General features: G+C 38.4%; 51 protein-coding genes (1 of these 51 running past the window's edge). 3 read left to right on the forward strand and 48 right to left on the reverse strand.

The window, feature by feature from the left end:
* Positions 1 to 68 precede the first annotated feature (68 nt).
* The 14 genes from BAU15_RS04635 to BAU15_RS04700 form a co-directional block, all read right to left on the reverse strand.
* The gene (locus BAU15_RS04635; RefSeq protein WP_161841587.1) at positions 69 to 944 is read right to left on the reverse strand and encodes an aldose 1-epimerase family protein; all 876 of its coding nucleotides are present in this window, start codon (positions 942 to 944) and stop codon (positions 69 to 71) included.
* A 27-nt stretch (positions 945 to 971) separates the two neighbouring features.
* A complete protein-coding gene (gene codY / locus BAU15_RS04640) occupies positions 972 to 1,763 on the reverse strand; it encodes a GTP-sensing pleiotropic transcriptional regulator CodY (protein WP_161841588.1) in 792 nt (263 codons plus the stop codon).
* Positions 1,764 to 1,783: 20 nt separating this feature from the next.
* Positions 1,784 to 3,181: an ATP-dependent protease ATPase subunit HslU gene (hslU, locus tag BAU15_RS04645; RefSeq protein WP_161841589.1), complete on the reverse strand. Its 1,398-nt coding sequence runs from the start codon at positions 3,179 to 3,181 to the stop codon at positions 1,784 to 1,786.
* Positions 3,182 to 3,198: 17 nt separating this feature from the next.
* The gene (gene hslV / locus BAU15_RS04650) at positions 3,199 to 3,744 is read right to left on the reverse strand and encodes an ATP-dependent protease subunit HslV (RefSeq protein ID WP_161841590.1); all 546 of its coding nucleotides are present in this window, start codon (positions 3,742 to 3,744) and stop codon (positions 3,199 to 3,201) included.
* Between the two features lie 43 nt (positions 3,745 to 3,787).
* The gene (gene xerC, locus BAU15_RS04655; RefSeq protein WP_161841591.1) at positions 3,788 to 4,687 is read right to left on the reverse strand and encodes a tyrosine recombinase XerC; all 900 of its coding nucleotides are present in this window, start codon (positions 4,685 to 4,687) and stop codon (positions 3,788 to 3,790) included.
* A 249-nt stretch (positions 4,688 to 4,936) separates the two neighbouring features.
* On the reverse strand, positions 4,937 to 6,247 hold the full coding sequence (gene trmFO / locus BAU15_RS04660; RefSeq protein ID WP_161841592.1) for an FADH(2)-oxidizing methylenetetrahydrofolate--tRNA-(uracil(54)-C(5))-methyltransferase TrmFO: 1,311 nt from the start codon (positions 6,245 to 6,247) through the stop codon (positions 4,937 to 4,939).
* An 85-nt stretch (positions 6,248 to 6,332) separates the two neighbouring features.
* On the reverse strand, positions 6,333 to 8,411 hold the full coding sequence (topA, locus tag BAU15_RS04665) for a type I DNA topoisomerase (RefSeq protein WP_161841593.1): 2,079 nt from the start codon (positions 8,409 to 8,411) through the stop codon (positions 6,333 to 6,335).
* A 383-nt stretch (positions 8,412 to 8,794) separates the two neighbouring features.
* Positions 8,795 to 9,661: a DNA-processing protein DprA gene (dprA, locus tag BAU15_RS04670; RefSeq protein WP_161841594.1), complete on the reverse strand. Its 867-nt coding sequence runs from the start codon at positions 9,659 to 9,661 to the stop codon at positions 8,795 to 8,797.
* 115 nt (positions 9,662 to 9,776) lie between these two features.
* Positions 9,777 to 10,550: a ribonuclease HII gene (locus tag BAU15_RS04675; RefSeq protein WP_161841595.1), complete on the reverse strand. Its 774-nt coding sequence runs from the start codon at positions 10,548 to 10,550 to the stop codon at positions 9,777 to 9,779.
* Positions 10,551 to 11,402, reverse strand: coding sequence for a ribosome biogenesis GTPase YlqF (ylqF, locus tag BAU15_RS04680; RefSeq protein ID WP_161841596.1), 852 nt, complete (start codon positions 11,400 to 11,402; stop codon positions 10,551 to 10,553).
* Positions 11,403 to 11,623: 221 nt separating this feature from the next.
* Positions 11,624 to 13,384, reverse strand: coding sequence for an ABC transporter ATP-binding protein (locus BAU15_RS04685; RefSeq protein ID WP_161841597.1), 1,761 nt, complete (start codon positions 13,382 to 13,384; stop codon positions 11,624 to 11,626).
* Positions 13,385 to 13,394: 10 nt separating this feature from the next.
* Positions 13,395 to 15,173: an ABC transporter ATP-binding protein gene (locus BAU15_RS04690; RefSeq protein WP_161841598.1), complete on the reverse strand. Its 1,779-nt coding sequence runs from the start codon at positions 15,171 to 15,173 to the stop codon at positions 13,395 to 13,397.
* 1,068 nt (positions 15,174 to 16,241) lie between these two features.
* Positions 16,242 to 16,601, reverse strand: coding sequence for a MerR family transcriptional regulator (locus BAU15_RS04695; protein WP_161841599.1), 360 nt, complete (start codon positions 16,599 to 16,601; stop codon positions 16,242 to 16,244).
* 455 nt (positions 16,602 to 17,056) lie between these two features.
* On the reverse strand, positions 17,057 to 18,886 hold the full coding sequence (locus tag BAU15_RS04700; protein ID WP_161841600.1) for a glucose PTS transporter subunit IIA: 1,830 nt from the start codon (positions 18,884 to 18,886) through the stop codon (positions 17,057 to 17,059).
* Positions 18,887 to 19,134: 248 nt separating this feature from the next.
* Between BAU15_RS04700 and BAU15_RS04705 the strand changes: the two genes are divergently transcribed.
* The gene (locus BAU15_RS04705; RefSeq protein ID WP_161841601.1) at positions 19,135 to 20,334 is read left to right on the forward strand and encodes an enolase C-terminal domain-like protein; all 1,200 of its coding nucleotides are present in this window, start codon (positions 19,135 to 19,137) and stop codon (positions 20,332 to 20,334) included.
* Positions 20,335 to 20,420: 86 nt separating this feature from the next.
* Here the strand turns inward: BAU15_RS04705 and BAU15_RS04710 are convergent, their stop codons facing one another.
* The 14 genes from BAU15_RS04710 to BAU15_RS04775 form a co-directional block, all read right to left on the reverse strand.
* The gene (locus BAU15_RS04710) at positions 20,421 to 21,128 is read right to left on the reverse strand and encodes a GntR family transcriptional regulator (RefSeq protein WP_161841602.1); all 708 of its coding nucleotides are present in this window, start codon (positions 21,126 to 21,128) and stop codon (positions 20,421 to 20,423) included.
* Between the two features lie 131 nt (positions 21,129 to 21,259).
* Positions 21,260 to 21,853: a GNAT family N-acetyltransferase gene (locus BAU15_RS04715; protein ID WP_161841603.1), complete on the reverse strand. Its 594-nt coding sequence runs from the start codon at positions 21,851 to 21,853 to the stop codon at positions 21,260 to 21,262.
* Between the two features lie 119 nt (positions 21,854 to 21,972).
* Positions 21,973 to 22,794 carry a hypothetical protein gene (locus BAU15_RS04720; RefSeq protein ID WP_161841604.1) on the reverse strand — a complete coding sequence of 274 codons (822 nt, stop codon included), beginning with the start codon at positions 22,792 to 22,794 and terminating at the stop codon, positions 21,973 to 21,975.
* Positions 22,795 to 23,207: 413 nt separating this feature from the next.
* On the reverse strand, positions 23,208 to 23,987 hold the full coding sequence (locus BAU15_RS04725; RefSeq protein WP_161841605.1) for a sulfite exporter TauE/SafE family protein: 780 nt from the start codon (positions 23,985 to 23,987) through the stop codon (positions 23,208 to 23,210).
* 190 nt (positions 23,988 to 24,177) lie between these two features.
* The gene (locus tag BAU15_RS04730) at positions 24,178 to 24,828 is read right to left on the reverse strand and encodes a cytidylate kinase family protein (RefSeq protein ID WP_161841606.1); all 651 of its coding nucleotides are present in this window, start codon (positions 24,826 to 24,828) and stop codon (positions 24,178 to 24,180) included.
* A gap of 138 nt (positions 24,829 to 24,966) precedes the next feature.
* On the reverse strand, positions 24,967 to 26,367 hold the full coding sequence (locus tag BAU15_RS04735) for a glycoside hydrolase family 1 protein (RefSeq protein WP_161841607.1): 1,401 nt from the start codon (positions 26,365 to 26,367) through the stop codon (positions 24,967 to 24,969).
* Between the two features lie 14 nt (positions 26,368 to 26,381).
* Complete coding sequence (locus tag BAU15_RS04740; protein WP_161841608.1) at positions 26,382 to 28,262, reverse strand: beta-glucoside-specific PTS transporter subunit IIABC; 1,881 nt, start codon at positions 28,260 to 28,262, stop codon at positions 26,382 to 26,384.
* A 166-nt stretch (positions 28,263 to 28,428) separates the two neighbouring features.
* Complete coding sequence (locus BAU15_RS04745; RefSeq protein ID WP_161841609.1) at positions 28,429 to 29,298, reverse strand: MurR/RpiR family transcriptional regulator; 870 nt, start codon at positions 29,296 to 29,298, stop codon at positions 28,429 to 28,431.
* Between the two features lie 283 nt (positions 29,299 to 29,581).
* Positions 29,582 to 30,133, reverse strand: a complete 552-nt coding sequence (gene lepB / locus BAU15_RS04750; protein ID WP_161841610.1) for a signal peptidase I — start codon at positions 30,131 to 30,133, stop codon at positions 29,582 to 29,584.
* A gap of 69 nt (positions 30,134 to 30,202) precedes the next feature.
* On the reverse strand, positions 30,203 to 31,639 hold the full coding sequence (locus BAU15_RS04755) for a S41 family peptidase (RefSeq protein WP_161841611.1): 1,437 nt from the start codon (positions 31,637 to 31,639) through the stop codon (positions 30,203 to 30,205).
* Between the two features lie 226 nt (positions 31,640 to 31,865).
* A complete protein-coding gene (locus BAU15_RS04760; RefSeq protein ID WP_161841612.1) occupies positions 31,866 to 32,090 on the reverse strand; it encodes a YozE family protein in 225 nt (74 codons plus the stop codon).
* A 78-nt stretch (positions 32,091 to 32,168) separates the two neighbouring features.
* Complete coding sequence (locus BAU15_RS04765) at positions 32,169 to 32,789, reverse strand: YpmS family protein (RefSeq protein ID WP_161841709.1); 621 nt, start codon at positions 32,787 to 32,789, stop codon at positions 32,169 to 32,171.
* Between the two features lie 136 nt (positions 32,790 to 32,925).
* Positions 32,926 to 33,825, reverse strand: coding sequence for an SGNH/GDSL hydrolase family protein (locus BAU15_RS04770; protein WP_161841613.1), 900 nt, complete (start codon positions 33,823 to 33,825; stop codon positions 32,926 to 32,928).
* A 215-nt stretch (positions 33,826 to 34,040) separates the two neighbouring features.
* Entirely contained in the window at positions 34,041 to 34,883 is an 843-nt protein-coding gene (locus tag BAU15_RS04775; RefSeq protein ID WP_161841614.1) for a DegV family protein, read from the reverse strand.
* Between the two features lie 134 nt (positions 34,884 to 35,017).
* Between BAU15_RS04775 and trhA the strand changes: the two genes are divergently transcribed.
* Complete coding sequence (trhA, locus tag BAU15_RS04780; protein WP_161841615.1) at positions 35,018 to 35,671, forward strand: PAQR family membrane homeostasis protein TrhA; 654 nt, start codon at positions 35,018 to 35,020, stop codon at positions 35,669 to 35,671.
* A gap of 149 nt (positions 35,672 to 35,820) precedes the next feature.
* On the opposite strand, the gene BAU15_RS04785 is transcribed toward trhA, so the two are convergent.
* From BAU15_RS04785 to BAU15_RS04830, 10 genes are all read right to left on the reverse strand, one after another.
* Complete coding sequence (locus BAU15_RS04785) at positions 35,821 to 36,360, reverse strand: dihydrofolate reductase (RefSeq protein WP_161841616.1); 540 nt, start codon at positions 36,358 to 36,360, stop codon at positions 35,821 to 35,823.
* 21 nt (positions 36,361 to 36,381) lie between these two features.
* Entirely contained in the window at positions 36,382 to 37,329 is a 948-nt protein-coding gene (locus tag BAU15_RS04790) for a thymidylate synthase (protein ID WP_161841617.1), read from the reverse strand.
* A 15-nt stretch (positions 37,330 to 37,344) separates the two neighbouring features.
* Positions 37,345 to 39,240, reverse strand: coding sequence for an ABC-F family ATP-binding cassette domain-containing protein (locus tag BAU15_RS04795; RefSeq protein WP_161841618.1), 1,896 nt, complete (start codon positions 39,238 to 39,240; stop codon positions 37,345 to 37,347).
* A 170-nt stretch (positions 39,241 to 39,410) separates the two neighbouring features.
* Positions 39,411 to 41,498 (reverse strand): cation:proton antiporter, encoded by a 2,088-nt coding sequence (locus BAU15_RS04800; RefSeq protein WP_161841619.1) that lies wholly within the window; start codon positions 41,496 to 41,498, stop codon positions 39,411 to 39,413.
* Positions 41,499 to 41,503: 5 nt separating this feature from the next.
* The gene (locus BAU15_RS04805) at positions 41,504 to 41,785 is read right to left on the reverse strand and encodes a hypothetical protein (protein WP_161841620.1); all 282 of its coding nucleotides are present in this window, start codon (positions 41,783 to 41,785) and stop codon (positions 41,504 to 41,506) included.
* A 237-nt stretch (positions 41,786 to 42,022) separates the two neighbouring features.
* The gene (locus BAU15_RS04810; protein WP_161841621.1) at positions 42,023 to 42,580 is read right to left on the reverse strand and encodes a MarR family winged helix-turn-helix transcriptional regulator; all 558 of its coding nucleotides are present in this window, start codon (positions 42,578 to 42,580) and stop codon (positions 42,023 to 42,025) included.
* A 272-nt stretch (positions 42,581 to 42,852) separates the two neighbouring features.
* On the reverse strand, positions 42,853 to 43,308 hold the full coding sequence (locus tag BAU15_RS04815; protein WP_161841622.1) for a hypothetical protein: 456 nt from the start codon (positions 43,306 to 43,308) through the stop codon (positions 42,853 to 42,855).
* A gap of 236 nt (positions 43,309 to 43,544) precedes the next feature.
* A complete protein-coding gene (locus BAU15_RS04820; RefSeq protein ID WP_161841623.1) occupies positions 43,545 to 44,762 on the reverse strand; it encodes a CCA tRNA nucleotidyltransferase in 1,218 nt (405 codons plus the stop codon).
* The gene (gene dapB, locus BAU15_RS04825; protein WP_161841624.1) at positions 44,759 to 45,547 is read right to left on the reverse strand and encodes a 4-hydroxy-tetrahydrodipicolinate reductase; all 789 of its coding nucleotides are present in this window, start codon (positions 45,545 to 45,547) and stop codon (positions 44,759 to 44,761) included. The genes BAU15_RS04820 and dapB overlap by 4 nt, the downstream gene beginning before the upstream one ends.
* Positions 45,540 to 45,857: a nucleotide pyrophosphohydrolase gene (locus BAU15_RS04830; RefSeq protein ID WP_237580138.1), complete on the reverse strand. Its 318-nt coding sequence runs from the start codon at positions 45,855 to 45,857 to the stop codon at positions 45,540 to 45,542. Before BAU15_RS04830 ends, dapB begins: the two co-directional genes overlap by 8 nt.
* Positions 45,858 to 46,172: 315 nt before the next feature.
* Between BAU15_RS04830 and BAU15_RS04835 the strand changes: the two genes are divergently transcribed.
* The gene (locus BAU15_RS04835; protein WP_161841626.1) at positions 46,173 to 47,060 is read left to right on the forward strand and encodes a YitT family protein; all 888 of its coding nucleotides are present in this window, start codon (positions 46,173 to 46,175) and stop codon (positions 47,058 to 47,060) included.
* Between the two features lie 117 nt (positions 47,061 to 47,177).
* Here the strand turns inward: BAU15_RS04835 and BAU15_RS04840 are convergent, their stop codons facing one another.
* From BAU15_RS04840 to BAU15_RS04885, 10 genes are all read right to left on the reverse strand, one after another.
* A complete protein-coding gene (locus BAU15_RS04840; RefSeq protein WP_161841627.1) occupies positions 47,178 to 47,744 on the reverse strand; it encodes a YpiB family protein in 567 nt (188 codons plus the stop codon).
* Positions 47,745 to 47,753: 9 nt separating this feature from the next.
* Positions 47,754 to 49,013 (reverse strand): tetratricopeptide repeat protein, encoded by a 1,260-nt coding sequence (locus tag BAU15_RS04845; RefSeq protein ID WP_161841628.1) that lies wholly within the window; start codon positions 49,011 to 49,013, stop codon positions 47,754 to 47,756.
* Entirely contained in the window at positions 49,000 to 50,073 is a 1,074-nt protein-coding gene (locus tag BAU15_RS04850; protein ID WP_161841629.1) for a hypothetical protein, read from the reverse strand. The genes BAU15_RS04845 and BAU15_RS04850 overlap by 14 nt, the downstream gene beginning before the upstream one ends.
* 339 nt (positions 50,074 to 50,412) lie before the next feature.
* Positions 50,413 to 50,688: an HU family DNA-binding protein gene (locus BAU15_RS04855; protein WP_010768713.1), complete on the reverse strand. Its 276-nt coding sequence runs from the start codon at positions 50,686 to 50,688 to the stop codon at positions 50,413 to 50,415.
* 244 nt (positions 50,689 to 50,932) lie between these two features.
* Positions 50,933 to 52,243, reverse strand: coding sequence for a ribosome biogenesis GTPase Der (gene der / locus BAU15_RS04860; RefSeq protein ID WP_161841630.1), 1,311 nt, complete (start codon positions 52,241 to 52,243; stop codon positions 50,933 to 50,935).
* A gap of 248 nt (positions 52,244 to 52,491) precedes the next feature.
* Positions 52,492 to 53,712, reverse strand: a complete 1,221-nt coding sequence (gene rpsA, locus BAU15_RS04865) for a 30S ribosomal protein S1 (RefSeq protein WP_161841631.1) — start codon at positions 53,710 to 53,712, stop codon at positions 52,492 to 52,494.
* Positions 53,713 to 53,891: 179 nt separating this feature from the next.
* Positions 53,892 to 54,566, reverse strand: a complete 675-nt coding sequence (gene cmk / locus BAU15_RS04870; RefSeq protein WP_161841632.1) for a (d)CMP kinase — start codon at positions 54,564 to 54,566, stop codon at positions 53,892 to 53,894.
* A gap of 122 nt (positions 54,567 to 54,688) precedes the next feature.
* Entirely contained in the window at positions 54,689 to 55,318 is a 630-nt protein-coding gene (locus tag BAU15_RS04875) for an SAG1386/EF1546 family surface-associated protein (protein WP_161841633.1), read from the reverse strand.
* A gap of 69 nt (positions 55,319 to 55,387) precedes the next feature.
* Positions 55,388 to 56,809 carry a RecQ family ATP-dependent DNA helicase gene (locus BAU15_RS04880; RefSeq protein WP_161841634.1) on the reverse strand — a complete coding sequence of 474 codons (1,422 nt, stop codon included), beginning with the start codon at positions 56,807 to 56,809 and terminating at the stop codon, positions 55,388 to 55,390.
* Positions 56,800 to 57,671, reverse strand: the 3' portion of a protein-coding gene (locus BAU15_RS04885) for a helix-turn-helix domain-containing protein (protein WP_161841635.1). The gene runs 154 nt beyond the window's last position; only the last 872 of its 1,026 coding nucleotides appear in the window; the start codon falls outside the window, past its right edge; it ends in the stop codon at positions 56,800 to 56,802. Before BAU15_RS04885 ends, BAU15_RS04880 begins: the two co-directional genes overlap by 10 nt.

Here is a 57,671-nt window from a genome sequence, read left to right on the forward strand (position 1 = left end):
AGATAGGGGTAGCATACCAAAACAGTCGCAGGTCTCTTTTTTTAAAGGTTCTCTGTTTACTAATTGGATTAACTCACCGTAATAGAATATTTCGTTTTGAATAATTCATTAGCGGCTAATTGATTAATACCAAATTTTTCAATTAAATTTCCCGTTGTGCTTAAAGTATCCGCAACTCCGCACCAAGGCTCAATACAAACAAATGGTGCTTCTTTAGGATAAGGCGACCAAATCCCTACATAAGGCATGTCTTTATAGCTCAACGTCACACTGTGGCAAGATTTCTCACTACGAATCGAATAGGCATTTAACCCCTTCGTCTCATAAATCAGTGCATCCTGCTCAAACAATTGATGATTCAAAGCTAAATTGGTATTTGTTTGCCCGATAGTTCGTTGATCAAAATCAATAAAAGGACCTGCTAACGGCAGTCTTAACCGTGATTTTTGCGGTGAAAAAGCCATATAGTAATCCTCAAACGTCAAGCCTTCTTCTAAAGGAACATTGAACGCTGGATGGCCTCCGATGGCAAAAAACATTTCTTCTTTACCAGTATTTTCCACTTGGTAATGGGTCGTAATCCCTTCGCCACCTAACTCATAAGTAATCACTAATTCGAAATCAAAAGGATAATTTTTTCTAGTTTCCTCAGTACTTTTTAGCGATAAGCTGACCGATTCTGCCCCTTGATTAAGGACTGTAAAATCCATATCTCTTGCAAAACCGTGTTGCCCCATCGAATAGGTCTTTCCTTGATACGTGTAACTATCTTCTTTTAATTTCCCAACAAAAGGAAACAGCACCGGCGCATGTCTTCCCCAAAATTGCGGATCCCCCTGCCAGATATATTCAATCCCTGTTTCTTTCGATTTCAAACTGATTAACTCAGCACCTGATTCTGCAATCGTGGCAATCAGTTGGGCATTTTCAATTGTAACCGTCATTTGCTGGTCCCCCTAATCCTTCTGTTTTTAATAATTATGTTTAGCAAGCTCTTCATTAAAGCGTTTATTTAAGACTTTCAAATAAGTCCCTTTCATTCCAAGGGAACGTGATTCAATAATCCCAGCTGATTCTAACTTTCTCAACGCATTCACAATCACTGAACGAGTAATCCCAATCTCATCAGCAATGTTTGAAGCTGTCAGACGACCCTCATCACCATTTAACGCTTTAAAAATAGCTTGAACGGCTTTCAACTCGCTGTATGAAAGAGTGTTAATCGCCATTTGAACCGCTGTTGTACTCCGAACATCCTCTTCGATGTTACGCGATTGTTGGTACAAAATTTGCATCCCTACCACAGTCGCCCCATACTCAGCTAAAACTAGATCATCTTCGCTGAAAGACTGTTCAATTCTTGCTAAAATAATCGTACCTAAACGTTCCCCTGCTCCAAAGATTGGCACAACCGTTGTTAAGCCAAACGGATACTTCTCTCTAGATTCAACAGGGAAAGCCGTTAAATCACTAGCGATCGGTATATTAGATTCTGTTCGATTTAATTGATCGACAGCATCTGTATAAGAATCAGGAAATTGTTTTTCGACAAACATACTTTTGACACGTTCATTATTGACATCATGCTTTTCGTTATACCCTAACAAAACGCCCTCACCACTTATAATATATGCATTACTATCGAGAATATCACCTAGAATCATCGCCATCTTGTCATAGGGAAGATCCGCTTGCATATCAAATGTATTCTTACGTTGGAGCAGATTATTAATTTTACGTGTTTTTTCTAGTAAGGTACTCATTTTTTACTCCTCCAATTATCTTATAAAATATAGCGACTTAGATCCTCATTTTGGGCAATAGATGCTAACTTATCATTCACATAGCTTTCCGTAATCGTAATCTCACCCATCTGCATATCAGGTGCTTCAAATAACAAGTCTTCCAACAATTTTTCGAGAATTGTATGCAAGCGTCTAGCCCCAATATTATCTGTATCCCTATTGACATTAAAGGCAATATTGGCAATGCGTTCAATCGCTTCAATCGTAAAGGTGACTGAGACATTCTCTGTCCCGATTAAGGCAATATACTGTTTCACTAGCGCATTATTAGGCTCCGTTAAAATCTTAACAAAGTCATCAGCAGTCAAATCATCCAGTTCTACACGGATTGGGAAACGACCTTGCAATTCAGGAATTAAATCACTTGGTTTCGATAAATGGAATGCTCCAGAAGCGATAAATAAAATGTGGTCTGTCTGGATCGCCCCATATTTCGTATTAACTTGTGACCCTTCAACGATTGGTAAAATATCTCTTTGAACTCCTTCACGAGACACTTCGCCTGATTGCTGAGATTTTGACGTAATTTTATCAATTTCATCAATGAAAATAATCCCGCTAGATTCTGCTAAACGAATCGCGTCACTATGAATATCCGCCTCATTAACTAATTTTGAAGACTCTTCTTGGATCAACAATTCTCTGGCGTCCTTCACCGTTACTGTGCGTTCCACGATTTTCTTAGGTGATAACGCGCCTAATGTTTCATTCAGATCAATCCCCATCTGTTCTAAGCCATTATTCATAGCCGGAGCCGTTTTTTTAGGTTCCTCAATCTCGATGGTCACTTCTCTATTATCCAGCAAGCCTTTTTCCAACTGATCCAAAATATTTTTTCTATTCACACGGATTTCTTCCGTAACTTCTTCTTGCGGTTCCTGTGGCTGTTGTGCCGCATTAAACATATTCATCATTTGCTCAAATTGGTTCCCGCTTTGCTTCTGTTCCTTTTTAATCCCAGGAACTAAGACTTTGACTAAACGTTGATTCGCTTTTTTCAACGCTTGACTATAAACACGACTGTATTGTTGTTTCTCAACAATTTGAATCCCATTTTCAACTAAATCACGAACCATTGATTCCACATCGCGACCCACATAGCCGACTTCAGTAAATTTAGTCGCTTCAACTTTCACGAAAGGCGCATTGACAATTTTTGCTAAACGACGCGCAATTTCCGTTTTACCGACACCTGTAGGACCAATCATTAACATATTTTTAGGTGTGATATCCTGTTGCATTTTCTCATCCAGTTGCAGGCGGCGATAACGATTACGTAAAGCCACAGCTACAGATTTTTTGGCTGCATGTTGGCCAATAATATATTGATCTAACTCTGAGACAATCTCTTTAGGTGTTCTATTTAATTCATTCATCTATTTTCATCCCTCGTCTACAATTCTTCTACAATAATATTGTGATTGGTAAAGATACAGATATCAGCAGCAATATTCAATGCATTTTCAGCAATTTCCTTCGCTGAAAGCTCGCCGCCGTACTGTTTCATTGCACGTGCTGCGGATAAAGCAAAATTCCCACCAGAGCCGATTGCTAAAATACCATCGTCAGGAGTAATCACTTCACCAGTGCCCGATACTAACAACATTTCTGATTTGTTCATGACAATCAACATCGCTTCCAATTTTTGCATTGCTTGCTGTGTCCGCCATTCTTGTGCCAGTTCAACTGCTGCTCGTTGAAGATTGCCGTTATATTCATTCAGCTTACCTTCAAATTTTTCTTCCAAAGTGAATGCATCGGCTACGCTTCCGGCAAAACCTACAACCACTTCATCATTATAAATGCGACGAACTTTCCGAGCAGTCCCTTTCATTACTACAGATTCGCCCATCGTTACTTGGCCATCACCGGCCATTGCAAATTTCCCATCTTTTTCGACCGCACAAATTGTTGTCGAATGAAACTGTGATTCTACCATCTATTTTCCTCCTAGACTATCATCTATCATTGCTTCAACCTCTTTATGCACGAGGGTGGAAGCTGCGATAATTTTTTTGTAAACTTTCTTTTGTGACATGCGCATAAATTTGAGTCGTAGATAAATTCGCATGGCCCAAAAGCTCTTGGACAGTCCGCATATCTGCCCCATTATTTAATAAATGTGTAGCAAAAGTATGACGGAGCATATGCGGATGAATATCACTATCCAAACTACTCTTCTTTATGACTTGATTTAATACATATTCAATTCCTGTCGCCGTAATTGGCTCACCATGATGGTTCACAAAAACTGACGCATGATCTTTATGAAATTTAGTCATCAATACACGACGACCCTGTTCAAAATATTCCTGCAATGCATCTGCTGCAAATGAACCCAGCGGTACATAGCGCTCTTTATTTCCTTTCCCATGAATAAGCAGGACGGCTGAACTAAAATCGATATCCTGAATCTCTAGAGTAACCGCCTCACTAACCCGCAAACCAGAGCCATATAGGACTTCCAACAATGCCTGGTTCCGATAATCCAGTGGTTTTGTCCCTTTGACACTCTCAAACAAAGCATCCATTTCTTTTTCATAAAAAAAACGCGGCAAACGTAGTGCCTTCTTTTTTAAATGAACATAGGAGAAGGGATTTTCCTCTATTACTTCTTGCTTCAATAAATATTGGTAAAAGGACCGGAGGCTAGCAATTTTTCGACTAATAGAGTTTCGGCTATACCCTTTATCCGTCAAAAAACTCAAATAAACACGAACATCTAAATGTTGTACAGCCATCAAATCAGCATTCCCCGATTCTTCCAAAAATCGTGTGAAATTCTCAAGATCCTCTTTGTATGCCTCTTGCGTTTTATCGGAATATCCTCTTTCAACTAAAAGATAACGATAAAACTCCTCTGGCCAGTTTTTTTCAGCCATGCTTTCCCTCCCCAATAATACATGTACAATGTAGCACAATGATTTTAAAAAAACAAATGAATTGTCAGAATTTAATTAATATTTCTAAGTTTGTTCACAATTGACACAATTCATTCATATATTCAGGCCTATTTGCTAAAGGCTCGCGCCCAAATAGAATGGTCAGTGACAACCTTCTTCTGGATAAATGCAAATAAAAATAGCAGGACAAGAAGATTTCTCCACTTATCCTACTATGACTATTCTAGGTTAACTTAATAATGATGTTTTCACTTCTTCATTTGCTTCTAACGCACGAGCAGCAATCGCTTCGTAGCGTGATTTTTTATCGCGGATTCGCTCTGGCAATTCAGGGAATAATCCGTAATTTGCATTCATTGGTTGGAAATGTTTGCCTTCAGCATGAGTAATATAATACGCCATGCTACCAATCGCTGTTTCTCGTGGGAAGATCACTGGTGCTTCTTCTTTGGCTAAACGAGCTGCGTTAATTCCAGCTAATAAGCCACTAGCGGCACTTTCGACATAACCTTCGACACCGGTCATTTGACCCGCAAAGAATAAATTATCGCGTTTTTTCGATTGATAAGTCGGTTCTAACAATTCCGGTGAGTTCATAAAGCTATTTCTATGCATTACACCATAGCGGACAAATTCAGCATTTTCAAGTCCTGGAATCATTTGGAAGACCCGTTTTTGTTCGCCCCATTTTAAATGCGTTTGGAAACCAACAATATTGTACAAGGAAGCGGCCGCATTATCTTGTCGTAACTGAATCACAGCATACGGACGTTTGCCTGTTTTAGGATCTTCTAAGCCAACTGGTTTCATCGGACCAAATAGCATCGTCTTAAAGCCACGTTGCGCCATCACTTCAATCGGCATACAGCCTTCAAAGTATTTTTCTTTTTCGAATGTTTTTAATGGAACCACTTCAGCGTTGATTAACGCCTCATGAAATGCTGTAAATTCTTCTTCTGTCATGGGACAATTTAGGTAGGCTGCTTCACCTTTGTCATAACGTGATTTTAAATAAACCTTATCCATATCGATGGTTGATTTATCTAAAATAGGTGCCGCTGCATCATAGAAATAAAAGCCATCAGAGCCGTTGAATTCTTTGATTGCTTCAGCCAAGGGTTCAGAAGTTAGCGGGCCTGTCGCGATAATTGTAATCCCATCAGGAATCTCAGTCACTTCTTCGGTCACCACTGTCACTAATGGATGTTCTTTCACACGTTGCGTAATTGTTTGAGAAAAACTATCTCGATCCACTGCCAGTGCACCACCCGCTGGGACAGCTGTTTGGTCAGCTGACGTAATCACGACAGAGTTTAAACGACGCATTTCTTCCTTCAATAGCCCCACTGCATTGGCTAAACTATTGCCTCGTAAAGAGTTTGAGCAGACCAGTTCTGCAAAATTTTCTGTTTGGTGCGCTTCTGTTGATTTTACTGGGCGCATTTCATAAAGTCGCACAGGGACTCCAGCTTGGGCGACTTGCCACGCGGCTTCACTTCCAGCTAGACCTGCACCGATTACATTGACTGTTTGAACCATTAAACCCCTCTTTTCTGATACGTATCATTTTATTTTCGTCATTTATTAGTAGTTTAAAATCATTCGTTACTTGTTTATTACTCGTTTATTTTTGAACATTTTCTTTATAGTCTCCATTGACGCAGACCACTTGTTTGCCGCCTTTAACTTTCTTCTCAACTAAATATTGACCACATTTCGGACAATCACGTCCAACTGGTTTATCCCAAGAAGTAAAGTCACATTCAGGGTATCGATTACAGCCGAAGAATATTCTATTTTTCTTAGATTTTCTTTCGACGACTTGTCCTTCATGACAGACTGGACATGTTACACCAATTTCTTTAATGATTGGTTTAGTATTTCGACATTCCGGGAAATTGCTACAAGCGTAGAATTTGCCGTATTTACCTAATTTAATCACCATTGGATGACCACACAGATCACAATCAAAGCCAGCTGGCTCATCTTTAATCTGAATTTTTTCAATCTGTTCTTCCGCCTTGTTTAATTCAACTTCAAAAGGTTTATAGAAACGATCGACAACTTTGATCCAATCTTCCTTACCTTCTTCGACCTTATCCAAATCGCCTTCCATACCTGCTGTAAAATGGACATCCACGATTTGTGGGAAGAAATCAACAATCAGAGAATTCACAATCTCGCCTAATTCAGTTGGTTCAAAGCGTTTTTGAGCAAGCTTCACATAATATCTGCGTTGAATGGTATCTAAAGTTGGTGCATATGTCGACGGACGACCTACGCCATTTTCTTCTAAAGCTTTAATCAACGTTGCTTCGCTGTAACGAGCTGGGGGTTGTGTGAAATGTTGTTTCGGCTCAATATCTACCGAATTCACTACATCGCCAACCGCTAAATCAGGCAAGATATTTTCTTTGTCTTCTTTGCCATCATCGCGTCCTTCAACATAGACCTGCATGAACCCTTTAAATTTCACTTTTGAACCATTTGCAATAAACGTGACTCCATTTTGCTCTAAAGTCACTTTCATTGTATCTAGAACAGCTGGCGTCATTTGACTAGCCACAAAACGTGACCAGATTAGCGTATAAAGCTTCAGTTGATCTTTATCTAAATATTTTTTCATTTCATCAGGAGTTCTTAGAGCACTCGATGGGCGAACCGCTTCATGGGCATCTTGCGCGCCTTGAGCATTTTTCACCTTACGTCCACCATGCGCTGAATATTCTTTACCATACGTCTTTTCGATGAATTCAGCTGCTTCATTTTTGGCGCTATCCGCAATCCGTGTAGAATCGGTACGCATATAAGTAATTAAACCTACCGTGCCTTGTTTTCCAAGAGCAATTCCTTCATATAACTGTTGAGCAACCATCATGGTTTTTCTAGTCCGGAAATTTAATTTACGCGCTGCTTCCTGTTGCAAACTACTGGTTGTAAATGGTAATGAAGGATTTCGTTTACGTTCTTTCTTTTCAACTTTCGTAACATCGAAATCTTTGCCATCAATCCGTTGGGTCACTTCTTTTACAGCCTCAGCATCAGGTAGTTTTTTCTTCTTCCCATCAACACCCCAAAAGTTCGCCTTGAATTTTTTCTTTTCCTTTTTGAAGTTTCCATCAATACTCCAATATTCTTCTGGAATAAAGTCACGGATTTCTTTTTCGCGATCAATGATAATCTTCAATGCAACAGATTGTACGCGACCAGCACTCAAACCCTTTTTGACTTTGCGCCAAAGAATTGGGCTAATCGAATAACCAACTAAACGGTCAAGGACGCGTCTTGCCTGTTGGGCATCAACCAAATCAACATCAATCGTTTTGGGCTCTTTAAATGCAGCTTTGACTGCTTCTTTAGTAATTTCATTAAAGACTACTCGGTTTTTATCAGATAAATCTAGTCCTAACAGGAAAGCCAAATGCCAAGCAATTGCCTCTCCCTCTCTATCCGGGTCACTTGCGAGAAAGACTTTTTCAGCTTTTTTGGCAGCTGCTTTTAAGCTCTTGATGACATCGCCTTTACCGCGAATAGAAATATAATGAGGTTCATAGTTATTTTCAACATCGATTCCCATCTTACTTTTCGGTAAATCTCTAATATGACCAACACTGGCCATTACTTTATAATTTCTTCCTAGATACTTTTCAATTGTTTTTGCTTTGGCAGGTGATTCTACGATAACTAAATATTTATATGCCATTAGTGGATGGACTCCTTTCGCATGTCGAGTTCCTACTATATATATGTGTTTAAAAAACTCACAAATCGTAGCCTATCATATCTATTAGAATAAGGTTTGTCAAGGAAGTTATTCATTTAGTTTTTTAAAACTAACGCGAAACACCCCCAGATTGAAAGGGATTTTTCGCCTCTTTTTCATTGGAAAGCTGTGGGAAAAAGCAAAGAAATCACTAAGAAACAACCCATTATCAACGAAAAAAAGGCCGCCTAAAAAGGCAGTCCAGTTGTGAGAGTTAGTCAGTGTTGATAAAAAACTTAAAAAATTTTAAATCTCACCTCATTCATTTTAGCAATTTCTTTATTTGACTCAACAAATAAACCTAAGCACTTAGGCTCTCTTACTTACAAATAATGCCGTAATTCGTCCAAAATATCATCCGCAGTAAAGACACATTTGGCACCATCCTGAATCAAATTGTGGCACCCATTAGAATGTCCAGATAGAATATCGCCAGGCACAGCGAAGACCTCTCGACCATATTCCATCGCCATCTGAGCAGTAATCAATGAACCACTTCTTTTCTTCGCTTCAATAATACAAGTACCCAGAGACAGTCCCGCAATAATTCGGTTTCTCATGGGAAAATGATGCCGTTTAGGTCCCACACCTTTGGGATATTCAGATACTAATAAATGATTTTTAGCCAGTTCTATCTGTAGCTCCTTGGAAGAATCCGGATAACAGCAATCCAGTCCCGTCCCAATCACACCAATCGCCTGACCCGTTAAAGAAAGCACAGTCTGGTGACTTTGAGCATCAATTCCCTTTGCTAATCCACTGACAATCACAAATTTTTCATTCACCAATGGGGGAATTAAACGATGAACAACACGTTTTCCATAACCAGTCGCTTCTCTAGCGCCTACAAATGCGAGCTTATTTTTCTTCAATAGTGAAAGATTTCCTTCATAAAATAGAAAGATCGGTGGATAAGGAATCTCTAACAATATTTCCGGATACTCTTCACTCAAACAAAACAAGTTCGGTTGGGCATGCCACTTTTCTTCTAGCTGTTCATCAGAAAGTGCAAACCACGATTCCCTGAATGCTTGTTGATGTTGTCGCTCAACCGCTAAATTAATAATTTCCGTCATACTAAAGCGAGTATACTGTTTTTCCAAAGCGTATTTAATTAAACGCCAGCTCCCTTTTAAACTAATCCCTCGGCAAAATAATAATTTAAATAGTAATTTTTCTAACTCATCCAAAAAAAGCCCTTCTTTCTAAAATACTCATCAAAGTAAGTATGCGCAAAAGAAGAGCCTTTCTATTAAATTATATGTTCTTTCTTTTCTCTTACGGGCTTATTCGTTTACCTAAATTTTATAAATTCACATAATTTTTGACAGGTGCGAAGGTTAAACGATGTATCGGCGTAATCCCTTGCGTTTCTAGCGCTTCTAAATGTTCTTTAGTGCCATAACCAGCATTTCGCTCAAAACCGTACCCAGGATATTTTACGCTATATTCTGCCATCAATCGATCTCGGGTAACTTTAGCAATAATACTTGCTGCCGCTATCGAAATAGATCGTGCATCCCCTTTAATCAAACTCTCTTGTTCAATCTCAATCGGTAACGTCATGGCATCCACCAATAAATAATCTGGTTGTGCAGAAAGTTGTTCCACAGCCATCATCATAGCTTTCTTACTAGCTTGATAGATGTTGATTGCATCAATTTCTGTCTGATCGACTAAACCAACGCCTATCGCCACCGCTTTTTCCTTAATCTCGTCAAAAAGTTGTTCACGCTTGGCTTCAGAAAGTTGTTTGGAATCATTCAAGCCGATAATGTCGCAATTCTCAGGTAAAATCACCGCAGCAGCAATCACTGGACCCGCCAATGGACCTCTACCGACTTCATCAATTCCGGCAATATATTTATGCCCATTCGCATAGGCTTCTTTTTCAAAGACACTCATTTCTTGAAGCTTTCGGACAAGTGCCGCCTGTTTTTCCATTCTTCGATCAAATTGTTTCAAAGCTGCTTGAACACCCGCCCGCGCATCCTCACGTAAACTTTTGACATAGGCATCTTCTGCAGTCATAACAACCGCTAGTTTTGTCTTAATCTCTGCAATTGATTCAGGTTTCATTTAGACTTCATACTCCTCATATCGATCTAATGTATAGGTTCCTAATTTCCCACTACGGATTTCAAAAACCAGCATTTCGCTCGCACGATCATAATCATCACGAAATCCGCGCTTTTGACTAATCGTCATTAATAACTCTGGCGCAAGCCCTTTCTCCTGTTCTTCCGTCAATTGATACCGTTCTGATAAGCGTCCTGGATAATAGCGCGCAAAGAAATCCAGCCCATACAAAGCCATATCATCTAAATGAATTAATTGATCTTTGATTGCCCCTGTTAAAGCCAGTCTCTTACCAATCTGTTCGTCTTCAAACTTTGGCCATAAAATCCCTGGTGTATCCAACAACTCTAACTCCGTCCCTGAACGCAACCACTGTTGTCCCTTTGTCACACCCGGTTTGTTTCCAGTTTGAGCAATCTTTTTACCAACTAAGCGATTCATCAACGTTGATTTCCCAACATTTGGAATGCCAATAACCATCGCCCGAATCGCCCGCGGCTTGATTCCTCTCGCCTTATTACGCTCAATTTTTTCTTTCAAAGCCTGTTTCGCTGAAGGTACAATATTTTTAACGCCTTTGTTATCCTGCGCATTAATCGCCAGGGTCACAAAGCCTTTTTTTTGAAAATATCCTTGCCAAAGCTTCGTTTGGTGAGGATCAGCCAAGTCGGCTTTGTTTAATAAAACTAACCGTGGCTTCTGTTGAATAATCTGATCCATCATCGGATTTCTTGAAGAAATCGGTAATCTAGCATCAACTAATTCAAAGACAATATCTACAAATTTTAATTTTTCAGAAACCTCACGACGCGCTTTCGCCATGTGTCCTGGGAACCATTGAATAGTACTCATATAGTTAAAAATCCTTTCATATCAAGGTTTACAACACCTTGTTTTGCTTAATTTCCTTCGCATGGGACAAACATGGGACGCTTTTCTATTTTTTCTGCATAAAAATATTGTCTCCGTATGTTATTCTAAACCCGAGTATCTTTAGCATTTTAACACAAATTGCTTCAATATTGAATACTAAGCACTCTCTGGTCAGGTCACTCGAATCATGTCACGCGCGGTTATTCTCCAGTCTGATACCATTTCCCTTGAGTCGTATATAAGCGATAAAATTCTGCTTTCATCTCTAACAGTTCCTGAAAAGTTCCATTCTCAACAAGCTTTCCCTCTCTCATCACAAGAATCCGATCCGCATATTTAGCAAGACCTACCCGATGTGAAACGATAAATGCGGTCTTAGATTCAGAAATAGCCAATAATTTTTTTAGAATCTCTGTTTCTGCTACAGGATCCAAGGCACTGGTTGGTTCATCCAAAAACACTTGTCTACTCTCTTTAAACATTGTTCGAGATAAAGCAATCTTTTGCCATTCCCCACCAGAAAATGCCTGTCCCTCAAAGTCTCTACCAATTTGATCGTCCAAATTGATGCTTTTTTCAAAAAGATTTTCAGTCAGTACTTGTCTAATTGCAGCATCATTTTGCATCTTCTCAATAGCTGAAATACCAATATTTTCTCTCAAAGTTAGCTCATATTGGCCAAAATCTTGTGGCATCATCGCAACCTGCCGATAGAAATTTTCTTTTTCTAGCTCATTCAAAGAAACCTGATCGTAATAGATAGTTCCTTCGTTTGGTTCAAAAAAGCCTAATAATAGTTTGGCTAATGTCGTTTTTCCACTCCCATTTTCACCAACAATAACAACTTTCTCGCCTTGATTCACTATGAAAGAAACATCATTGATAGCTTTTTTATGAGCATTTGGATAGCTAAAGGATACTGCGTCTACCGATAAAGTTTGCCAGTCTGCTAATTTTTGTACCCCATTATTCTCTTCTTCTAAATCTAAAAATTCATAATAATCTGCTGCTATGCTCGCATACTGGGGTAACGAACCTACTTGAAGCATCAGATTTTTGACCCCATTTTGGACTTCACGAATGGCATAGATACTTGCGCCAAAAACACCGATAGACAGTTGTTTTTGTTGGAGTAAATAAAGAATCAATATAAAACAGCCTATGAAACTCATTGATTTTAATAAATTACAAAATAACAATGAACGACTATCTTTTTTGTGAAATTTCCAATTCTCTTGACTCACTTGTTTTTGGATTTCTAGCCATTTATTCATCATATAATCACTCGTATTCGTTACCCGGAATTCTTTTACAGCTGAACTATTACTAAATAGCTTCCAATAGTAATCTTCTTTTCGTTTTAGAGGTGCTTGATTGTATTTTAAGCGATAAAATTCTTTACCTCTTAGTATCCGGGAAATCAAATATGGAATTGTCGACAACAAACAAACCGGTAATAGTAAAATATGGTACCTCGTCAAGCCTAGTGAAATCCCTACGATTCCAATGAATAAAGAAATTGACTTCAAAAAAAGAAGATACGTTTTCGGAATCATATCATTTTGTACACATTCTTTTGCGCGCTGAGCCAAATTATGTGTATCAGCATCTTCATGAGCTATTAATGGCAAACGCGCATATTTTAGACCAAGTCTCATTTTTAGTATATGTAACGTTTTCTCATATATTCCATAATTTTCTGAGATACTTTGTACCGTATACAGTGAATACTGGATAAGATACAGTAGAACAAACAGACTGCCAAAATAGATGATTCCATTTTGTCCCCCCTGGCCGTTTAAATACTGGGTAATCGCATCTAGTAATTCTGATACCAGTATCGTAATAGCCACTGGCAGTACAGCAAACAGCCCCAAAATAATAATGTTTATGAGACTAAACAAAGGGGTTGCCATCGTAACTTCTTTAATCGAACGAATTAATATAGTAACATTTTTCATGTTTTACACCTCATTTATACCATGAACTTTGTTCTTGAAACATGGTTTTGTACAAGCCATTTTCAGCAATTAAGTCTTTATGAGAACCACACTCTTTGATGATTCCTTCGTCTACAACTAAAATTCTATCCGCAATCTTTGCACTCGCTAGACGATGAGAAATCATCACACTGCCCTTCTTCTCAATAACAGTGAAAAAGTTTTGATACATTTCACTTTCTGCCATCGGATCCATCGCGGCTGTTGGCTCGTCTAATATAGTAATTAATGAATGGGAAACTAAAGCTCTGGCCAGAGCAATCTTCTGCCATTGCCCACCAGAAAAATCAACACCTGATTTCTCTAGTTTTCCTAATTCAGTATCTAAACCGCTCCGGGTTAATAAATCATTCGCCGCTGCTTGATCCAAAGCAGCCAAAATTTGTTGGTCATTTGACATAGCAGAGAGATTTCCTAGAGCAACATTTTCTCTCAATGACATGGAATATCTTGTGAAATCTTGAAAAACGACCCCAAATATTTTATGTAGACAGTCAGAATTAATCTCTCGAATATCAACGCCATTAATGGTTATCCTTCCACTTGTTGGCAGATAAAGTCGCAACAATAACTTTATTAAAGTTGACTTTCCTGCGCCATTTTTGCCAACAATTGCGATTGATTCACTACTAGTAAATGTGAAAGTAAGTTCGTTCAATATTAGCTTTTCACTATTTGGATAAGCGAAAGATACTTTTTCAAAAGAAACTATTGCCTGATCCGTATCTATAAATTTCTGACCATCAGAAACCTCTTCAAATGTTTGTAGCTGATAGTAATGTCTCATTTCAATACTTTTACGAGTAATTTGAGAAAGCTCCGCCGAGAGCATTTCAGAGCTCGCCATAATCGTTGCAATAGATAATACCAGCGCGGTAAAAATTCCTAAAGCAATTTTTTGAGCAAATAATAACTGACCAAAATAAAGACTGGCACCCACAACCCAGATGGTGAAAATCAGTGTGGTCAAAATGAAATATTTTTGTGCTTTCAAAATAGACTCTAAACGCTCGCTAAAAATAACTTTAGATAACGCGCGCCACTTCGTCACGATATACTTCACTCCATTATACAAGCGAAGTTCAGGAATTGTTGATTTGTTTGATAATATGCTACTCAAATACTCTAATTTACGCTCTTTCATTCCCTGCTCAACAATCACTTCATTCATCAAATCCATACCTTTATAATTGAAAATAATAACAAGAAAAATCATTACTGCAAATGAGAGTGCAATCAAAATAGACGTCTGTATAAGAAATAGTGTCGAGCCAAACAAAATGATCAAACACGACAGACAACTTAATATACTTTGAAACCGTTCAGTGATTTGAACATCTGGTTCATTTCCCATTAAACGGATTGTATTCGCCATCTCTTTATCTTCAAAATATTCATACTTGATGACAGAGAGCTTTCGGGCAATTGCCAAAGTGATTTTAGTATGAGCAAATTCCTGAATTTTAATTTGTTGTGTGACAGTGACATGTTCACCGATGCTCAAAAAAATATCACCCAGTAAAAAAATACCGCACCAGATAAGCATTTTTTTCATCTCACCCTGTTGCATAAACTGTGGAACCGCTTGAATAATCTCTTGTATAAAAACAAGTTGTAGCGGAACCAAACTAGCTATCAGTACTGTTAAAATAATCTGGCAACTCGTGTGAAATGGTGCACATTGATAGACAAATCGAATATTTTTCAGACTATCTTTTATTAAACCAAACCAACTATTATTTTCTTTCATTTCTATCGCCACTCCTATTATCTAGCAAATATTACTTAGAATATGTTTTGGATTCATTCACCTCTACTCCCACAAAATGTATGGATGGCAGCGAACTTTTCCTATTTTCAAAAAAGCAGATAAGTGGAATGAGACTCTGGTTTCATTCCACTCATCTGCTGATTGTTTATTTATGCTTATCAACTACTATTTATGTATTCTTTTATCCTTCATGAATCAGTCATTTTCCTTTTCACATTGTACCACAAATTGAAACGATCCGTTTTTCCATTAAAAGATTATGACTATCGCGAGTAAAATTGACAAAACAGATCATATGACTAAAGATTTCTGTATGAACGTGTCTGATACTAGGAACTTTCATATGAAGTGAACTGCTCCAATTCACCTGTATTGTACAAAACCATTCTATAAAATAGTCTTGCAGAAGTCACATTGGCAAATAACAAAGCCTTTTCCCTTTTTTTCACATAGTGTCTCTTTTTAGATATTTTTGGTCTTCTTTTTACTAGTTTTTCGTTACAATACTTTTATTGACGTTAAGAGGTATATTCAGTAGCAAGAAGTCATTGTCTAGTAGGTTTTGTCTTTAAAATTGCTTTCTCTATCTGTGTTTGATTTCACAAAATACGCAACTAGCCACAAGTCATGAAAAAATGGTCAATTATTACGCATAATATGATTATGCTAACGATTATCAGAATTATAAATCGCTACATCGTGGGATTCTACGGAAAATTATATGAAATATTCTGAAGCTATATTCACATTTAACTGAAAATTACAGTCTTTCGTGCTTTTTACAAAGTTGTGGCTAGTTGCGGTGTTTTCACGCATTTTTAGTGGAGCAGAAAATAGCAAGAATCCATCAGTTAAAGGGTTTTCCCTTGTAAATCAGCTTTTTACTCCCGTTTTTCACCCTTAATAATGCGCAACTAACCACAAGTATTAAAATACTAGGCTTTTTACGCTTTGTTTTTCGTCAGTAATCTATTTTTCAAATAACAAATTGAGAGTTTTAACAACAGACCAATGTAGTATTTTCTCAGGTAAAGAAAACAATTCTTTTTATTCAGCTAGTTTTCGTTGTAAGGCTTGTTGTACGTTCACCAAGATGGCTTCTTGTGTGGCAAGTTGCCCTTTTTCTCGGTTGACACGATCTAGCTCACCTTCTATTACAGCTAGATTCTCTTGCCACTGCATAGCTGTTCCACAATTTGTTTCATGGCTCTCTTTAATTTGTTTGATGACTTCCAGCGACAGTCCAAGTGCTTTTAGTTCGACGATATTTTGAAAATCCTCTACTTCTTTTGCTGAAAAATCGTACCAGCTGTTCTTTTTATCTGGCGTTAATAATCCTAATTTCAGATAATGCTTCACTGTATCGATTGTCGTATTCTGCTGTCTAACAAATTCTGAAATAGTCATTTTCTGCTCCTTGACAGGGGGTCGACCCACTATGTTTTACTGACATTATAGCAAATTCTATTGGAGGGAACGTATGAAAATTTTATTTTTTATTCTATTATATGGTTATGGTCTAGTGATGGGTGGAAGCTCACTGGTGTTTTTTCACGAGGAGAAACTACCCCTGTGGCTGACTCTCGTGAATTGCCTGAGTGCCTTCGTCTTATGTTTGACGCCACTTTCCAGAAAGTTTTTATATCTAGGACTGGCTTTACTACTGTTTTCAGCTATCCTTAATGGTTTTAGTCTAAATGGACTACCCAATTGGCACCATGTAGTAGTCAGACTAGTGTTTTCAGCACTTCTTTGCTTATTGTACCTGAAACAAATAAAACCAGATTGATAGATAAGAAAAAAGCTGATCTCGACAATAATTCCGTCAAGATCAGCTTTTACTTTTTGCCCTTAATTCCTAATTAATTCAGAACGAGTCTTTCCATAACGTCACCAGGTTGATGGCGTCCATCGATGATTTTTTCACCTGCGAAAGAACGCACGCGCTCCATATTTGTTACGACAACAATCACGGTTGTCGCTTTTTCTTGTGCTTTAATGAAAGCTAAGTCCATTGTTGCAAGTTTTGTATTTGTGTTGACTGTATCGCCTTCTTTAACGAATACTGTGAAGCCTTCGCCATTAAGAGAAACGGTATCAATCCCCATGTGCACAAGGACTTCTACACCACTATTCGTCCGTAGACCAATGGCATGTTTTGAAGGGAAAACGGTCGTTACTGTTCCACTGACTGGTGAGAAAATAGTGCCTTCGCTTGGTTCAATTGCAAAGCCATCACCCATCATTTTTGTTGAAAATACTTCATCTGCTACGTCATTTAATGGTACGTATTGACCTTTAGCGACTGCATGTAAAGAAAGTTCGTTGGTTAATTCACCATCTTCGCCTTCTTCTTTTGGCACCATGATATAAGCGATGATAAATGATAAACCAATCGCAATCACAATCCCTAAGATTGCAAAGACAAAATATTGACCGATATAGGCTGGTAAGCTGAAAATACTTGATAAAATATAGCCGTAAATACGAACACCGAAGAAGCTAATGAAGGCTGATGCCACACCACTACCGATGGTTGCTGCTAAGAAGGCTTTTTTGTATTTCGATAAAATACCGAATAAAGCCGGCTCAGTAATTCCTAGTAAACCAGAAATTGCAGAAGATAAAATAACTGATTTTTCTTCTTTCGTTTTAACTTTTGTATACATCGCTGCTGTTGCCCCAGTGATCGCCATGTTCGCCATAAACATCATTGGCATTAACATATCATAGCCTTGGTTAGCAAAGTTTTGTAACGCGATTGGCGTCATCGCATGGTGTAAACCAGTGAAGATTGCGATTGGACGAATGGCTCCGACAACAATCCCTGCAAGAATTGGTGAAATTGAGAATAATCCTTCGACACCTGCTGCTAATAAATTACCTAAATGAATGCTGATTGGTCCAATAATTGTTAAGGTTACAAGGCCTGCGACAAATAACGAAATTGTCGGTGTAAAAACAGTCCGTAAAACTTGTGGCAAGACTTTATCCACCCAACGGTAAATGTAGCTTAAAGCTAAGACTGCTAAAATAATTGGAATAACTGTTCCTGCGTAATTGAAGACTGGCACTGGTACGGCGCCAAACAACAGAAACTGTGATACTTTGCCCTCAGCGACTGCATTTGACATCGTTGGAAATTGTAGCGCTGCGGCAATTGCAATAGCTAAATACTGATTCGTTTGGAAGATTTTTGCTGCCGAAGCTGCCACGAAAAATGGTAAGAACGTGAAGACGCCACTGGCTAACATGTCAATTACCAAATACGTATCTGTCTGATTAGAAATAACATTTAATGCAACTAATCCAGCCATCAACCCTTTGATCATCCCGGCGCCAGCAATCGCTGGTACAAGCGGTCCAAAGACACCCGAAACGGTATCCATAAATAATGAAACAAGTCCTTTTTTCTCTTTCGGTGCTTCAGCCTGCGTACCACCGTCTAAGCCTAACTCTTTCGCCAATGGTTTAAAATAATCTGCGACATCTGTGCCGATAACGACTTGCAGCTGTTCGCTTTGATACTTAGTACCTACGACCTTAGGAATTTTATCCAATGCTTTATAATCCACTTGTTTCTCATCTTTTAGATTGAAACGTAAGCGGGTCATACAATGCCAAGCATTATTGATGTTTTCCTGGCCGCCAACTGCTTTTATAATCTGTTGTGCAATTTCTTTGTGCTCCATATTCATTTTCCTCCTTGATTACGTTTACACGAGTTATCTTAGCACGAGTTTTTATACTTGTAAAACCAGTCCTATTTATCAAAAAACGAACAGAAACCTTTATTTAACAACATTTTTGATTGACCAAACGAATAATTGGACTGTTTTTTCTAGCGTTTAACACTTTTTTTTAGACCAAATTGACAGCGCCCACACGGACGTGTTTTACTATTTAGGAAGAAACATTTATTTTACGAGGAGTGAGACACATGACACCAACCATTATTACCAATGTAAAAAGCTACGCGATCAAGCCTGACCGCCATAATTTATTAGTCGTCAAAGTCGAAACAAATAAAGGTGTATCTGGCCTCGGCTGTGGCACGTTTCAATTTAGACCACTGGCTGTTCAAACAGTCGTGGAAGAATATTTAAAACCGCTATTGATCGGTCGCGATGCCAATCAAATCGAAGATATTTGGCAAGTCATGAATGTCAATTCTTACTGGCGCAATGGCCCTGTAACCAACAATGCCATCTCTGGTGTCGATATGGCGCTCTGGGATATCAAGGCTAAGTTAGCCGATATGCCACTCTACCAATTATTAGGTGGCAAAGCCCGTACAGCGATTCCTGCGTACACACATGCCGTTGCCGATAACTTAGACGATTTGTATAAAAAAATCGATCAATTCTTAGACGAAGGTTATCGACATATCCGTTGCCAATTAGGCTTTTATGGTGGCAATCCCAGCAACTTACAAACGCCAGAACAACCGTTGGAAGGCTCTTACTTTGATCCAGATGATTATACCGAGACAACTTTGAAAATGTTCGCGGCGATTCAAGAGAAATATGGCCATCAGTTCAAAATGCTGCACGATGTCCATGAACGTTTACAGCCTAACCATGCGATTCGTTTTGCCAAAGCCTGCGAACCATTTAATCTATTTTTCTTAGAAGATATTTTGCCACCTAATCAAAACGAATGGTTGGCACAATTGCGTAGTCAAACCACTACGCCGATTGCTACCGGCGAACTTTTCAACAATCCAATGGAATGGAAAGAATTGGTTCGTAACCGTCAAATCGACTATATGCGTGCTCATGTTTCGCAAATTGGTGGGATTACACCGGCACTTAAATTAGCACATTTCTGTGAAGCGATGGGCATTCGAATTGCTTGGCATACTCCTTCAGATATTTCACCTGTCGGTTTAGCAGTCAACACGCATCTGAATATTCACTTACACAATGCCGCGATTCAAGAAAATATCGATGTACCAGAAAACACGCAAAAACTCTTTGGGCACATTCCAGCACCTAAAAAAGGCTTCTTCTATCCAATCGAACGCCCAGGAATTGGCGTTACTTTTAACGAAGAGCTTGCTGAAGAATTCCCAGTTGTCTATCGTCCACACGAATGGACCCAAAGCAGAATTCCTGACGGCACCATCGTAACACCATAAATTGATTAAGTAAAAACCGTTGCGACTCTGAGATTCGGTACCTCTTGAGTCGCAACGGTTTTTCTGTCTATTTGTTTGAAACCTTCTCAATCAATTCTAGATTGATGAATAATCCGATCAAACGGTCGAATATACGTCACCGAATAATCAATCGCCAAGATGTCACTGGATTCAAATACTCGTCCATCATCTAGTAAAGCTCGATTTTTTATCTGCATCGCCGGCGTGCCTCGCTTCGTCCTTAATAACTCAGACTGTTCTTTCGTTAGAGTCACTGGCGTATAATTACTGATATAATGGGAAATTTTATAGCCTTGTTTTTCAACAAATCGCTGAATCGAATGTTCTACCACTTCCTTAGTCACCTCAGGAAATAATTTGACAGGTAATATTGAGTGCTCCAACTGTTCAATTTTGTAATTAACGATTCGAATACGCTCAAAATACCAGACCTCTTCATTCTCAGCCAATTGAAATAAGCGCCGCTCTTCATAATCGGCTACCCGCTTTTCTAATTTCAACACACGCGATTCAATCCGATCATAAGGCGTTCGCGTCAATGAATTAAAAATTAACGGATTCTTGACCCATTTTTCGTGGACAAAAATACCTGAACCTTGAACCACACGGACAATCCCAATCTCTTCCAAACTTTTAATTGCTTGCTGGATAGTAAATCTCGAGACGCCATAAGAAGTAGCTAAGTCCCGCTGATTTGGCAACTTCCCATCCGCATATTCTTCTTGATAAATCTTACTCAATAAATCTTGAACAATAAATTCTCTCTTTTTCATTGATTTCTCCTTAGGCTTCCCGTGGAAAACCACATCACTTTCCCTATAAGACTTACTCGTCGCGTATTAAGTTAAGTAATCAGCTAGCTTCTCAGTCTATCTACCTGTCACCTGACCTATTAACCCACTGATTAGCCAAACTCGTTCGGCTTAAACTGTGCTTGAATATCGGCAAACCGTTTCAACGGTTCCTGATTCGGCTGATGCTCACCAATCATCTTCTCCATCCAAACCATGTTGTACCACGTATTATATTTGTAGCCACATTGATAAAATTCACCAACTAAACGGTAGCCTAGACGTTCATGGTAGCTGACACTATCCTTAGTAAGATATTGATCTTCAACTGCAGGATATGCAATACAGGCATATAAGTTTAAAATTCCTTGTTGTTCTAAGGCAGCTTCAAGCGCCGTATATAATTTTTTTCCCAAGCCCATTCGTTTGCAATTCGGATCAACATAAATCGTCGTTTCAACTGCATAATCATAAGCCGCTCGCCCTTTAAAAGCACTCGCATGCGCATAACCGACGATTTTCTGTCCTTTTTTTGCGATAAGATAAGGATAACGTTCTAAAGTCGTCGCCATCCGATTTTTGAATTCTTGGACAGTCGGCACTTCATATTCAAAAGTGATTGCTGTCTCTTCCACGTAATACGCATAAATGGCCAGCAACGCCTCTGCATCATCCAATGTTGCCAGTTCAATCTGTAATTTATCCATCCAAATCCCTCCATCCAATAAAATTAGTATAGCATTATTAGACGCCGGTACAATAAAAACTCCCAAGAAGTTTCCCTCTCAGAAGTTTTTTTCTGTCCAATACATGCACAACAAAATAATTAACGCCACTGAGAAATATATTCCCCAGCTAAATCATATTCAAAATTTAAATCTGTATGCCCACGAATTCCCTGCACACCAACTGTCCAAGTCCACCGCTTACTGGAACCATTTAGAATCACAATCGAAACTCCTGGATAATAGGTATCCAACTCATTGATAGAGGCTTCGGTCTCTTTAATTATTTTTGGAATAACTGTCCAATCAATCTTATCATAGGCAATCGTCTGACTGACTGGAATCGTGATTTCATCTGCGTCTTTCTTCCATTTCATCAGAGGATTCGTCGGCCAATACCAGTACTCATCCTGTAAATCAGTGGTCGGATTGACTACCCGAGCCACTGCATAAACGCCACTTTTCAACGGGACATTGCGGACATGAAAACTAAAACTAATCAATTGCAGATCTTTTCCCTTTAGCAATTTTAAGTCAGAAAGTTTTCCCATAATAGCAGCCGTTTTCGCCTCATCACGAAAATCATTTCGATCAAACGGCAAATACGTAGTGAAGCAGCCAATGATCAGACTACCTACGGGGATAACTAGCAAAGTCACTAACCAATAGGTCAATTTTTTTCGTTTTTTTAGACCCGTAACTAGAAAAATTATCATCATCAAGCCCGTTCCTACAAGCCAGACTACAGGGATTAGACGGATCATCCTATTCCTAGTTTCAGCAAGCTCATACTCATTGATTCCCAACCAATTTTCCGCTAAGTTGACGTTATTCAGGACGACTAAGCCCAATACAGAGCCAATTACGAGAAGCCAGAATAATAAAATAAGGACACTCGCGATTACTTTTCTTGATTTCTCCATAGTACGATCCTTTCTGGTAAATAGATTGCTACAAATAAATTGACTTTGACAAGACGAATGAATAAATACTAGATAGTGTATGAATACTCATAATAAGTTTAGCATATCCCTTCACAATCCCCGCTTGATTTGCGTTTTTTTATGTGGAAGGTCACTTCTATTTATGATTATCTACTGAATGGGAATCTTAGCTATTCATGGAACTGTTTTATGCGCTGTTTTATGAATTATTTACCCACTAACAAAATCAAAATAAAAAACTACACGTACTATGTATTCGTGTAGAGTAAAAAACGTTACTATAGATAATAATTTTTTTGCAGTTGGTTCTGAACAAATAAATACACAATTCACGAAAACATAGCAGCAACAATTATTTATTTTGGCAGCAAATTCATCACTTCATACTATTTTCATTTGGAAATAAGAAGCACACCATTATAAATATTTATCAAGAGAACCAGCGCTATCACAAGTTGGAATATTATTGTTATCTTTTGAGCTGAAAAGAGTACACTAACCTTCGCACCAATTAGGCCACCTAAAATTGCTGCAGGAATTATATACCAAAGAATGGTGAAATCGTAAGGTGAAAAACCGGTGTTTAAAGCGATTGTAATGATTTTTGAGAGTTGCGAGAATAAAATCGTACAAATCGAATAAACAGTGGCCTCTTTAATGGGCATAGCAAAAAGTAGCATCAAAAGAGAAACATTAATAGGTCCCCCACCTATCCCAAGAAGACTTCCTAAAAATCCTAGTAAAACACCGCAAAATAAATACCAGTATATTACTTTCAACTCATAAGGTTGCCAATTATATCGCGTATATAAAAAGGCAAATATAAGCAAGCTTATTGTTAGTAAGATTTGAATTAATTGCACCGTGGTCCCCTCAAATAGTTGTACGAATTTTTCAAAGACCATACTGCCAAAACTTCCACCTATAATGGCCCCTATAGATAAGACAATAACTTTTTTCCAAACCAATGACAAGCCATTCTGGACTTGACGTGTTGTAGATACGACGGACATAACAAACACGGCTACTGTCGAATAGAAAGATATCCCACTTACTGAATCCAAAGAAAAGATTTCTAGCACAGGTTTAATAATCACGCCACCACCCATGCCAGAAATCGCCCCAACTGTATTGGCAACCACAATAACAATAAAATATAATAAACCTTTCAAGATAGATAACTCCTCCCTAAAAAATAAGATTGGACTATTAGTCAGTCTCTGACTAGTTGTCCAATCTCTGTAAAAAATTAATTAGAAACTGAATCATTCCTTTTGTTGTTTTCCTTTATAGAGTTGTATTCAGCGTCTCATTTAATTATTCCCACACAAATCAATTTGATAGTTCGAGATTCCATCCCCCCTACTCCTCAGCTCTTCCGAAATTAGCCGTTACGATTTTGTTGAATTCTTCTCTCTTCATTTTCTGCTCTGACACGGCAGCAACAAGTATTTCCACACATTGCTCTTTTGAAAGATATGCTGTATTTAAACATAAATCGTATGCTTCCTTCTTGCCCCAAGTAGTACGATTATAACTTGCGTTAGTATACAATTCTCGCGCTCGATCTTCCTTTTTTAAGATTGCTTCTAGTTCAACTTTAGAAAAATCACAAGCTTCATAGCGATTATCTAGGATGACTCGAGAACTTTTTTCTTCAATTGAAGAGCTATAAATCATCACTGACAAATAAGATTCTCTATCTTCTGTACAGTTCTCATTTCCTCGCTCATGAATTAGACAAGGTGTTCTTTTTAAAAGGTTTCGTATCTCTTCATTAAAAGTAGAATGAATTTGTTTGAAATTTTCATTTTCCCGTAGTGCCTGAAAAGATTGAGCATCGTTCTCCAGATTTAAATTTAGAAGATTTAAGTTTTTCTCAATTCTAGGGTCACCAATACGTTCGATAAGATTGACGTCATCACAAAATGTAATGCCCAATACTTTTGCCGTAACTACGCCAATCCATCGCCCCATACTACAGTACTCACTGTCTAAAAATATGTGCTTCATCACATCTTTCCTCCTGTTTATCTTTGAAAGCTAATTTATCTTGCTCTCTTTCAATTATTTTTAGATAGTCCAATTCATTAACTCTAGCCGTTCTCGTGAGCTAGGTATATTTTGAAGAACAAGTCAACAGTTGCTTCCTTATAGAATTTCTCCATTTGAAGCAATCACCTCTTTATACCAATCAAATGACTTCTTTTTTATACGTTTTCCAGTTCCCTGTCCTTCGTCATCTAAGTCTACATAAATAAATCCATAGCGTTTGGACATTTCACCAGTGCTAGCTGCTATAAGATCGATGGGCCCCCAAGCAGTGTACCCCATTACTGGCACTCCATCGATTTCAATTGCTTTTTTCATTTCAGCCAAATGATTGCGGATATAGTCAATACGATAATCATCTTGAATCGTACCATCTGCTTCTATTTTATCTGTTGCTCCAAGTCCGTTTTCTACGACCATTACAGGTAACTGATAACGATTGTACAAGAAATTCAAGGCATATCTAAGACCTTTAGGATCAATTCCCCATCCCCATTCTGAGCGTTCGAGGTAGGGATTTTTATACCCAGTTTCTAGACCATTTAAACCTTTGAGTATCCCTTTAGTATTCTTTCCACAAACATGTGTCAGATAATAGCTAAATGAAACAAAATCAACGATTCCATCCCTCAAAATGCTATCATCACCCTTGTTTGTCGGTAATTTTATATTTTGTCTATCTAGTTCCTTCAACTTATAATTTGGATAGGCACCACGACATTGGACATCCGTATAAAAGAGCATTTTTTGTTGAAATTCTTCATTTCCTTGAATATCAGCAGGATCAGCGCTATTTGGATAAGAAAAATGTCCTGCATACATCGATCCAAACCGATTATCCGCATCAATTTCACGGCCAAGCTTAACAACCTTAGCACTGGCTAGTAGCTGATGATACGCAGCAACCATTTTTTGCTCTTCGCTCGACGCTAGAGAAAGTCCCCCTGCATTCCAAGGCATAGTCGACATGACATTAATTTCATTAAATGTAAGCCAATATTTCACTCGCCCTTTAAAGTGCTTTATAACCGTTTCAGCATATTTCGCATAAAAATCGACAACTTTTCTATTTTCCCAAAAATTATATTTATTTAATCCTACTGGCGTTTCAAAATGAGAAAGTGTAACTAACGGCTCAATTCCATATGATAAGCATAAATTGATAACCTTATCATAAAAAAGCAATCCTTTTTGATTTGGTTCTTGTTCGTCACCTTGCGGAAATATTCTTGACCAAGCAAAAGATAGTCGATAACATTTAAAGCCAAGCTCCGCAAACAAAGCAATATCTTCTTCATACTGATTGTAGTGATTAATTGCTTGATGTGTCGGATAATATTTTCCGTTTTCAACAGTCTGTGTAATCTCCCTTTTTGTTCCTTTCGAACCTAAAACCATCAAATCTGCTGTACTTAATCCTTTCCCATCTGTCAGATATGCCCCTTCAATTTGATTAGCTGCTGTAGCTCCACCCCATAAAAAATCATTTGGAAATCCCATATATATTTCTCCTTTTAATTATCTGCTGTAACATTTATTAACGCTTCACCAACGTTTACTGATTTTTTATCAGTCGGCTCAATTTTCGAAAAATCACCTGAATTGGTCACTACCACTATAGTTGTGTCTTCTAAGCGATTATTTTTAATCACCTCTAAATCTGCTTCCAATAGTAGGTCCCCTTTGGAAACCTTTTGTCCATCTGATACATGAGAAGTGAATCCATTACCATTCAAAGTAACCGTATCTATCCCTACATGAATTAAAATTTCCATTTCACTATCACTTTGTAGCCCAATCGCATGGTTACTCTCAAACGTCGCTGAGATTTTTCCATCTATCGGGGAATATACTTTTCCATCCGAAGGTAAAATAGCTACCCCTTTGCCTACTGCACCACTTGAAAACACCTCGTCAGCGACATTTTCTAAATTTATCACTTCTCCAGCTATTGGTGATGCGATAATTCCGCCTATTTTATTCAATAATAGATCTGTTTCAGCAACTTGACTCTCGCTGAGCGGACTTTCTTTTTCCTCGTCTATTCCTAAAATAAGTGAAACTATAAACCCGACCACAAATGCAATCAAGCAACTGATCACTGCATAAATGAAATTCGACATTCCTTTTTCACCAAAAAAGCTTGGCAAGGCAAATATACCGGGGGCAACTTGAGCATACCTTCCTACGTTCATTATCCCAATAAATAATCCAGCCGCTCCACCACCGATCATGGCCGAAATCAATGGTTTTTTATATTTCAAGTTAATACCATATAATGCAGGTTCTGTAATTCCTGCTACAGCCGATATCCCTGATGAAAAAGCTAGCTGTTTGATAGAGCTATTTTTTGTTTTAAATGCAACAGCTAATGCTGCACCTCCTTGAGCAATGTTTGACACCATCATTCCTGGTCCAGCAACTGTATCAAAGCCACTTGTGGCTAACATATTTATGCCAATTGGGATCAAACCATAATGCATTCCTGTCATGACTAATAAAGGTGTAAAAGTCCCTACAAGTAGCGGAACCAACCAGTTTGCATAGCTATTAATAAATTCAACAATAGAGCCGAGCCCATTTCCTAGTATAGTTCCTAAAGGACCAATCAAAATTAAAGTAATCGGTGCTACTATCAATAAAGTAAATAATGGACTCATAAAAATTCGAATAGCACTTGGCATAAATTTATCTACTAAGGGTTCAACATACGATAAAAACCAAACTGCTAGAATAATCGGAATCACTGAAGACCCATAGTTAGCTATTGTAACGGGTAATCCGAATAAAGACAGAGAATCTCCTGTCTCCTTAGCATTTGCAACCATGGCTACAAAAGTTGGGTGCAACATAACTGCTCCCAAAGTGATTGCTATGTACTGATTGCAACCGAATTTCTTTGCTGCTGAGCTAGCCAATAATAACGGTAAAAAATAAAAAGCTGCATCGCCAATAAGACTTAAAAATTGATATGTTTGAGAATCAGTCGATAGCCATCCCAACATTGTGAATAGCGCTAAAAAAGCTCTTAACATTCCTGCACCGGTCAGAGCGGGTATGATAGGTACAAAAATACTAGCAATTGTATCTAAAACTTTTGAAATAATTCCTTTTTTATCGTCTTCTGTTCTTTCTTCCTTAAAAGATTGCGAGCCTAACATTTTTTCAATCTCGTTAAATACAAACTTAACATCTCCACCAACAATTACTTGAAATTGACCTCCTTGGTTTACAACACCCGCAACACCTGATAAGTTTTTTAACGCATCTACATTTGCCTGACTATCCTCTTTTAAATTAAAACGAAGACGCGTCGCACAATGTACAAGACTTTTTACGTTTTCTTTGCCACCGACATTATCTAATATCTCTTGGCCCAATTCCTTATAACCCATACTATTTTCTCCTTTTTTATTATTAACCTTGTTGTAATTCGACTATAACGCGTCAAAAAATATTATTCAATCCATTTGAAACCGTTTTATACACTGTTGCTAAATCGTTCACTCTAATCCTGATTTTTACGCAACAACGTTCCAAAAAAATCCACTCATTAACAATTTAGTTAATAAGTGGATTTTGAGATTTTCTTTTCAATTCAAATTCGGAAGAGTTTTTCTTTCGAATTTGTTCGTTGTATTCGTAATTGGTCGCAAAATAACTTGCATATAGCGTGTCCAATATAAAAGCTGCTGAAATTAATGTGCTAAAGTTTCCTAAGTTATCAATCAATTTCTCTCTAGTAGAAAGATAAAGAGTGCAGGAAGATAGATTAGATAATGAGTTTTCACCGTAAGAGGTAATAATAATTGCCGGAATCTGTCGTTCTTTTAATTTTTCAGCAACTCTTAACAGGCGACTCGTTTCTCCAGAATAGGAAATAAGAATGAAACAATCTGTTTTTCTTGCATTTATAGCTTCATAAAAGAGATTGTCTAGTCTTGTATCAATGATGACATTCTTCCCTATTTTTATCATTCTATTTCTAAAAGTTTGCCCCATCTCGATTGTATCCCCTGCTGAACCAATAAAAATATTTTCACTTTTCCGAATGATATCCGTCGCCTCTTGCAGATTACGGGGGACTAATAAAGAAAGTGAATCAGCAATTGTTTCTTGATACAGTGCTCCAATTTTATTAGCGATTATATGACTACGATCATTCTTAATAAATGGTCTATTCGGATCAATATCTTGGAAATGATTACTTAAATAAATAGTTTCTTCAAGAAAAGCATCTCTAAAATCATTATATCCACGAAATCCAATTTTCTGACAAAAACGAATAATAGTCGAAGGAGCAACATATAACTTATCAGCAATACTTCGTGCACTTTCATTCCGCAGCGTTGTCTCATTTTCTATAAAATATTCGGCTATCGTTTTCTCGAGTTTTGTTAAGTTAGCCGACTCGACAATCTTTTCTCTCACTAGCAAATAGTGTTCCCCCCACTTCATTTATCATATGATGTTATTCAATCACCTAGAATATGAAAAGTCAACGACCATATGGGATAATTCTTTCCATCGTACTGAATTATCTTTGTATTTCACTTGATTTTATCCATCCTAATGGAAACTAATATGGTTTTAGCTAGCTTTATCCAGTGTACTGGATAAATAAACCGTATTTATTGATTTTAGTCCATCAAATTAGTCAAAAAGCGTATCGAACATTAATTTCTTAATCATTCGATACGCTTGTCTTATTTATCTATGAAATCACTTTAATCTTATTAAATGGATAATAAACAAAGCGAGCTTTGCCGAATATATCCTGACTTGTTACTACACCGAACGAGCGGCTATCCTTAGAAACACGACGGTTATCGCCCATCACAAAGTAACTATCTTCAGGCAGCTTACGCATCCCCAGAAGGTTTTCCAACGTGAAATTAGTGGTATACGGCATTTTTTCTTCCGAGTTTTTTGCTTCATTTGCTAAAAAAGGTTCCTCAATCTTCTTCCCGTTGATATACAGTTGATCCTTTTCATATTCGATCTTATCGCCTGGAAGACCAATTACCCGTTTAATGTAAGTATTACCATCAGAAAGCTGAAAAAGGACGACATCGAAGCGTTTGATTGGGGTGATTTTTTCCATAAGAATCATATCTCCCTGTTTCAATGTTCCCTCCATCGAATTTCCTTCCACTTCAATCGGAATGAGTAAAAATCCTCGAATCAAAAATACCATTGCCACAGCAATTATTATATATCGTATAATTAACCAAAGTTTTTCGAAAATCCACCGTCTTTTTTCCACAGTTACTCCCTCATTTTCACTATCTTACCTCATTATATGAAATATTAGTCAAGATTGCTAATCATTCTTTTATTTTCCTACCTTATCAACTGCTGTCAAATAAGCCTTATCATTGGCTAAAATTAATTTGCGAAGCGCCGCCTCTAGTGCTGTTGCAGTAGTATCATCGACTTTTCCCGTCGCCGGATGTTTCACTGTTCTTTGGAAATCACTAACAGCTGCAACCGTTTTTTCATCAAAGGTTTGGCCGTTTGTATCATAATCCAATGCCGCAAGTACCTTGTTCAGATTTTCTATCACTGGCGAGGTATCGCCTTTTTCCCATGTTCTCTCACGAGAAATTGGCTTCGAGTAAGCATATTCTGGATAATCCGCTTCGATTGTGGGCTCAATTCCTTTTTTATGAATCCACTCCCCTTTCGGAGTCAACCATTTCATGACAGTCAATTTAATTTCGCTCTCCTCATCAAGGCCACGTACTGTTTGGACAGTTCCTTTACCGAACGTTTTTGTACCTATAAGAGGAATCTCTGCTGATTCATTTAGAGCAGCAGCGAAAATTTCTGAAGCCGAGGCACTATAGCCGTTCACTAAGACAGCGACAGGCTCAGTTACCTTGAAGCCACCATCCAGCTGTTTACTTGCGACCGTTCCTGATTTATTACCTTCTTTATCTGAAAATTGAACAATCATTTTGCCGTCTTTTAAGAACATGCTGGACATTTCTTCCACTTGATTTAAGAGGCCACCCGTATTATCTCGCAAATCAATAACGAATGCTTTCGCCCCATCTTTTCTTAACGACTGAATCGTTTCCTTCAATTCCTTCGCTGTGTTCTCGCCAAATGCTGAAATCTGAATGGATCCGACTGTTTTGTTCTTTTCATCAATCGTGCCCTTCACCGTGGTTTGTGGAATCGTATCGCGTTTCAACGTCACGACAAAACTTTCTTTTGCTCGCTGAATCGTCAACGTAACCTCAGTTCCTTTTTCTCCACGAATCGTCGAAACGACCTCTGATAACGTCTTTCCCTCAGTTGCTTGACCATCTACTTTTAAAATGATATCTTCCGCTTTCAAGCCAACCTTTTCTGCTGGACTACCTTTCACTGGTGCCTCGGCAATCGTCGGTTGCTCATTTTTTATGGTCACTACCGCGCCAATTCCTTCAAAAGACCCCGCTAAACTATCCGTAAGATCTGTCGCTTCTTGACTATCTAAATAACTTGAGTAAGGATCATCTAAGGCTTCGGTCATACCTTTTAATGCCCCTTCGATTAAGTCGTCCTTCTTGACCTCTTCCACATAGGAATCATTGATTTCGTCATAGAGTGCATGCACTTTTTTTAATTCATCTGTCTCCACCGCAGATTCATTTGCCTGATTTTTTTCTGCTAAATGAATTTCTTTTTGAACAATATAGACACTACCACCACTAATAATTCCTATACAAATCATAGAAACAATATATCTATTAAAACTAATAAATTGATTGTGTTTCGACATGTTAGTTATCCTCCTGTTTGTACAACTATAAAAATAGTACCACGTAAATTCCCCGAGTGAAAGACCAGCTTTCTCGATTCCCACATTTCATCTGTTATTCCCAAAATATTTCAGTCCATCCGCAAAAAACTTCACTCAGAGATGCGAAAAATTCTTACTCGGAAAAAATTTACTCTCCTCTTGCTTCAAAAAAAGACATTAGTCACAATGACCAATGCCTCATTTCTTATAATTGATTATTCTCAACATATTTCTCCCAGGTTTGATCAAATAAATCCATGTTAGGAAGATAGTCGACACTCAATTCCAAATACGAAGAAATCTCTTCATAATCCTCTGATTGTTTTGGAAACTGGATATCATGGCTTGCATGATTGGCGAAACTCATCTCTGGATCATTTCTATGAGGTCCACGCAGTGTCATTAAATAATGATAAAAACTCCTTCTCATTCTATCCCTCCAACTCTAGACAAACGATTCGTTCGTCTAGTAACTTGTTATAGATTTTCACTATTGACCATTCGAAACTTACTCAGCTGATTCTTTTTGACTGTCATCTGGTAAATATAAACTAAAGCTAATCGAATCGTCAACTAAATTTATACGGTCAGCTTTCAAATACATACCATTTTGCATCCGGAATTGGTCCAAACGAATCAGTACCGTTTGTTCTTTGGCATCCACTTCCACCCAGTCTGGTAATTTATAATTCTTCTTCACCATATTCATGACATCTTTAATCGGTAAACCCAATGTGCCAATCGACAGACTCTTCGCTTTCAATTGGACATTGCCGTTTTCCATCACATACGGTTCGAAATAGAGGTAAAAATTGACTGGCATACCGAGTACTTTAAATTCACCATTCAATAGTGCTTGGTTTTCCAGATAAAAGCTGTACTTAATATCAGAGTCTTTTTGAAAATCGCTTAAATAAAAATCAATTAATTGATTGACCTTTTCTTTTTGCGTGTTAATCGTCAAGACAGGCTCCCCTTGACGTTCTGTAATTGTGGGCGTCTCATAGCTAGGTTCTCTAAGTGAAAAGATGCGAGTTCCCAGAAAAATCCCTGAACCAATCACAAGACCCGCCAGCAGAATAAACGCAATTTTCCAGACATTTATTGGTGCTTTTTCAGTCTGAGTCATCTTCTGCTTATTCGGACGATTCTGCTTCTTTTTTTCTGCCCCTTGAATATTGCCTTGTTTTTTGGCTTTACTTTTTTCTGCATTCGCTGTATTCGCGCGTTCTGCCTTCTGCTCTTGCTCTTTTTGATTATCCATCTTACTCAGCCTCTTTTTCTAACCATTTCGATTCTGTCTTCGCTAATTGTTCGGTCACCGCATTCGCCATCAACTGATAGCCTAAGTTGTTTGGATGAAAATGATCGTCCTCATATAACACATTATTTTTCACTGTATTGAGATTATCTTCTGCCGTGATTGAAGTATTACTATCACTAGTTTCAATCCCCACCTCATTATTATAGCCTCGATAGAGCAAATCATTGATTGGAATAAAATAACTATTTCCTTCTTCTTCAACTGCTGCCTGCGTCTTTTCATTCCACTGATCAACAATTGTTTGCATATCCGTAATTTCTGGGAAATTTAGATAAAATGGGTTATAAATTCCCAAAACATAAATCGGTACCTGAGGATTTAATTCGCGAATCTCTGCCAGAATTTCCGTCACTCGTTCTTGGTATTTCACTGAAGGTTTATCAAAAGTTTTCACAGATAAGCCAAAAATATTGGATTGGATAACCTTCATTAGATCATTTCCACCCACTGTCACACTGACGATTGATGACGATTCAATGTTCTCTCTCAATTCATCATCCTTTTTAAGTCGTTTCAGTATTTGGTCGCTTCTCTCACCGCCTACACCAAAATTATCAATCTCAACGGAGGTTAACTTGTACTCTTCTTTCAACTGGTCGGCAACCAATGGAACAAAGCCCCCTTGTTGTGTTTGATCCCCTACACCTTGCGTCAATGAATCCCCGACTGCTGTATAGTGGATTTTTTCTTTCTTAGTAGAGGTTACTGTTGCTCGCCCTTGGCTTGCGATTAACAAAGGTTCTGATTTTGGGATGGTCATCGCTAAGCCAGTATAAGAAATGAGTGCCACAAACCCTATCGCTAAGAGTGGCCAGCCTATTTTTTTTATTCTCTTATCCATTACTTCACGTCCATTCACTCGTTCACATTTGTATTATAGTAGCAAAAATTAAACCAAAAAGGTAGTTATTCTAGAAAAAATGCCTCCATCTACACGCGAATTTAAATATTTCTTTCTTTTTAACGTTTTTAAGCTGAACAAATAGATAGAGTGTGAGACATCACGCCCCACACTCTCTACTCCATGTTATTTGCTATTTTTGATTTCTCGCGCACTTAATCCGTGTAGTACATAATCGCAAAAGCGCCTTTTCCTGTATGTGTGGCAATCACAGGATTGGTATGTAATACATAAATCGTCAAGTCTGGAAATAGTTCTTGCAATCCCGTTTTAAATTCTTCGACAATCGACAAGCCATCCGCATGAGAAATCCCTATTTGTCTAACATTTCCTGATTTGCTTAACTCCGCCTTTAATTCACTAAACCATTTACTGAACGTCTTAGAACCACGTCCTTTGGCAACAGGAATTAACTTGGCATTTTCAAAATCCATTACGACACGCATGTTGAAGATATTGGATAAGAGACCCGTTGTCCGACTAATTCTGCCACCTTTAACCAGATTATTTAAAGTAGAAATTCCAATGAATAATTTAGTGTGGTCATGAACTTCTTGAATAACCTCTAGAATTTCCGAAATATCGGCTCCCGCTTTTGCTAATTCAGCCGCGCGAATCACTTGGAAAGATAACCCTTGGTCAGTGAAATCACTATCAATAACTGTCACTTCTGTTTGCGACATATTTCCAGCTTGGCGAGCAGCTTCCACTGTTCCACTCAAACTTTTAGTCATATGAATAGAGATTACTTGACTACCATCTTTACCTAATTCATCGTACAATTCAACAAATTCGCCAATTGGTGGTTGACTGGTCTTGGGCAAAGCCTCTGCCTTTTCCATCATATCCATGAATTTTTCGCCGCCTAATGTCTCGTCATCGCGATACATTACGCCGTCGATCATAATCGACAAGGGCATCACATGGATATTTAAGTCTTCACAAATAGATTTCTCCATTGTACAAGAAGAATCAGTTACAATTTTTACATTTGCCATCGCTTTATCACTCTTTCTTTTAAAGCTACCACATTTCGTGGTAGAATACACATAAGGTATTTATTCTGTTTTCAGTATAACAGAGAAGAAATTTTTTTTCATCAAATTAAATTCAAACATAGGATGGTGATTATATGGAGAAACTCCACTTTAGTCGAAAATACTTAATTGTTAACGAAGTCTTAAATGCGGTCACCCACGGTATTGGTGCCGGACTCAGCATTGCTGGACTTGTTCTATTGATTGTCAAAGGCGCCCGTTTAGGCTCCTCTCTTCATGTGGTTTCTTATTGTCTGTATGGTGCCACATTGATTTTGCTTTTTCTGACATCAACCCTTTTCCACAGCTTAATTTTTACAAAGGCCAAGAAAGTCTTTCAAGTCTTCGACCATAGCTCCATTTTCTTATTAATCGCCGGTAGCTATACGCCATTTTGCCTATTAAGTATCCAAGGCTGGCTAGGTTGGACGTTATTTTTCTTAATTTGGACATTAGCCATCTGTGGTGTTGTTTATAAATCACTCACGTTACACAAGAAGCAGACCGTTTCGAAAATATCGACATTCATCTACATCGTTATGGGCTGGCTTTGCCTGATTGCAGCGAAACCGTTATATGATTCCTTAGGTATTGTGGGTATTTCTTTACTTGTAGCCGGTGGCGTCTCTTACACGCTAGGCGCTGCTTTTTATAGTCTAAAAGGAGTTCGGTTCATGCATGTCGTGTGGCATCTATTTGTTATGCTAGGTGCAGGATTCATGTTCTTCTCAATCCTATTCTTTACCTAATCACAAAAAAATCGCAAACAAATAAGTTGAAATCCGCAAATACTGTAGCGGATTTCAGCTTATTTTTTCTTGCTTTTTTTGATTGTTACACTTATTTTATACGGCTGTGTATAGTCATCTATTTTGTCTTACATGTTATTCCGAAATTCTTACTCCCCTGTTTCATTCTCGAGCTGTTGCTCCGTCTGAGTTTCAGTTTGGTTACTTCGATGGTAAGTTTCAAATTGGAACGGATAAAGATTTTTTTCATCTTGCGCACCTTCGCTGAGACTGATTTGTGACCAGTTATCCCAATCAACTTCAGGAAAATAGGCATCTCCATCAAACGCATGATGAATGACTGTTCGATATAGAACACTGCAATGAGGCAAAAACTCTTTATAAATCATTGAGCCACCAGCAACAAACGTAATCCCGTCATATTCTTTTTCATAAGCCAAAACTTCTGCCAATGAATGCATCACTTCGACCCCAGCTGCAACATACGTCTGGTCTCTCGTCAAAACAATCGTTTTTCTGTTAGGTAAAGGACGTCCGCCCATACCTTCAAACGTTTTTCGACCCATAATCAGAGTGTTACTCTCCGTCATTTGTTTGAAAAACTTTAAGTCACTTGGCAAATGCCAGGGTAGTTGATCTTGTTTGCCGATCAAGCCATTTTCATCCTGTGCCCAAATAGCTGCTAACATACAATCCCCTATTCTCGACTGCTACACGGCAATCGGTGCTTTTATTGTTGGATGTGGCTGATAATTCTCAACCTTGATATCATCCATAGTAAACTCAAAAATCGATTTTTTCTCAGAGTTTAGGACTAACGTTGGCAAATCTCGCGCTTCACGGGATAGTTGCTCTTTCATTTGTTCAAAATGATTGGTATACAAATGAGCATCTCCCAAAGTATGAACGAATTCACCCACTTCAAGACCTGTTTCATAAGCAATCAAGTGGGTCAACAAGGCGTAACTAGCAATGTTAAATGGAACACCTAAAAATACATCCGCACTTCTTTGGTAGAGCTGACAGCTTAATTTACCATCATTCACATAAAATTGAAATAACGTGTGACATGGTGGCAACGCCATACTTGGAACATCTTCAGGATTCCAGGCTGAAACAATCAAGCGTCGAGAATTCGGATTGGTTTTAATCATTTCAATCACATCTTTAATCTGATCAATGAAGCCCCCGTCTTTTGTTTCCCAATGACGCCACTGATAGCCATAAATATGACCTAAATCACCATGCTTTTCAGCAAATTGCTCATCTTCAACAATCTTTTGACAAAAGTCAGCCAATTCTTTTTGGTAGGCTTCATTAAAATCTGCATCGACTAAGCTTCGCCGACCGAAATCCGTCATATCAGGCCCTGTATAGTCTGAACTTTTTATGTAACGCTCAAACGCCCACTCATCCCAAATATGATTATTATGCTGTAATAAAAAGCGAATATTTGTATCACCATGTAAAAACCATAGCAATTCACTTTTAATCAAGCCAAAAGGGACTCTTTTAGTAGTTAAAAGAGGGAAACCTTTTGCCAAATCAAATCGCATTTGATAACCGAACAAGCTATTCGTCCCCGTTCCCGTTCGATCCCCTTTAAAGTTGCCTTCTTCAATCAGCTTTTTCCCTAAATCTAAGTATGCTTGTTCCATCCAAAGTTCCTCCTATTAATTGTCAAACTCGCTAAGGTATTCCCATCTGTCCATTTTCTCTTCCAACAACTGCTCACTAGTCTCAATCGCTTTTTGAAGCTCCTGTAAACGAGTAAAATTATCACCTTGATGATTCATTTCTTCTTTTAATTCATCAATTTTGCTCTCTAGCTCCGCGATATCTTCCTCAATTGTGGCCCATTCTTTTTGTTCCATGTAAGACATTTTTTTCTTTTTGGTCTCATTTTTCACTTCACTTTGGGAAACGACAACTGCTTTTTTCACTTTTTGCTCTGAAACATCCGCTGCTTCACTAGCTGCTAGGTAATCACTCATAGTACCAAAGTACGAATCTATCAGACCTTTTCCTTTGAAAACTAATAACTTATCAACCACTTTGTCTAAGAAGTAGCGATCATGTGAAACGGTAATAACCGCTCCCGGAAAAGTTCTGAAATAATCCTCTAAAATCGTCAATGTCGCAATATCCAGATCATTAGTTGGCTCATCTAGTAACAAAACATTTGGTTGTTGAACGAGGAGTTTCAGTAAATATAGGCGCCGTTTTTCCCCACCAGATAACTTGCCGATGGTCGTTCCATGCATGAAACGAGGAAATAAGAAGCGTTCCAACATCTCCGCCACGCCAATTTGTCCGCCTTCTGTTTGTTGAACTTGCTCCGCCGCTTCCTGAAGATAGGCAATCAATCGTTGATTAGGATCCATTTCTTCATTTTGCTGCGTATAATAGGCTAGATGAACCGTCTCACCTATGGTATACACACCACTATCTAACTCAATCCGGCCAGCTAAAATATTCAATAAGGTTGATTTCCCAGCCCCATTTTGACCCGTTATCCCCAAACGCTCACGAGATTGAATCAACAGTTCGAAATCCTTTAGAATGGTCAGCCCATCAATGGCATAATTGCCTTCTTTAATCTCTAAAACTTTTTTGCCTAGTCTCTGTGTGGCGATATTTAAATCTAAGTCGCCTTCTGTCTGAACTTGGTATAGATTTTCTTTTAAGTCTTCAAAACGATTAATTCGCGCTTGTTGCTTAGTTCCTCTTGCCTGAACCCCAGCTCTCATCCATGCTAACTCTTGCTTGTAGAGGCTTTTTCGTTTTTCTTCTTGTTCAACATTAACACGATCACGTTCAGCTTTTTCTATGACGTAAGTTTCATAATTGCCTTTGTATTCATACAGCTTCCCAAAAGATAATTCGAAGATACGTGTCGTTACACGGTCCAAAAAGTAACGGTCATGGGTCACCATTACAACCGACCCTTGATAATGATTCAAGTAATTCTCAAGCCACTGAATAGCCGCATAGTCCAAGTGGTTCGTTGGTTCATCCAATAATAATAAATCTGGCGCATCAATCAAAACTTGCGCGAGGCTCACCCGTTTTTTCTGGCCACCTGAAAGTTCACCAATTTTTTTATCTAATTCAGAAATACCTAATTTCTGCAAAATACTCTTTGCATTGGTATCTGTCAACCAGGCATCTTCTTTATTCATCTGTTCTTCTGCTTGCGCATATTTTTTTTGAATCTGAGGATCCTCTCCTCGCTGATCTAATTCAATTAAAGCTTCTTCATAACGTTTTACTACTTGAAGTAACGGACTATTTCCTTGGAAGACCGCTTCTAATACAGTTAGTGTCTCTTCAAATTCTTTATCTTGAGACAGATACCCCATCCGATAATCTGTTGGATAGAAAAGGCTAGGCCGATCTCCATCCCCTGTATCTTCTCCTGCTAGGATTTTTAAAAGACTCGACTTTCCTGTACCATTCGTCCCAATCAAGCCAATCCGATCCTTTTCATGAATGAGAAAAGAAATTTGGTCAAATAAGGTCTTTTCTCCATAAGTTTTAGTCAACTCGCTGACTTTAAATTCTTTCACTCGTCCATTTCCTCCTCATTTCTTTCTCGCACATTGTACCATAAAATGCCTAGAACAAACACTCTTCATTTTCCTAAAATAAAAGCATAGACTAACGAACAACCTAATGGTCATCCGTAAATCTATGCTTTTTATGCGCACTATTTATTTGGTTTACATCAAGTAAATCCCTATTTATCCTGTTGCTCACCTACAGGCAGCTTACGCCCCTTCAGTGTCAAACGCATAGGTTTTGACTCATCAATCTTATTAACGGAATAAGACTCTAATAAATTGACTTTTTGACGATAAACATTAGCTAAATACGTACTTACTTCCCCAGCAACCTCATGTTCATCAATGATTTTTCGTTCTAAATAATAGCCTCGCAACAATTCTTTTTCATACAAGACATCTTGTTGGATCATAAAGGTCGAGAAGAAGGTTCCTTGCTCGAGCTTATTGGTTGATTCGACACGATCATCGACAAAATGTTCGATCAGCTGCGCATCATACACATCCTCAAGGTTATTTAAACTTTCTAAAATTAATTGAGTATTTTGTATGTACACTTCTTTGACTTCAGCTACATCCAGCTCATTTAGCGGCGAACGCAAACCTTGTTGTCGTTTTCGTTCCCAAAACATTTTTGGATGGAGAACAATCCGAATTAAGCGATTTCCAACTATTAACCAAAACCCAATAAAGGAGAGAATTTGTCGGGTAATTGTATTCTCAAACCGGGTGATAAATCGTGAGTAGAAACGATAGCCATTCGGACTAATCTTATGATCTCTAAAGCTTGTATCTAAACCTTCTTTTTCAATCGCTAAAATCAATGCTTGTAATTCCTGAACTTCCTGCTGTTCGCTGTCGTTCAATTGATCTGTATAGGCATCTTGAAGACGCTCTTGATAATTCTCAATCACCGCTTCAACAGCTATATGTTCTTTTTCTGTTAACTCTTTTGTCGCGATATCTAAACGCAATTCAGCTATCACTTCTTTAAGTATTGGAATGAGTTTCTGTTCTTTTATCTCCTCTTCCTCATCACTAGCAAGCCACGGTAAAACAATCACACCGACAATCAACGTGACCAAAATAACGCAGGCTGTCAAAAATAGTAAGAGGGATCGTTCTGGAAAGCTTTCCCCATTAAGGCTCAAAGGTAAAATAAAGGCGGTTGCTAAACTGACCGTCCCTTTAACCCCACCAAACGTTAATAACAGTATTTCATTCAACTGTCCTTTGAAATGTGCGACGCCATCCTTGACTAAGTAAAAGATCGAAATATAGGTAAATCGTAAAACAAAAAGCATTGTCGCAATCACTAAAACAATTAACAATAGATGACTATTTGGATACAAGTCACTTGCCCAAATAGGCGAAAATACCTGTGAAAGTTCGATACCTAAAAATAGAAAGACCAAGGCATTTAACGTAAACACTAAGGTGGACCAAAAGCTTTCTGATACATTGGATAGTTCTGCATCAAACAGCGTAATTTTTCTAAATCCGAACGATTGTAACACACCGGCAACAACCGCAGATATAATACCTGAAACACCAATATGTTCGGCTAAAACGTAGGCCAAAAAAGGCAATAATAAGTCGATTAATAGGTACCCAGTCACGTCTCTAGCAGCCGCTCGTTCAATTAATTGAATAACTTGTCGTTTAATCCAGACAAGAACAAATCCCGTCAGCGCTCCCCCAATACTTGATACAATCAAGATGGCGGTTGCATTAAAGGCTGAAAAGCTACCTGTTAATAAGGCCGCAACAGCAAACTGAAAGGCGGTAACCCCAGATGCATCATTCAGTAACCCTTCCCCTTTTAAAATGTTCATGGCTTTTTTAGGAATATTGATTCGCCCAGATAATGACATAACAGCTACAGCATCAGTAGGTCCTAACGCTGCCCCAAAAGCGAAACAAGCAGCCAGTGGTAACGCTGGTAGCAGAACGGATAAGGTCAAGCCGACACCAAACAAAGTCAGTATGACGCCGCCAAAAGCTAAAAACAAAATTGTCCCGAAATTTTTCATAATTGAAGGAATATCTGCTTCCTCGCCCTCTCGAAAAAGTAACGGGGCAATGATCATAATTAAAAATATTTCTGGCTCAAAAGTAATAGAAGCCCCCATCTCTGTCATTCCAATCAGAATACCCAAACCAATTTGGATAAGCGGCAATGGAACAGAGGGTAGGATACGGCTCACTACATTCGAAAAGGTAATCGCCAAGGCAAAAACAATTAGTAATTCGATAAATTCCAATGGCATCAACCCCTATTCTTTACGTCATATAGAATCTTTAAAAATTGTTCTTTCTTTTGAATAATACGATCTTCAATCTCAGATAATTGGGCATCATCATGTCCACAAGCCATTTGCGCGCGACGCGCTTCCAAACGTAGTAATTCCCGTTTGATTCGTTCACCATGGCGATAAGCCAAAAGATTTTTTTGTTTTAATAAACGTTTCAGCTCTTTACGTTCAACCGGAGACATTGCTTCATATTTTTCTTTTAGTTTTTGCTTGCGCATTTCGAATTCGCTGGTCATTGTTTTCTCCTTTTATGCAATTCTTAAAAAAAAGAAATGATAAATAATAGTAAGTAGCACCTATTGTTATACTACAAAATTCCTTGAAGTGCAAAGGGAGTTACCTTAATTTTTTATTTTCGCTAAAAATTTGTTGAAAAAGCAAAAAAGCCTCCTACTCCATCAAATTTCAGAAAAGAGTAGCAAGCTTCTATTTTATATATTTTCGATAGTAAGAGCTTCTGTCAGGCTAATCTTTTAGAAAAAGTCACAGCAATCATGATGATGTCCTCGATGTCCAGGACCTCCGAAACCTCGTCTGCCATGAAATCCTCCATGACCTCCACCAAAGTGCTTTGAAAATTCCTTACGTTCTTCTTCGCCACCGACTTTTTCATCTAGCTCATCAATCAAGCGTTCGAAAAAGTCCAGCAACTGCTCTTGTTCCTCTTCATTAAAAATATCGAAGAGTTCTGAACCAAAGTGCGGTTTTTCTGAAATTTTCTTGGCTTCTTCTTGGCCTTTTTCTGTCAAAGAAACCAGCATCACTCGACGATCTTCTGTCGAAGGTGTTCGCGTGATCCATTCTTGCTTTTCCATCTTTCCTAACAATTCGCCTATCGATTGAGGCCGAACCCCTAGCACAAAAGCTAAATCTTTTTGTGAAACAGCCTCTTTCATACTGAGAAGCATCAGGATTCGTCCTTGTCCATGATGCGGATCCATTTGCCCTTCTTTACTCATTTCTCTATGCATATAACGTCTCATCAAAGACTGAGTTTCCATAAAACGTTGAGGTAATTCTTGTTTTGCCATATAATTTCATCCTTTTCTCATTTATTAAGGTACCTTACAGAAACTATAATACAGGTACCTTATTAAAATGTCAACCATTTTATTCAAGTACCTTACCATTTTTATAAAAAGTAATGGAATAAGGGAAGTATAAGGATCTCAGCCAACACCAAAAACTGCCTACACACGCAAACTCCGCAACTAAATGCTCATATTTAAGTTAAACTGGCAAAAAAATTCTAGCCAATGATCAGAAAATTTCTCTGTCTTTGACTAGAATTTATATTTATCTTTTATTCGAAGTGATCGCCATATACGTCATCAACTGTTTGTGTTGGGTCGATTACGATGTATAAGCTTTTCGTTTTTTCACTTTCTTTTGTTGATTGATACATGTTATCCAATCCGTCAGTATCTTTGTCTTTATATGGGAAGTAAATTAAATCAGGCGTGCCAGAACGATATAAGATTTCCATACGCTCGATATCTTCATATTTCAATGCACGTGAAAACATTCCTGACTCTAATCCACCTAAGTTAATATCATGTGTTGTTACATGATCGCCTTCTTGGAAGATTTCAATTTTAAATCCTGCACACGGATGAATTTCAACAAACTCACTACCATTAATTCGTCCAAAGCTTGTTGTAATTTGTTTGATCCATAAGTCTCCTATGTAGCGGCGCTCGATTGTCCATGTTTCACCGTTACGGAAATAAAATTTTAACGCTGTCATTTCTCTAGCCATGATGATTCTCCTCACTAAATAATATTTATTCTAATATAGTGTAGCATAACTTCTGAAACAGGTCACAAATAAGTTCTTATTTTAGACTAATTTTTTTTAAAGAATGGTTTCATTTGAACTTTTATCTCTGATAAAGCTCTTTCTGCGACCTAAATTCCATCAAAAAATCTCAGAAAGAGGTCTTCGATAATTGATTGTCCTTCTCAATTAATACGATTTCACATGACCTCTTTTTTCTAACCTTCGATCTGAGCTAGCTGTTCTTCTGCGTAAGTTAACAAGACCGCTTTTTCATTTGTTAGCTGTCCCTCAACCACCGCTTTTTCACAGGCCTGAAGCATTATACTAAGCCATTTACCAGGCGCTTTATTTAACTGTTTCATCAATTCATTGCCATTGACTGCTAGTTCACTGAGTGAATGAATCGGGAGTTGCGCATTTAAGTCCTCTACCTCAGCCATTCGCTTCTGAAAACTATAGTAAGGTGCTAGCTCTTCGACAGCCAAGCTTTGTTTCAGCCCTAACTTGTAGATAGTTAGTTTGTCCCACCAAGCTTGCTTTCGTTTGGATAAGCCCCACAGTAACTCTTGTGTCTCGTGAATAGTTTGATTAGAACACTTCCATTTTTTCAAAAAGCTCGCAACCTCTTTTTCAGAGAGCCCCAAGCAATCTAAAAGAACTGTCCACGCTTGAGATTCGGTTATTATGGGCACATTTGGTAACTCAGCAAATTGTAATAAACCCGCTCCACGTTCCTCTAGTCCAGGACAATATTTGTAACAAGCCGTTTCATAAAAAGCGCGGATACTTGGTCCACGATAGGCCCCTTGTAATAATTTAATAAATTCGATGTGAATTCGCTCAATCGAAATCTTAGACAATAATGCGTGATTTTCCTTAATCGCAGCCCTAGTCATAGGTTCAAGCTCAAAGCCTAGCTGGCTAACAAAACGCAACCCACGCATCATACGTAGCGCATCTTCATGAAAACGCTCATGAGGATCACCCACTGCCCGTAGTATTTTATTTTCCAAATCAGTGAGCCCATCAAATAGGTCGACAATCTCACCATTTTCTCGTAAGGCTAAAGCATTAATCGTAAAATCTCGACGCTTCAGATCTTCTTCTAAAGAACGAACAAATTGAACCTTATCTGGGCGGCGGAAATCCTGATACGTCGATTCAGTTCGAAAAGTCGTAATCTCATATTGGCTATCCTCTGCCAACACAAGCACGGTTCCATGTTCAATGCCGACATCAATCGTCCGCGGGAAAAGCTCTTTAATCTCAGCTGGAAAGGCACTTGTTGCGATATCCACATCATGAATTGGCTGATTGAGTAAAACATCACGCACACTTCCTCCAACAAAGTACGCTTCAAATCCGGCCTCTTCAATTTTTTTTATAACAGGAATGGCTTGAATGAATTCTTTTGGTAAATTGGTCAATTTCATAATAGATTTTCCAATCCATAAATTAGTTCATTTTCTTTCATAACTGCCTCGCAGCCTAACGCAACGCCGCCCATAAAGGAACTACGGTCGTAAGAGTCATGGCGAATGGTCAAGCCTTCCCCTTCCCCACCAAATTGAACCTGTTGATGAGCAATCAGCCCAGGGAGACGAACACTATGAATACGCAAGCCTTCATAATCAGCACCACGCGCACCCGCAATTGTTTCAACTTCCTCTGGATGCCCTTGTTTTTTGGCTGTTCTGACTTCACTAATCATCTCAGCCGTTTTTACCGCCGTACCACTTGGTGCATCTAACTTCTTGTCATGGTGCAATTCAATAATTTCAACATCCGGGAAAAATTTTGCTGCCTTTTTCGAAAATTCCATCATTAACACAGCGCCAATCGCGAAGTTTGGTGCAATTAAGCCACCTACCTGTTTTTCTCTAGATAGATTTGTTAAAAATGAAAGGTCTGCTTCTGAAAAACCTGTTGTTCCAACAACTGGACGAATCCCATGTTCAAGAGCAAATTGCGTATGCTCCAATGCGAATTCAGGCATCGTAAAATCAATCCAGACATCTGGTTGACAGCTAAGCAGACTTTCTTTATCTGTAAAGACAGGCACATCTACCTGTCCATATTCGACAAAATCACGTAAATTCTTTTTCGTTTCTAACGGATCCAAGACACCTACTAACTGAAACCCATCATTTTCTAAGACCATTTTTGTCGCAGTACTGCCCATTCTGCCGTTAAATCCGGCAACAACTATTTTAATCATGTGTCTGTCCATCCTTTCTTTCAAAACGAAACTTATCTCGTTGGTTAAATTTAGCCATATTTTTTTCAAAAACTTCCGTTAAATCAATCTCTAAAGAATTGGCCATAATCATCGTAACAAACAAGACATCCCCTAATTCTTCTGCCACTGTATTTTCTTTTTCATCCAATTTTTTTGGCTTTTCGCCATAATAATGGTTAACCTCGCGAGCCAATTCGCCCACTTCTTCAGTTAATCGTGCCATTTGAGAGAGTGGTGAAAAATACCCTGCCTTAAACTGCTGAATGTATTCGTCCACCTCTTTTTGCATATCTGCTAATGTGTGATTCTGTGTAGTTGCCACTATTTGCCTCCTCCCAGCTATCACTTAGTAATTCTCTTACTGATTATCTTAACAAATTCTAAGAATAATTCCTAGAATTATCACAGCTTGTTTCTAATTGTTAAATAAAAGAATTCGTGCTAAATTGTTCTTTAGAGAACTAGCGATTAAAAAATAAGACTCCTACGCATTTATAAGAGGTCCTTCTTTACTCTTTATTTTAGTAAACCGTACAGAATTAAGCTATTACTCTCAAACAGACGATGACTACTTCGTATTTAGATAGAAAGCCGGTGGTTCATAATGAATCGTAAAATGTTTTTCAAGGATATTCCCTTACTTATAATTGGTACCAGTATTTATGCTTTTGGCCTGGTGAACTTAAACATCGCCAATCATTTGGCCGAGGGAGGTGTTTCAGGGATTACCCTCATCTTATACGCTTTATTTAAGATTGATCCTGCCTATTCAACTTTATTAATCAATATCCCACTAATTATCATCGGTGGGAAAATTTTAGGCAAACGCTCCCTTTTCTACACCATCATTGGCACTCTTTCACTATCCGCATTCTTATGGATTTGGCAGCGCGTCCCCATAGAAATTAATCTTCAACACGACTTATTGATTGTTTCATTACTAGCTGGATTATTAGCCGGTTTAGGAAGCGGCTTGGTCTACAAAGTGGGCGGCACTACTGGAGGTAGTGACATCGTTGCTCGTATCCTAGAAAAGAACTACGGGATTTCCATGGGACGCTCCCTTTTTGCCTTAGACGTGTTGGTCTTGCTACTCTCATTAACTTATATTGATTTACAACGAATGATGTACACGTTAATCGTTTCTTACGTCTTCAGTCGCGTAATCGATTCGATACTAGATGGCGGTTATTCTGCAAAAGGCTTGCTGATTGTTTCCAATCACAGCGAAGAGATTGCTCCCATCTTAATGACTAGTCTCGAGCGAGGAATTACCTTCTTACATGGAGAAGGCGGTTTTTCCGGTGCTGATAAAAAAATAATTTATATGGTAGTCAGTGCGCGAGAAATTTCTGAAATCAAACGAATTGTCCACGAATTCGATTCAACAGCATTTATTTCTGTTTTAAATGTACATGAGGTTGAGGGAGAAGGCTTCACCTATCTCAAACCACAGACCCGTTTGCTTCGCCGACGAAATAAAACAAACTAAATAACTACAGATGAAAACACCGATTAAGCTCGCCTCCTCCTGCTAAACTGCAGAAGAAAACTAGCGTTAATCGGTGTTTTAAACAACTACATTGAGCGCGATTCATCTTTCTTACCACTAAAGTTGGTTTAGTGATTGCTCTGAAGATAAAAGGATGAGTTGGTTGACCTCGTTAGATAATTCTAAAAATGCTTCCTTGTCACCTTTTTCTAAAGCTAAATCAATCTGACTATACAATAATTGTAACTTGGCCTGTCTTTTTTCCTCTTCGAAATATTCATCGATTTCTTCCACAAGTTCTGGGTTGACCCGTTCATTCCATTTTGCAAAAGGATTATCTTCAATAATAGATAAAAACTCAGCCGTTTGCCACGCCTCATCAAATAGACATTCTAAATACAAGGGTTCTTTCCAGTTCAAACGAATCTCATGAAAAGCCTGATCACTATCCGTAAACGATTGGCCGTCAATATATAATTGAATCGGCTCACCCGCTTGATTAATATCACGAATTTGCAACCCTCGTTTGGTCTTATCGGCTGCCTCTACAAAGTGAACATTGTTTAGGATCGCATCATGATTTGCCAGATAATTTAAAATCCATAACACTTCACGGCGACTAAATGTCCCATGATTAACAAACCAGTTTAAGAATTTCTTTTTCTGTTGTACGTCGATAAACATACTTATCACCTATCTCTCTGCTAAATCGTCAAGCACAGACTGCACTTCTAAATCTCCTGGTTCATGATGCAAATAATGCGTTAATAATTCTTTGGCTTCAGGCAATTTTCCTTCTTCTCTCAAGAAGAACCCATATTCTTTTAAGAATTCTGGCTCATGTTGTAATTCTTGGAAGGCTTGCTCAAAATAAACAGCGGCTAACGCAAATTCTTCTAATTCATTGTAGGCATGGGCTAAATTCCACGCAGCATACGGATGATCTTTTTCCTCCATTTTGTCCAGCGTGTCAATTACTTCTTGATAACGTTCCTCTGTCAAATACAAATTACTCAATGTCAACAACGTTTCATCTTGCTTTTCACCTAACTCCAAAGCCTTCAATAAGTAATCCTCAGCACCTGTTACGTCATGCAAACGGAAGGCATTTTCAGATGCAAAATGATACAACTCTACTTGATAAGGATTCTCCTTCAGCCCTTCAGCAATCACTTCACTTGCCTCTTCAAGCAGCTCCTCTTCTTGCAAAGCCTCCGCTAAATAAAGATAGAGAGACTGATATTGAGGATTTAGCGCACGCAACTGCTGCAAATAATAAATCGCTTGTTCATTTTCTTTTAATTGAATATAAGTGAAGGCTAATTGGAACAGACGATCATCTGTCTGCTCTTCTTCTAAGGCAGCCTCAAGGTAACTAACGGCTTCCTCAAACTCTCCAATCATGCTATAAGCTGAACCTAATCGTTCATCAATCGAAACGGAAGAAATTTCCGTAATATCACTCACTAAAAGAGTTTTATACAAATCAATCGCTTCAATAAAACGACTCGTTGAGAAATATAATTCAGCTAACGCAAATTGGATCAACGGCTCATCCGGTAAAATCGCTGCAGCTTCTTTTAATTTTGCTTCACTCACTTCTGGAATATCTAACACTTGATACAAATCGGCGGTGACTAATAAACTTTGAGGGTAACTATCGCTCTCTTTAGACACCTGCTCTAAGTATTCGAATGCTTGATCAATTTGATTATTTTCTATTGCAATCTCAGCTAAAGGAATATTCAGCCCATCAGATTCAGGATAAACCAGCAATAATTTTTCAAAAACTTCTTTGGCTTCTTCTAAAAAACCTAGAGACAACAGTTCCTCTCCTAATTCTGCTAGGACATCCCCATCATCTTGTTTTAAGGCTTCTGTCAGCATTAATTGTGCCTCAGCCAAATCCTCATTGGCTAACGCTGCCAACATTTTTTCACTATATGTTTTCATGTTGTTCTCCTTTAATCTTCTGCACTATTGTTTTATAGGACTCCAGCGTTTTAAGTAACTCTTTTTCCGTCGGTAGCCGATGTTCCTTTATTATACCGATTTTTTCTAAAACCACTATCTTTTTGCTTTTTTTTCCCAGCAAAAGCACTTGTTCTACATAAGTACTCGTTAAGAAATCATTTGGCAAGGCAATAGGAAATCCTAGATAATCTAACCAAATTAAAAAGTTTTGATAATTAAACTGAATGGACTCAATTTCATCATTCCATTTTAAATGAAGCAAGATTCCTAGTAAACGTTTCATATGATCAGACAATAAATGCCCTGCTGATAACTGATAAAAAGCTTGCTCAAATAGCTGTCCATAAGTTTCAATAGACTCGCTATCTGCTTCATAATAGTTAAGTAGTGACTCAATTAACCCATTAAAAGATTGACGCATCAGCTTCTTTTGATTAGGGTAGTTTTTATATAATAATTTCAGAAATTCATGATCACGAACAATCCCACACTGTAGGAACCACAATAAATCCACCATTTTCCCTTCAGATTGATTATTTGTTAAGGTTTGATCAAAAATAACTTGGCTCGCCAAACCAGGTAACGCCATAACTTCTTGATAATTAGCTTTTTCAATTGTATTTGAGAGAGTCAATGCCTTCGCCAAAGACCTGATAGAAACAGGTAAACACCATAATTCCCCTGATAAAACAGATACTTTTTGGAAAAATCCGGTTAGCTTCATGACTCCTTCATTACCAAAAGCCACAAACAAGTACGACATTTCTTGTGAGAATTTTGCCGTAAAATTTAATAAAGCCGTTAACTCATCTAAATTATTACAATGGGCACTATTTGTACAAATGTACCAATCTACATCAGAATAGTTAGAAAAAAGTTGTCCTAATTTTTGGGAAAAACGATCGTAGTAGCGTTGATTCGTCACAATGATTACCCGTTTATTCGTCACAGGCGTTTGCTGTAGCTGTGAGGCGAACATTTCACCATAAACTACTCGACATTGGTACTCATGTTTTTTATAGACGCGCTCCACTATCATCCCCCCTTTTCTTTTATTCTACCATTAATTCGCGAATATATATAAGAAATCACATGCAAAAAGAACAGAATCCAAAAACATTCGTTATATTTTTGATTGTTTTCAAGTGATTAATAACCAAAAACCACTCGACACCAAGCAAAATACACCTTACATACCTGAAAAAATCCGTAGCTGTTAACCATTCCCATCGTGAATCAGAACAACTGTCGACACAACAACAAAGAACCCTCTGCCTCAATCGGCAAACAGCTAGAATTTCTGCTCCTTCGTGCCTTTTTTAAAATAACGCAAAAAAACGCCTATAGCCCTAGAGCCATAAGCGTTTTATTAGACGTTTTATTTAACTGCGTCTTTAAGAGCTTTACCTGGTTTAAATGCAGGTACTTTGCTAGCTGGGATTTCGATTTCTGCACCAGTTTGTGGGTTGCGTCCTTTACGAGCCGCACGCTCACGTACTTCGAAGTTACCAAAACCGATCAATTGAACTTTTTCACCGTTAGCTAAAGCTTCTTGAATAGTTGAAAATACAGCGTCTACAGCTGCAGTTGCGTCTTTTTTAGTTAAATCAGTAGCTGAAGCAACTTTTTCGATTAATTCTGCTTTGTTTGCCATGGAATGGATTCACCTCCTCAGAAAGAGATTTTGATGTATACACATCTTAATTCAGATATTCTTGAGTGGTCCAAGAATAAATGATAAATATTGATTTGGTTCAATATTCTTTAATCAAGATATCATAAGAACATTGTAATAGCAAGGTTTTTACGCCTTTTTGAGAAGTTTTTTTGTTTTTATTTAGATTTTATTCCTTTTAATAAAATTTCTTTGTAAAAACAGCATCGATATGGTAAAATGCCTATTTTCTGCGACGTGGAATGACCCGAATTGGCGTCCCTTCAAACGTGAAAGCTTTCCTAATCTGGTTCTCTAAGAAACGTTCATAAGAAAAATGCATTAATTCCTCTTCGTTAACAAAAATAACGAAGGTTGGCGGTTTTACCGCAACTTGTGTTGCATAAAAAATCTTCAAGCGTTTGCCTTTATCAGTCGGTGTTGGATTAATCGCTACTGCATCCATGATAACATCATTCAAGATAGCCGAAGAAATTCGTAAGTTTTGATTTACACTTACCTCTTTGATCATCTCTGGTAGCTTGTTCAAGCGTTGTTTCGTTACCGCTGAAACGAAGATAATCGGTGCATAATCCAAATAACGGAACTCTTCACGTACTTCCAATTCAAAATCACGGAGAGTATTGGTTTCTTTTTCCACCAAATCCCATTTGTTAACAACAATAATCACACCACGGCCCGCCTCATGGGCATATCCCGCGACACGCTTGTCTTGTTCACGAATACCTTCATCGGCATTTAAGACCATTAATACGACATCTGAGCGGTCAATTGCACGCATCGCACGCATCACGCTATATTTCTCTGTGTTTTCATAGACTTTTCCGCGTTTTCTCATACCAGCCGTATCGATCATTAAGAATTTTTGGCCTGCTTCATCAGTAAAACGAGTATCCACAGCATCTCTAGTGGTTCCTTCAATCTCCGAAACAATCACTCGATCCTCACCTAAAATTGCATTGATCAAAGAAGATTTCCCAACATTTGGGCGTCCAATCAAACTAAATTTGATAGTGTCTTCATCTTCATCTTCTGCTTCAGTTGAAAAATGTTTAATTGCTTCATCCAAAAGATCCCCAATACCCAATCCATGACTTCCAGAAATAGGGTATGGATCGCCTAGTCCAAGCGAATAAAATTCATAAATATCATTACGCATCTCTGGATTATCGACTTTATTTACCGCTAGAATCACGGGCTTATTACTACGATATAAGATTCGGGCAACTAATTCATCTGCATCCGTAATCCCTTCACGTCCACTACCCACAAAAATAATTACATCTGCTTCTTCAATCGCAATCTCGGCTTGGTGCTTAATCTGTTCCATAAACGGCTCATCACCTAGGTCAATCCCACCAGTATCAATAATACTGAATTCGCGGCCTAACCACTCACCTTTTGCATAAATCCGGTCCCGTGTAACCCCCGGAGTATCTTCAACAATTGATATGCGCTCGCCGGCAATTCGATTAAATATCGTCGATTTACCTACATTTGGGCGCCCAACAATTGCAATAGTTGGATTTGCCATCTTTTTTTGTCCTCCTTGACAGTTCTCAATCTTACTTAGTTTAACGAATGAACCGCGAAGTTGCAAGCTTAGTTTACCGATTCTTTTCACTTATAGCCATAAAATTAAAGAAATTAGCACTATTTGAACCGCAACATTTGCCTAACACAAGGCTCATTTTTTTATGGAGCAAAAAAACTGAGCTACATACTTATGCAACTCAGTCCTCATATTTATTTAGCAGATACTCGACTGAAAATTAAGCACGCTTATTCTTCAGTATCTTCGATTTCCCCTTTTAAAGCATCGCCTAGAATATCACCCATGGTAAAGCCAGTTGATTCTTCTGGCATTTCATAGTCTTCAACTTCTTTAGGACTTGCTTCTGTTTCAGGTTTTTCTTCTAACGCTTTAATACTTAAAGCCACCCGATGTTCCGCTGGATTCACTTCAAGAACTTTCACTTTGACTGCTTCACCCTCTTGTAATACTTCATGAGGTGTTGCAATGTGTTTGTGAGAAATTTGCGAGATATGGACTAATCCTTCTACACCAGGGAAAATTTCTACGAAGGCACCAAAGCTAGTCAGACGTTTAACCACGCCATCTAGAACTTCACCGACTGGCGCTTTTTCTTCGATTTCTGACCAAGGTCCAGGCAATGTTTCTTTAATTGATAGTGATACACGTTCTTGCTCTGGGCTAATAGAAAGAACTTTTACTTTCACTTCATCACCCACGCTTAAGACATCACTCGGTTTAGCAACATGTTTATGCGCAATTTCAGAGACATGTACAAGTCCATCAATTCCACCTAAATCAATAAATGCTCCGAAATCAGTCAATCGAGCAACTTTTCCTTCAACGGTATCGCCCTCATGGATATTTTCTAAGACTTCTTTTTTCTTCACTTCTTTTTCGCCTTCAACTACGGCTTTGTGGGAAAGGATTAAACGATTTTCTGACGGTTCGATCTCAATAATTTTAAAAGCAAGAGTTTTGCCTTTATATTCTTCGAAATCAGCCACAAAATGATCTTCTACCATTGAAGCTGGAACAAACCCACGGACACCGACATCAACGACCAAACCACCTTTTACAACGTTTGTAACAGGCGCTTCAATAATTTTGCCTGATTTGAAATTCTCTTCAATTTCTTCCCAGACTTTTTTCGCATCAAGACGGCGTTTAGAAAGCAGATAGCTTCCATTTTCTTTGTCTTTACCGATTGAAGTAATGACAACTAAGTCTAAAATGTCGCCAACTTTTACTACTTCATTGATATCATCCACTGGCAAAGTAGATAATTCTTTTGCAGGAACTACCCCTTCTACGCCGGTTCCTTCGATACCAACAACCGCTTGTTTATCTTCGATCGCAAGCACTTCTCCTCTAACCACATCTCCGACATTTACTTCTTGGACGCTATTAATAGCAGCTTCCATTGATTCATTGCCATTTTCCACTTGATTTTGATCAAATTCTGTCATGACGTATGTCCTCCTAACCAACATTTGATTCTAAACTACACTACTAATCTTGATTTTAAACGATACTTGAAAAAAAATAAAGCGATTTCCATCTTTTTTTCAAAAAAACCTGATATCCGATTATAATTGGAAAAAAAAAGAAAATTCACAAGTTTTCTTGTAAATTCTCTGTATCTTTCCTATAAATAACCTTTATCTTTAATCACTTGTCGAATGGCTTCAACAACTTGTTCAATTGATAGGCCTGTCGTATCAATTCGCACCGCATCTTCTGCTTGAACAAGCGGGGATGCTTTACGTGTGGAGTCAATATGATCTCTGTGTTGAATTTCTTTTTGAAGCGTCTCAAAATCTGTAGAAATTCCTTTTTCGATATTTTCTTTGTAGCGACGTTCTGCTCGTTCCGCCACACTAGCTACTAAGAAAATCTTCACCTCAGCCTTAGGAAGTACTGCTGTTCCGATATCTCTACCGTCCATCACCACGCCTCCATTTTCAGCAATTTTCTGCTGGCGAGCGACCATTTCTTTTCTAACTTGCGCATGTGCCGCAACTTCTGAAACCGCATTGGTCACTTCAGGTTGTCGGATGGCTTCGGTTACTTCTTTGGAATCAACAAATACTAGCTGCCCATTCTCTGTCTGTTTAAATGAAATCGGGTAAGTTTTTATCAAATCAACTAAGCCTGCTTCATCTGTCAATTGGACATTATGAGTAATCGCTAAGTAAGTCAGTGAGCGGTACATCGCCCCTGTATCGGTATAAATAAATTGGAATTCTTTAGCAAGAAGCTTTGCGACGGTACTTTTCCCCGATGATGCAGGACCATCAATTGCTAGACTAATATTTTTCACTGTCGGACATCCTTTACTCATTTTTTCAAAAATTTATTCTAGGTGACTATTAGGCACCCTAACTTCAATTTTAGAGACTGGGTATCAGTCAGTTTGACTAACCTCCCAGCCTCTCATCTGCTTTATTTAATTCGAATAGAATCGCCAGGTGACAAGAAGAAATTCTCTGGGCTCATCCCATTTAATTCATAAATAGTCTCCACTGAAACCCCTGTCCGACTAGCAATTTGGTTAGGACCTTCGCCGGCTTGAACCGTCGTATACTCTTCACCCGCAGCTGTTTGATTCCCAGCATTTTGATTCGCATTTTGGTTCGTGTTTTGGTCTGCATTTTGATTTGCGTTCTGATCACCATTTTGGTCTGCGTTTTGATTCGCATCCGCATTTCCGTTAGCTGCATTGTCAGCTGCCGAAGACGAACTTGATGAGTCAGTAGTTGACGAGCTGACTGTACTACTACTTGTCGTAGAAGACTCTTTTGTTTGACTACTCATTTTTGAAGAAGTCGTTGTCGTCGCCGTCTGTGTATTAGGTGTTGTCTTGTTATCATTCACCCACCAAACATAAAAACCTGTTGGAATGGCAGCAATTAAGAAAAGAAGAATAACTAACATAGTTAAAAACATCGTGTTGCCTTTTTTCCCTCTTCTTTGCTCACTACGTGAAGTATTTTGATCATATTCAGTATCGTAAATGGATTGTTCCCACGGTTCATTTGCTGTTTTCGTTTTTTTCTTATTGTCTCTACTCACTGTAAAATTCCCTCCTAATCACTGTCGTGTGCTATTATACCACAGGACTTCAACCTGTGTCCTCAAAAATCAGTCAGTTTTTTTTTCTTTAAATAATCTTAGTAAAAGAGTCTCCCAGTCTACTTGCTTGACCCTTGTCGACAACTCGAATTCTTTCTCGTCATCCGGTCTCTTTAAATAACGGGCGCCATCTAGATCACAACAAGTCGCTGGTTTCCTTGTCAGCTTTTCTGCAAAATAATTTAGCAAGTACGCTCGACGGCAACTCGCTGTCTGAATATATCCAAGCATCTTTTGTAACTGCTCCGATCGCTGAACTTGACGCTCGTTTATGCGGGCCAGCACTTGGCTTTTATTCTCTGTTTCTTTAATCTCAGCTAACCATTTCTGTTGAATTTCTGAAAGGAATTCTTCAGAACCACCCGCATTCTGCAAATATACTTCTAGTCCTTGACGCTCTTCTCGAGTCATCTGATGGAAAAAATGATGAATCCGTTCATCCCCTTCTTGATACAATAGGATAGCCTGACTGTCTCTTTGGTCTCTTCCTGCACGGCCAATTTCTTGGACATAATTTTCTAAACTATCAGGTAAATCATAATGAATAACAAAGCGAATATCGGATTTATCGATTCCCATACCAAAAGCATTAGTTGCAATTAAGATACTCAATTTATTTTCTGAAAACTGCTGCTGTAATTGTCTACGTTGAGAAGACGTCAAGCCACCATGGTAAAAGCCAACTGAAAAGTCCGTCTTTATTTCTTGATACAGTTGTTCGACCTGTTTTCGTGTCGCACAATAAATCAGGCCACTCCCACTCATTTGAGGAAGGAGTTTTCGCAAGCTAGCTAACTTTTCTTCGGTCTGTTCGACAAATAAAGCAATATTCTCACGATTAACTGATTCGGCAACCACTTGAGGCGCCGTTTCAAATAGCACCTGACACATATCTTCTCTCACCTTTGGAGTAGCAGTAGCAGTCAAAGCTAATGTTGTAGGTTGCTTAAGTTGTCTACGGACGTCTCCCAAACGTCGATATTCCGGACGAAAATCAACGCCCCATTGAGAAACACAATGGGCCTCATCAATCACAAACAAAGCAATCTCAGCCGATTGTAAAGCAAGGATAGTCTCACTCTGAACAAGCATTTCCGGACTAAAAAAAATAAACTTGTAGCTAGAAATTCTGGCTAATACATAGTTTTTTTCTTCTCTACTTAATAAACTATTACATGCAATGGCTCGCTTTTCACCATTTTTTTGCAACTGACTAACTTGATCTTCCATCAGAGAAATCAACGGCGAGACGATGACGACTAGCCCTTCTTTTAAATAGCCCGTTAGCTGATAACAAAGACTTTTTCCGGTGCCTGTGGGTAAGATTGCTAAGGTTGATTGATTGCTTAATAGATTAGCAATAATTTGTTTTTGGCCAAAACGAAAATTTGTGTAACCAAAGTAGTGATGAAGTGCCTCTTCTAATTGCATCGCCCGCTCCTTTCTCGATGGATTTTAATCTGAACCAATCGAAAGCTTTCATACGAGAGCTCAATTTGTTTAATTAATTCGCTGTATTGCCAGGTTAATACGGGACTCTTTACGTCTCGCAGAAACACCTCAATTTCTCTCGGGATAAACCAGTCAAACGGGAAATCTTCGGCACGAATAGCCCATTCAATCAAATGATCGCTCACTGTACTTCTTTTCAGATGTCGTTGAGCCATCACTTGCTCCTTGTTTGCGCCTTGAAGAAATAGCTGCTGCGTTTTCTGAGCACTCAGGTTATGATTTTGCAGCAAACTCTCTTGAACCAACAGATACAACTTTGACTGAGGTAGCTCTTCTAGTCGCCGCAAGAACCCATGAATTGCATTGTCTTCATATAGCTGGTTATCTGGTGACTGCTGCCACTCTTCAGGCAACAGCTGATACTCGACTGCGCCAGCAACTTCTTTCCCTGAAAATTGATTAGCTAAAAAGTTTGCTTGATGTATTGGTAACTTTTGAAAAACAAATGTCAATTCTTCTTTCAGCTGAAGAGCAAGTGTTGCTTTTTCTTGTGACCTAAGCCATTTTTTTAATTGATTGGTATAATATGGGCTGTTTTCAAGCGGTCGATAACTCTTATCTTGATAGCTGAGGTACGAAACCACTTGAATCGCAAACTTTATCAAGCGCCAACTCGTCTGCCCGGTCTTTCCATATGAAAAATAATCAATCTCCGGAAACTTTACCGACTGTCGTGCCAACGCAAATTGCCCTTCATTCGTTAACTGATAGTCTCCATCACTTTCTTCAAGAAAGCCTTTTTTACAAGCATTTTGCAAAATCTGAAAAAATGCGGACTCCG

It is taken from the genome of Candidatus Enterococcus huntleyi, assembly GCF_009933175.1.
Classification (GTDB): Bacteria; Bacillota; Bacilli; order Lactobacillales; family Enterococcaceae; genus Enterococcus_K; species Enterococcus_K huntleyi.

What these genes read in the sequence shown, in the direction of transcription:
- BAU15_RS04735 (WP_161841607.1), bottom strand. Translation starts at nt 26,367, where the DNA reads ATGGGATTTCCAAATGATTTTTTATGGGGTGGAGCTACAGCAGCTAAT.
- BAU15_RS04850 (WP_161841629.1), bottom strand. Translation starts at nt 50,073, where the DNA reads ATGATAGTGGAGCGCGTCTATAAAAAACATGAGTACCAATGTCGAGTA.
- hslV (WP_161841590.1), bottom strand. Translation starts at nt 3,744, where the DNA reads ATGGTAGAATCACAGTTTCATTCGACAACAATTTGTGCGGTCGAAAAA.
- BAU15_RS04705 (WP_161841601.1), top strand. Translation starts at nt 19,135, where the DNA reads ATGACACCAACCATTATTACCAATGTAAAAAGCTACGCGATCAAGCCT.
- dapB (WP_161841624.1), bottom strand. Translation starts at nt 45,547, where the DNA reads ATGATTAAAATAGTTGTTGCCGGATTTAACGGCAGAATGGGCAGTACT.
- BAU15_RS04760 (WP_161841612.1), bottom strand. Translation starts at nt 32,090, where the DNA reads ATGAGAAGGAGTTTTTATCATTATTTAATGACACTGCGTGGACCTCAT.
- trhA (WP_161841615.1), top strand. Translation starts at nt 35,018, where the DNA reads ATGGAGAAACTCCACTTTAGTCGAAAATACTTAATTGTTAACGAAGTC.
- ylqF (WP_161841596.1), bottom strand. Translation starts at nt 11,402, where the DNA reads ATGAGTACTATTCAATGGTTCCCAGGACACATGGCGAAAGCGCGTCGT.
- BAU15_RS04790 (WP_161841617.1), bottom strand. Translation starts at nt 37,329, where the DNA reads ATGGAACAAGCATACTTAGATTTAGGGAAAAAGCTGATTGAAGAAGGC.
- BAU15_RS04635 (WP_161841587.1), bottom strand. Translation starts at nt 944, where the DNA reads ATGACGGTTACAATTGAAAATGCCCAACTGATTGCCACGATTGCAGAA.
- BAU15_RS04730 (WP_161841606.1), bottom strand. Translation starts at nt 24,828, where the DNA reads ATGAAGCACATATTTTTAGACAGTGAGTACTGTAGTATGGGGCGATGG.
- BAU15_RS04710 (WP_161841602.1), bottom strand. Translation starts at nt 21,128, where the DNA reads ATGAAAAAGAGAGAATTTATTGTTCAAGATTTATTGAGTAAGATTTAT.
- BAU15_RS04720 (WP_161841604.1), bottom strand. Translation starts at nt 22,794, where the DNA reads ATGGAGAAATCAAGAAAAGTAATCGCGAGTGTCCTTATTTTATTATTC.
- BAU15_RS04880 (WP_161841634.1), bottom strand. Translation starts at nt 56,809, where the DNA reads ATGCAATTAGAAGAGGCACTTCATCACTACTTTGGTTACACAAATTTT.
- xerC (WP_161841591.1), bottom strand. Translation starts at nt 4,687, where the DNA reads ATGGCTGAAAAAAACTGGCCAGAGGAGTTTTATCGTTATCTTTTAGTT.
- BAU15_RS04815 (WP_161841622.1), bottom strand. Translation starts at nt 43,308, where the DNA reads ATGGCTAGAGAAATGACAGCGTTAAAATTTTATTTCCGTAACGGTGAA.
- BAU15_RS04810 (WP_161841621.1), bottom strand. Translation starts at nt 42,580, where the DNA reads ATGGCAAAACAAGAATTACCTCAACGTTTTATGGAAACTCAGTCTTTG.
- BAU15_RS04770 (WP_161841613.1), bottom strand. Translation starts at nt 33,825, where the DNA reads ATGGATAAGAGAATAAAAAAAATAGGCTGGCCACTCTTAGCGATAGGG.
- BAU15_RS04845 (WP_161841628.1), bottom strand. Translation starts at nt 49,013, where the DNA reads ATGAAAACATATAGTGAAAAAATGTTGGCAGCGTTAGCCAATGAGGAT.
- BAU15_RS04675 (WP_161841595.1), bottom strand. Translation starts at nt 10,550, where the DNA reads ATGAAACCTGAATCAATTGCAGAGATTAAGACAAAACTAGCGGTTGTT.
- BAU15_RS04835 (WP_161841626.1), top strand. Translation starts at nt 46,173, where the DNA reads ATGAATCGTAAAATGTTTTTCAAGGATATTCCCTTACTTATAATTGGT.
- BAU15_RS04820 (WP_161841623.1), bottom strand. Translation starts at nt 44,762, where the DNA reads ATGAAATTGACCAATTTACCAAAAGAATTCATTCAAGCCATTCCTGTT.
- rpsA (WP_161841631.1), bottom strand. Translation starts at nt 53,712, where the DNA reads ATGACAGAATTTGATCAAAATCAAGTGGAAAATGGCAATGAATCAATG.
- BAU15_RS04855 (WP_010768713.1), bottom strand. Translation starts at nt 50,688, where the DNA reads ATGGCAAACAAAGCAGAATTAATCGAAAAAGTTGCTTCAGCTACTGAT.
- BAU15_RS04775 (WP_161841614.1), bottom strand. Translation starts at nt 34,883, where the DNA reads ATGGCAAATGTAAAAATTGTAACTGATTCTTCTTGTACAATGGAGAAA.
- BAU15_RS04755 (WP_161841611.1), bottom strand. Translation starts at nt 31,639, where the DNA reads ATGTCGAAACACAATCAATTTATTAGTTTTAATAGATATATTGTTTCT.
- BAU15_RS04715 (WP_161841603.1), bottom strand. Translation starts at nt 21,853, where the DNA reads ATGGATAAATTACAGATTGAACTGGCAACATTGGATGATGCAGAGGCG.
- hslU (WP_161841589.1), bottom strand. Translation starts at nt 3,181, where the DNA reads ATGAATGAATTAAATAGAACACCTAAAGAGATTGTCTCAGAGTTAGAT.
- trmFO (WP_161841592.1), bottom strand. Translation starts at nt 6,247, where the DNA reads ATGGTTCAAACAGTCAATGTAATCGGTGCAGGTCTAGCTGGAAGTGAA.
- BAU15_RS04765 (WP_161841709.1), bottom strand. Translation starts at nt 32,789, where the DNA reads ATGACTCAGACTGAAAAAGCACCAATAAATGTCTGGAAAATTGCGTTT.
- topA (WP_161841593.1), bottom strand. Translation starts at nt 8,411, where the DNA reads ATGGCATATAAATATTTAGTTATCGTAGAATCACCTGCCAAAGCAAAA.
- BAU15_RS04685 (WP_161841597.1), bottom strand. Translation starts at nt 13,384, where the DNA reads ATGAAAAATGTTACTATATTAATTCGTTCGATTAAAGAAGTTACGATG.
- BAU15_RS04830 (WP_237580138.1), bottom strand. Translation starts at nt 45,857, where the DNA reads ATGCAAAAAGAGGTGGACGAATACATTCAGCAGTTTAAGGCAGGGTAT.
- codY (WP_161841588.1), bottom strand. Translation starts at nt 1,763, where the DNA reads ATGAGTACCTTACTAGAAAAAACACGTAAAATTAATAATCTGCTCCAA.
- BAU15_RS04785 (WP_161841616.1), bottom strand. Translation starts at nt 36,360, where the DNA reads ATGTTAGCAGCTATTTGGGCACAGGATGAAAATGGCTTGATCGGCAAA.
- BAU15_RS04690 (WP_161841598.1), bottom strand. Translation starts at nt 15,173, where the DNA reads ATGAAAGAAAATAATAGTTGGTTTGGTTTAATAAAAGATAGTCTGAAA.
- BAU15_RS04805 (WP_161841620.1), bottom strand. Translation starts at nt 41,785, where the DNA reads ATGACCAGCGAATTCGAAATGCGCAAGCAAAAACTAAAAGAAAAATAT.
- BAU15_RS04840 (WP_161841627.1), bottom strand. Translation starts at nt 47,744, where the DNA reads ATGTTTATCGACGTACAACAGAAAAAGAAATTCTTAAACTGGTTTGTT.
- BAU15_RS04695 (WP_161841599.1), bottom strand. Translation starts at nt 16,601, where the DNA reads ATGACTATTTCAGAATTTGTTAGACAGCAGAATACGACAATCGATACA.
- BAU15_RS04740 (WP_161841608.1), bottom strand. Translation starts at nt 28,262, where the DNA reads ATGGGTTATAAGGAATTGGGCCAAGAGATATTAGATAATGTCGGTGGC.
- BAU15_RS04700 (WP_161841600.1), bottom strand. Translation starts at nt 18,886, where the DNA reads ATGGAGCACAAAGAAATTGCACAACAGATTATAAAAGCAGTTGGCGGC.
- der (WP_161841630.1), bottom strand. Translation starts at nt 52,243, where the DNA reads ATGGCAAATCCAACTATTGCAATTGTTGGGCGCCCAAATGTAGGTAAA.